Origin of the sequence: Gaetbulibacter sp. NE, assembly GCF_025548475.1 — a bacterium.
Lineage (GTDB): Bacteria > Bacteroidota > Bacteroidia > Flavobacteriales > Flavobacteriaceae > Gaetbulibacter_B > Gaetbulibacter_B jejuensis.
In genome coordinates this window covers 1-57,671 of record NZ_JAOQHY010000003.1, presented here as the reverse complement: position 1 = coordinate 57,671, position 57,671 = coordinate 1, and the positions used below count along the sequence as shown (strand labels likewise).

The following is a 57,671-nucleotide window of genomic DNA, read 5'->3' as shown; positions in this document are numbered from 1 at the left end:
GCTCAAATCAATAAAACAGCACATGCACTTCCTGAAGCTGATAGTTTTAGTGTTTTTGCCGATGAGTTAACATTGTATACTGACAGTATTGAACACAAGAAAACAGTACAATTTTGGTTAGATCAATACAAGCAATCTGTTCCGCAGTTGAACTTACCTATTGATTATCCAAGACCAGAATTAAGAACTCACGACAGTGCACGTCTTGACTTTCACATGAACAGGGAATTAGTTGCTAATTTTAAGAAAGTTGGTGTTAAATCTGGTTGTAGTTTTGTAACTGCGTTAATGGCAGCTTTTGAAGTACTACTCTACGTACAAACAGGACAAGACGATATTGTTATTGGGTTACCTTCTGCAGGACAAGCAGCCACAGGTCAACAGCATTTAATAGGACATTGTGTAAATTTACTTCCTTTACGAAGTCAAATAAACGCTGAACAGTCTTTCAGTGATTATTTAAAGGCACGCAAACTAGCTGTTTTTGATGCATATGATCATCAACAATTAAGCTTTGGAGAATTACTTCAAGAGTTGAAAATTCAAAGAGACCCTTCGAGAGTACCTTTAATCCCTGTTGTTTTCAATATTGATATGGGTATGGATAGTAATGTTAATTTTGAAGGCTTAACCTTTAAATTGCTAAGCAACCCAAGAGCTTTTGAAACGTTTGAAATTTTTCTGAATGCAAGTGGATCAGAAGATAGTTTTGTTTTAGAATGGTCATATAATACAACATTATTTAAAGCATCAACTATTGAAGGCATGATGCTCACTTTTGAAAAAATTCTAAAAAAAATAATTGAAAACCCAAACATTCAATTAGGGAATATTATTGAGTTTGATCAATCAGCCTATAGCATGTTGAATGATACAGCTTCAACTTACCCTAATTTACCATTACATGAATTATTAGCTAAACAAACTAAAATTTCACCAAATAAAGTAGCTTTGAAATTTGAGAATGATCAAATTTCATACAAAGACTTAGAAAAACAAGCCCATCAATTAGCCCATTATCTTCAAAACATAGGTATTGAACATAATGATCGTATTGCTGTTTTAATGCCAAGATCCATAAAACTGATTTCAATTTTAATGGGAATTATGGAATGTGGTGCCACTTACCTACCCTTAGACCCAAGTTACCCTAAAAAAAGAATTGAGTTTATGCTTGAAGATGCTGAAGCAAAATATGTTATTACTACTGAAACATTAGCTTCAACTTTAAACTCAAACTCGAAGCCATTGTTTTTAAACCAATTATTTACAAATAGTTACAATTTCCCTCAAACGCCTTTAAACCTAAAAATTGACAACTCTACAACAGCTTACATACTATATACCTCAGGATCAACAGGAAAACCTAAAGGTGTTGAGGTAACACATAAAAACTTAGTCAATCTTTTATACAGTTTCTTAAAGCAACCTGGACTAAAAGAGTCTGATAAATTTCTCTCCATTACAACCATATCATTTGATATCGCCATGGCAGAGTTATTTGCACCTCTTTTAAAAGGCTCTACACTAATATTGACTAGTGAAGAAACAGCTAAAGATACAAGAATGTTGCTAGATGTAATGAAGAACGAGAATATCTCCATTATGCAAGCTACACCTGCAACTTGGCAGATGTTATTAGACTCTGGGTGGAATGAGCATTTACCAATGCGAATTATAAGTACTGGAGAAGCTTTACCTATAGCTCTTGCTAAAAAGATGCTTCCTTTAGTTGATGAACTCTGGAACTTATATGGGCCAACAGAAACAACTATTTGGTCAGCTTTTACCGAAATTAAAGAGTCTGATGATTTGATTACTATTGGGTTTCCTATGAATAACACCCAACTGTATATAGTTAACGAACACGGAAAAATTGTTCCGCCAGGAAATACAGGCGAACTATGTATTGCTGGCGATGGTGTTACTAAAGGATATTGGAAACGACCAGAATTGACTTCTGAAAAATTTATACCTAATCCATTTAGTAACGATTTGGATTCAAAACTTTATAAAACAGGTGATTTAGCACGCTTGCTTCCAAATGGAAAAGTGCAGTGTTTAGGTCGATTAGATCATCAGGTGAAGATTAGAGGGCAACGTATTGAATTAGGAGAAATTGAGCAAGCTCTAGATAGTTTAAATAGCGTCCAATCCTCTGTTGTGATTTTAAATGAAGATCAATTAATTGCTAATTTAATCACATCAAACTATACTAATGAAGATAAGCATCAAATTTCCGAATGGAAAAATGCACTAAAGGAACATCTTCCAAAACACATGATTCCGCAACGTTTTAATCTAGTTAAAGAATTCCCCAAAACACTAAATGGGAAAATTGATCGAAAAGCTTTGTTGGAACAACTACCAAGCAAATCAGTCACCAAAAACCACACAACTGCTTCAACAACTTCTGAAAAAATTGTTGCCGGAATTTGGGAAGAAGTACTTGGGTTAGATAATATTGATATAGATAGCGATTTCTTTGAAATTGGTGGACATTCAATAATTGGCGTAAAGGTAATGGCTAAACTTGAAAAAGAAACAGGTAAACGTATTCCTTTGGTAGGTTTACTCAAAAATCCAACAATCAGGACTTTTTCAACCTATATGGATACAGAATTCTTTACTTGGGACTCTTTAGTTGCATTAAAACCAACTGGAACAAAACCTCCTTTATACATTGTACATGGAGCAAACCACCAAGTATTAATTTTTGATGCATTAGCGCAATTTATGGATAAAGACCAACCTGTTTATGGGCTTCAATCAAGAGGTTTAAATGGTGTTGATGAACCTCATGATTCTATTGATCAAATGGCTGCTGATTATATTAAAGAAATTGTAGCATCAAACCCAAAAGGTCCCTATGCACTAGCAGGCTTTTCTTATGGTGGAATAGTAGCCTATGAAATGGCAAGACAATTAAGAGCTCAAGGAAAAAAAGTTACTATTCTTGCTCAGTTTGACACCTATGTATTTCCTCAATATTACTATAAAAGTCCTATAATCAAAAAAGCAATCTCCATACTTTATGTTATAGGAAAAGTAGGGTATTTAATACTAAACATGTTTAGCAGCAAGAAGAATTTTGTAAGGCGTTATGAGTTACTCAAGCTGTTATTTAAAGGCTATTATCTTAGATTACGACATGGAAGAGCTAAACAATATGAAATGCAGTTTAATGTACCCATAAAACTCCTTGATTACCACAACAAAGCAACTAGCAAGTATACAATTACTCCACAAGATATTGTTATAGATCTTTTTAGGGCTTCCGAAGAAGTCAATTTAGTACATGATCATAAATATTTGGGCTGGAAAAAAATGGCTCTCAAGGGTATTAGAAAACAAATAGTCACAGGTAATCATGTAGATATGTTTGAAAAGCCTCACGTTAAGGACTTTGCCAATAAACTCCAAAATGTTTTAGACAACTATAACTTAGAGCATTATGACTAGTGTGCATTGTGAAACTGTTAAAGTATTGAATCAAAGTTATAAAGTTAAACCAATTGATAAATCCGGTTTATTTTTATTTCATATTGATATACTCAACTATTATAAAGACATCACAACTCTTAAAGCGATTCTAGACGAAACCGAAACAAGCAGAGCTGAACGTTATCATTTCGAAAAAGACAAAAACAGGTTTATAATTTGCCGAAGCATATTAAAAATTATACTAGCTCAGTACACAGAACAAGATATTTTGGATATAAAACTTAAAAAAGATACTAACCAAAAACCTTATTTAGTTTCTAATAACTCTATAAATTTCAACCTTTCCCACAGTGAAGACAGTGCTATTATAGCTATAAGCAATTCTAATGTTGGAGTTGATTTAGAATATAAAAATAATGAATTCGATGTTCTTGAAATAACAAACCACTCTTATAGTGAAGCTGAAACAAAACATGTTTTAAACTCTAAAAATCAAATAGATGCATTTTACAAATATTGGACAAGAAAAGAGGCTATTGCAAAATTTTCTGGACAAGGAATTAATGACAACTTAAGTCAAATCCCTTCAATTGATGGAAGACACATTACAAACCTTAACTCTTTAAATAAGTTTAAAAGTTTAAAAGTATTAAGCTTTGCATTAAATAAAAGCTACATTGCATCTGTCGCTTTTTGCAATAAAAAAAAAGATGATGATGTATTAACCATTTTTAGTCTTCCTTCATCTTTAAAAGAATTACTAAACCCTAACAATAAAACTGATTATCAATGATTAACACAACAAACTAAACACTTTACTCAACAATTACCTTTTATCAACGTAAAAAATTGTTTTTTATCGTGTTTATTTGTTTAGTCCTCTCTATTTGAATGATATTTAACAAGAAATACAATAATTAGTTTGATACAATTAAGCTATTTTTAACTTGAGCCCTAAAAAAAATATTATTAGCATTAGTTTTAATACTCAAACATTAACCTATGAATCCTAAAATTTGGCTTTCTTCTCCTCATATGTCTGGTAAAGAGCAATCTTTTATCAGTGAAGCCTTTGCATCAAATTGGATTGCTCCTTTAGGTCCTAATGTATCGGGTTTTGAATCTGATTTAGAAAGTTACCTTAAAAGCAATAGTTACGTAGCTGCATTAAGCTCTGGAACTGCCGCAATACACTTAGCTCTTGTTTTACTAGGAGTTTCCTCTGGTGATGAAGTTATATGCCAAAGTTTTACTTTTGCTGCATCTGCAAACCCAATAATTTATCAAGGCGCTCAACCAATTTTTATTGACAGTGAGAAAGACACTTGGAACATGTGTCCTGAATTACTTGAAATTGCTATAAAAGACAGAATTAAGAAAGGTAAAAAACCAAAAGCCATTATTGCTGTACACCTATACGGAATGCCTTATAAAGCTGACCAAATAAACAGTATTGCTAATACTTATAATATACCAGTAATCGAAGACAGCGCAGAAGCTTTAGGCAGTGTTTACAAAAACAAAAAATGTGGAACTTTAGCTAATATCTCTATTCTATCCTTTAACGGAAATAAGATAATTACCACTTCTGGAGGTGGAGCTCTTGTAACAAAAGATAATAACATAAAAGACAAAGCTGTTTTTTTAGCTACCCAAGCTCGTGATAAAGATCCTTCATATCTACATTCAAACATAGGATATAATTACAGAATGTCTAATGTTTTAGCAGGTATTGGTCGTGGTCAAATGACTGTTTTAGACCAGTATGTAATTAAAAGAAGACAAAACTTTGAGTTTTACTACAACCAATTAAATAAAATTGATGCTATTAAGTTTTTAGATGAACCTGAAGATTGTTTTTCAAATAGATGGTTAAGTTGCATATTAACACCTGATTTTAAAACAAGAGAAAACATCAGGCTTAAGCTAGAAAAAGAAAACATTGAAACGCGTCCATTATGGAAACCAATGCACCAGCAACCTGTATTTAAAGATACTCCTAAATATCTTAACGGGATTTCTGATAGTTTATTTGAACGTGGTTTATGTTTACCAAGTGGTTCAAATTTAACTGACAATGAACTAAATAGAGTAATTTCAACAATAAAAACCTATTTTTGAATATGTTAATGGAACTTTTACATAAAATCTCAAACAGATATGCATCAAAATGGTTGGTGCTCATCTTTGATTTATGTATTGTAGTTTTCACTTTTTTTATTGCTTACTTAATTAGATTTAATTTCAGCCTCGTTTTTAACCTCACATTAATGCTTAAACAACTGCCTTTTGTTGTTTTAGCTGCTTTAATTAGTTTTTTGGCTGTTGGGTCCCACAAAGGAGTAGTTAGATTTACAGGATATAAAGATGTTATCAATATAATAATTGGTGTTAACATATTAGCTACTATATTAATTATATCTACTTTTTTCAGTAGAAAATTTAATTTTGATAGTACTTTCAACATTTCTGGAACAATTATATATATACACCTACTACTTAACATATTATTGCTAGTAGGCTCTAAATTAGTCATTAAGTCCATTTACAACAACTTACAGCAAGACTACAAAACTTTTACCAATGTACTTATTTATGGAGCTGGAAATTCAGGACTTATAACATATGATGCTATTTCTAACGATCCTAAAAGAGGATATGAAGTTGTTGGGTTTATTGATGACAATCCTAGTAAAATAGGAAAGAAAATAAACTTACTAATTGTTTATGGTCTAGATAAAATAACCAAGAATTTCATAGAAAAAAACAACATTGAAGAAGTTATCATCTCTATTCAAAGTGTTGATTCTACTCGCTTATTACAAATTACAGCTCAATTATTCGAATTAGGTCTTAAAGTTAAAATTGTTCCTCCTGTTCAACAATGGATTGATGGTGACTTGAGTGTTGGACAAATTAAAGACGTTAAAATTGAAGATTTATTAGGTAGAGAACCTATAAACATCATTAACCCTAGCCTTAATAACGAATATGAAAATCAAGTTATCTTAATAACAGGAGCTGCTGGCTCTATTGGAAGTGAAATTGCTAGGAAAATCAATAATTACAGTTACAAAAAGCTCATCTTAATAGATTCCGCTGAGTCTGCATTGTACGATTTACAGCAAGAGTTTATCCAGAATGGAATCAAAAACTTCATAGCAATAGTGGCTGATGTTAGAGATTATGGTAGAATGGAATATTTATTTAATGTTTACAAACCAAAAATTGTTTTCCATGCTGCAGCTTATAAACATGTTCCTCTAATGGAAAACAATCCATATGAAGCTGTAAGTGTAAATATTAGAGGCACAAAAAACATTGCTAGTTTAGCTGTTAGGCACAGCATAGCAAAATTTGTACTAATTTCTACCGATAAAGCAGTTAACCCAACCAATGTAATGGGTGCATCAAAACGCATTGCAGAGCTTTATGTTAACTGTCTTAAAGGAAAAGGTCAAACAAAATTTATAACTACTCGTTTTGGCAACGTTTTAGGCTCAAATGGATCAGTGATCCCTTTATTTAAAAGACAAATTGAAGCCGGAGGCCCTCTTACAGTTACCCATAAAGAAATCACTCGTTATTTTATGACCATCTCAGAGGCTTGCCAATTAGTTTTGGAGGCAGCTACAATGGGAAATGGAGGTGAAATTTTTGTGTTTGATATGGGTAAATCAATCAAAATATTTGACCTAGCAAAAAACATGATTATTCTTTCAGGCCTACAATACCCTGAGGATGTTGATATAAAAATAACCGGACTTAGACCTGGTGAGAAAATATTTGAAGAACTGCTCGCTGATGGTGAAAACACAATACCAACCTATCATGAAAAGATAATGATTGCAAAAACAAAGCAAGTAAATATAGTTGAAGATACAGAATCCAGAATACTCAACCTTTGCAATATAAACTCAAAAACACAAACACTAGAAATAGTGTCTTTAATAAAAGAAATTATCCCTGAGTACATTTCTAACAATTCAAAATTTGAAGTTTTAGACTCGAAAAAATAAAATCCCTAACAAATAAATTTATCATGAATAACAAAATACTCTTTAAACTAGCTGTCTTAATGTTAATAACACTATCTTCTTGTGCTTCAAGAAAAGAGTATGTATATTTTCAAGACGAACCAGCTATTGAATCTTCCACTTTAAGCAACATTGTTGATATAACTTATCAACCAAACGATTTATTAACAATAGATGTAGCAGCATTAGATCCAGAAGTTGTAAAACCATTTAACCTACCTGCTGTTAGCTATAGTGAAAGCGCATTAACTGTTCAGGGTACACTCACAATGAGAACATACCTAGTTGACAATAGTGGCAACATTCAATTTCCTACTTTAGGAACAATAAAAATTGGCGGACTAACTAGAGAGCAAGCAACAGAAATGATGAAAGAGAAACTCTCTGAATATGTTAAAGACCCAATAGTAAACATTAGGTTGGTGAATTTTACAATAACTGTTATAGGAGATGTTAACAGACCTGGAACATATACAATACAAGATGAGAGAGTATCTATCCCTGAAGCTCTTGGTTTAGCAGGTGATTTAACTAATACAGGAAAAAGGAACAATATTTTTTTAATACGAGAAGTAAATGGTGAAAAACGTTTTGCGAAACTAGATTTAACATCAATTAGCATAACTAGCTCTCCTTTATACTACCTTGCTCAAAACGATGTGATATATGTTGAACCTAATGATGCCAAAGTAAAATCATCTACTTACAACCCAAACACAGCTGTAATTATCTCAGCAATTTCAACCTTAGCAACTATAGCTGCTATATTAATTCGTTAGAACTAACCTTTCAAAAATGCCACAAAACACTCAAAACACAAAAGAAAGCATTATAAAAGCAGTTGAGCTATATTTATCTAAGTGGAAGTTTATTTTACTTTGCTTAATTATAGCAATTGGTATTGCTTACGTAAAAGTTAGATACAGTACGTTTGAATACCAAGCAAATGCTACTATAAAAATAAAGGAAGATGAGAATTCTCAAAAATTATCAGAAATTTCAAGTCTTCAAAATTATGGTTTGTTTTCAAACAACTTTACTAATGTTACAGACGAAATTGAAATTATTAAATCTAGATCTATTATTTCTCAAGTAGTACAAGATTTAAACCTAAACATAAGTTATTATGTAAGTGGTAAAGTCAAAGAAGAGGAAGTCTACCTAAACCCTCCTGTAAATATTAATTTTTTTGTTGAAGACTCTATTATAAACCACATAAACACAAATCTTTACATAAAGATAATTTCTTCAGAAAAATTTGAAATGTCAACCACTAACACTATGAAAGTTTTAGAGTTTGATAGTGGTGTTACTACTAGCCACAACTTTGGAGAAAAAGTAACCAGTAGTTTTGGTGATTTTATTCTAACACCCAATACAAACACTTACGGTTCTACTCCTGGTTCTTTAGTTGAAATACACATAAGACCAGTGCATAGCGTTGTTGAATCTTATCTTGGAAAAATCAAACTTGCTTCTGACCCAACCTCTAATGTTGTAAAACTATCTTTAACAGAAGCAAACAAAGAAAAAGCTAGATTAATCCTTAACAAGCTTATCGAAAAATATAATGAAGATGTTATCAATGATAAAGAACAAATTGTAAAAGCAACTTCTGACTTCATTAACAACAGACTAAACGTAGTATCCAACGAGCTCGAACAAGTAGATTTCACTGCTGAAAACCTTCAAAAAAACAATAGGCTAACAGCTTTATCCTCTCAAGCAAATATCTTTCTGGAAAGTGAAAAAATTAACGAAGAAAAAATAATCAACACTTCAAACCAAATACAGCTTATTGATTATATGAGCGATCACCTATCAGAAAACAATAGCAATTCTGATTTACTACCTCCTGATGTAGGAATTGCTGATAGTGATGTTTCTCAAATAACAAAAATTCACAATGAGCTTGTATTGAAGAGAAATAGAATTCTAAAAAATTCAAGTGAAAAAAACCCTGTTGTTATCAACTTAAACAATGAGATTATGGCACTTAAAGCTAATCTTCAACAAAGCTTAAGCAACATTAGGTCTGCCAACAAGATAACTTTAGATAATCTTAACCAAGAGGATTCAAGAATACGTGGGCAAATATACTCTGCTCCAGGTAAAGAACGACAATTTAGAGATATTAAACGCCAGCAAGACATTAAAGAGTCGTTATACCTATACTTGCTAGAAAAACGTGAAGAAACAGCTATTACTCTTGGCATGTCTTCACCTAATGCTAAAATTATAGATTATGCATATACTCTTGATAGTCCAATATCTCCAAAACCAAAGGTAATTTATCTAGCAGCTATCTTATTAGGTCTTCTAGTTCCTTTTTCTGTAATCTACACTAGAGATCTACTTAACAATAAGATACAAGATAAAGATGATGTTTTAAAAGCAGTAAGTGCTCCTTTTATTGGTGATATTCCAAAATCAAACACTAAATCAAAACTAATCAAAAAAATAGATTACTCTCCTAAAGCTGAAGCATTTAGAATAATACGAACCAATGCTCATTTTTTACTTCAGGATATTGAAACTGAGTGCAAGACTATTTTTGTAACATCAACCACTAGTCAAGAAGGGAAATCACATACTTCAATAAACTTAGCTTCGTCTTTTTCTTTTTCAGAAAAGAAAACCCTAATTGTTGAAACTGATATTAGAGTACCTAGAGTTAATGACTATTTAAACATTAAAGGCGACGTAGGATTAACCAATTATATTTCCGACAAGTCACTCAAAGTTGAAGATGTTACTATAAAAGTAAAAGACAACCCTTTTCTTGATGTCATTCCTTCTGGAGCTACCCCTCCAAATCCTGCTGAATTATTAATGAGCGACAGACTAAAGCACTTATTTGATACCGTAAAGAAAAAATATGATTATATTATTGTAGACACAGCTGCAGTAGGTTTAGTCACTGATACTTTATTGATTAGCAAGTTTGCAGATATGTTTATTTATGTTGTTAGTGCTAATAACATTGACAAACGTCAATTACACATTGCTCAAACCATGTACACTGAAAAGCGTTTACCTAATATGGCTGTTTTACTTAATGGCACATTACACAAAAGAGGTTATGGATACGGTTATGGCAACAACCCAAACAGAAAGAAAAAATGGTATCAGTTTAAATAAACAAAAAACTCCAATCAATCGATTGGAGTTTTTTTTATAGCTTTCTTCTTTTCTTTTCAGTTTTTAATAAACTAAGCTCTCTACTCGTTTGTCCTGCAACAGATGTATTCTCTTCTGCTCTTCTTATCAAATATGGCATTACATCTTTAACTGGTCCAAATGGAACATATTTTGCAACATTATAGCCATTATCAGCCAGATTAAAACTGATATGATCACTCATTCCATAAAGTTGACCAAACCACACTCTGTTATCTTCTTTCTCTATTTTAAGCTGCTCCATCAAGTCCATAGCTAGATAACAACTGTATTCATTATGAGTACCTATAAAAACCGAAATATCCTTTAAATGCGCTAAAGCATAAGTAAGCGTATCATTAAAACAATTGTCAGTAGCTAGCTTATTTTCACAGATAGGAGATTCGTAACCTTTCTTTTCAGCACGCTCACGCTCTTTCTCCATATATGCACCTCTAACAATTTTCACACCTATTGTAAAGCCCTTTTCTTTAGCTCTAGTATGTAAATTCTTTAAATAATCTAATCTATCCCAACGATATGTTTGCAGTGTATTGTAAACAATAGGTTTTTCTTTATTGTAAATAGACATCATTTCTTCAATTAGATCATCAGCTGCATCTTGCATCCAACTCTCTTCAGCATCAACAAGCAATTCAACATCGCGTTCTTTTGCTAATTTACATACAGCATGAAATCGTTCTACTACTCTATTCCACTCATCTTGCTCCTCACTAGTAAACGCTTTTCCTTCTCCTTTTTTTTGATATAAGTGAAATCTACCAAAACCAGTAGGCTTAAATACAGCAATAGGCATCGCATCCTTTTCATCTGAAAACCTTATAATCTTCAAGGTTTTCTCCATAGCATCATCAAAATGTGATTCAACTTCTTTTCCTTCTACCGAATAATCTAAAACCGAACACACTCCCTTTTCATACATCTTATCAATCACATTAAGACAATCATCTTCACTTACACCACCACAAAAGTGATCAAAAACAGTTGACCTAATTAAACCTTCAACAGGTAAATGTGCTTTTAGCGCAAAGTTTGTAGCCGCAGTTCCTATTCTCACTAAAGGCTCGTGAGAAATCATTTTAAACAAAAAATAAGCACGCTCTAACTCTGAGTCACTTTTTAACTGAAAAGCCACCTCAGTGTTTTCAAATAAATTTTTATCTATCATTATCTGGACAAAATAATAGCAAATATATTTATTCATCTTCTATTTTTAATCAAAATCTACTTATTTTCATACCCTATTTAAAGTATAGATGCATTTTATGAACTCCATTACAACCAAAGACAGCACAATTCATTTTAATTCAAACTGTTACACTGCCATTAATGAGTATTTGGCTTCTAATAGGTTTTCTAAAATTTTTATAATTACCGATTCTAACACGAATACAAATTGCTTACCTGAGTTTTTATCGCGTCTAGAAACTGATGTTGCTATTGAAATTATTGAAATTGAACCTGGAGAAACCCATAAAACCATTGAGACTTGCGTTGGTGTTTGGAATGCGCTTTCTGAGCTTGGTGGAGACCGAAAAAGCTTAATACTTAACCTTGGTGGAGGTGTCGTAACCGATTTAGGCGGTTTTGTTGCTTGTACTTTTAAACGTGGAATTAAATACATAAACATCCCTACTTCTCTTTTAGCTATGGTAGATGCCTCTGTGGGAGGAAAAACTGGAGTTGACTTAGGGAGCTTAAAAAATCAAATAGGTGTTATTGACTCTGGTGATATGGTGTTAATTGACACTAACTTCCTTTCCACTTTACCACAAAGTCATTTAAAATCAGGGTTAGCTGAAATGCTAAAGCATGGTTTAATCTACGATAGAAATTATTGGGATAAAATGACCGACTTATCAAAACTCAACCTTGACGATTTAGATGCACTTATCCACGAATCTGTTATTATAAAAAACACTATTGTTACTAAAGATCCTTTTGAAAATAGCGTCAGAAAAACACTTAATTATGGTCACACACTTGGTCATGCTATAGAGTCTTACTTTTTAAGTAATCCGAATAAAACTGATTTACTTCATGGTGAAGCTATAGCTATTGGTATGATTTTAGAAACTTATATCTCGTCAAGACTATTCAATTTCCCTGAAGCAGATTTGGAAGAAGTGAAAAAAGTGATTTTAAATGTATTTGCTCAAGTAGATTTTGATGATAATGATTACCCTGAGATAATTGAACTCCTAAAACACGATAAGAAAAACGAACACGGAAACATCAATTTTGTGCTACTAGAAGCCATAGGAACACCAAAAATTGATTGTTTAGTGGACAACGAACTTATAATTGAAGCCTTTGAATACTACAAAAAATAAACCCTTTACTCTAGAGCAAAGGGCTTCTTGTTATGTTTATTAGTTAGTGATGGTTACATATCATTAAAAATAGTGTGCATTAAACGTTTTTTATCGTTAATACTTTCCTCAAGAGAAATCATAGTTTCTGTTCTATAAACACCTTCAATATCGTCTAGTTTAAAAATGACATCCTTAGCATGATCAGTGTTTCTTGCTCTAATTTTACAGAAAATATTGAATTTTCCTGTAGTAATATGAGCTACAGTAACAAAAGGTATTTCATTAATACGCTCTAAAACAAATTTAGTTTGAGAGGTGTTTTGTAAAAATATACCAACATAAGCTATAAAAGAATATCCCAGCTTTTTATAGTCAAGTGTCAAAGACGAACCTTGTATAATACCAGCTTCCTCCATTTTTTTCACTCTCACATGTACAGTACCTGCAGAAATAACTAATTTTTTTGCAATATCTGTAAAAGGAACTCTTGTATTATCGATCAACATATCTAGAATTTGGTGATCTATATCGTCTAATTTGAATTTTGCCATTTTTAATTTTCTTTAAATTTAAAGCAAAAATAGTAGATTTTTATTGAAGATAATACAAGGAAAAGTGATTTTTTTAAAGATATAATGAAGTTTTTTGATTGTTTATCAAAACGAAATCGTTTTCGCTTTCCACTTTTAGAGCACCATTTTTAGCATCTAAAACCTTGCTATTGTTGGCATTTATTTCCCTGTGAGCATAAAAGTTTTCTAATTTTGAAATTTTTTGAATTTTCGGCACAAAAATGATGGAATTTTCTTTCAATCGCTCTTCATATTGAATCGCAATGTCCAAAATTTCACCATTTACATCTGCATTTCTGATAATAATATCGAAAAACAGCTTCTCATTTGCTGGAATATCAAAATAAGACTCATAACCTTCTCCTTCGACATTATTATTTGCAATATAATTGAAAGATGTTAATAGCGAATTAAAGATAAGCGCTCTAGTTTCTTCTCTAGCATAATCATTTGGAAAATGTCCAGCTTCAAACAAAATAGTAGGCACACCTTTATGTTGAAACGTGTCTCCTACACAATTTATATTAAACGCATCATCATAAATACCAACTTTATTAGGTATAACTTGTTGCAACGCATTATTCATAACCGAAATCACTTCCATAGCTATTTTTCTATTTTTAGAAAGACTACGAGCTTCGTCTTGCGCTGGAGACAAAAAAGATACTATGGCTGAGTTATTGGACTTTCCCGCACTAAAAATTGTACGCTGACCATGTAAATTATAGCAATAGTCTGGTTTAAAGTCTTCAAAACACGTTTTAAGAACTAAACTTTCTGGCTGAGTAAGGTTTTGAGCATCTCTATTTAGGTCAACCTCATTTGCATTAACTCGTGCATATGCTCTAGCACCATCAGGATTAAGTATAGGAATGATTTTTAAAGTACAGTTATTTAAAATAGCCTTAGCGTAACTATTATTAGATGCAAGGAAGTTAAACACATCAAAAAGCGCTTTGGTAGTTGTGCTTTCATTACCGTGCATTTGCGACCATAACAATAAACGTTTTTCACCTTTACCAACAGTAACAGAAAAAATATCTTCTCCATTAACCGATTCTCCAATGACATCAACTCTAAAATTTGATGGTAAATTATTAAGCAAAGAAACAATATGATCATTACAAATATATCGATGATGCAATGACTTTTCCTTACTAAAACTATAGGCGTTTTTAATCAATTCAATATCCATAGATTTTCTTTAATGCTACAAAGGTATACAATTGTAAATTTACAATTGTAAACACAAAAAATTGATGGAATAAATACACTTGTAAACAGAAAATTTAATTTTTAAACTGGGAACACTTCATTTAAATATCCAATTTTTAACAATTGCGTATTTATTTATTTAAAATATTATTTATCAGATATTTAATATATTTTACTTAAAGTAAAAATATATATAAAATTATTAAATATGAAACAATAATAATCTACATATCATATTATTTGTTACATTTGTAACACCAAATCTTAAATTTCTATGTTTACAATGATAAACAACGAAGAATTCATTATCCGACTACAAAAAGTCATCGATTTTTATGGTGAAAGTGCATCGTCTTTTGCAGAAAAAATTGGTGTGCAACGCTCTAGTATTTCGCATATACTTTCTGGACGAAATAAGCCTAGTTTAGATTTTGTTTTGAAAGTGCTACACTCCTATCCCGAAGTTGAATTGTATTGGTTAATGAATGGTAAGGGAGAATTTCCTGCTACCGAAAATCAAAAAATTGTTCAACCCGAAATTAAAACTATTGAAACAATAACCCAATCACCTTCTCCTACTTCAAATCCATCTGAAAAGAAAATAAATAGAATTGTGATATTTTATGACGATGGTACTTTTGAAGATTTTGTTAAATAGTTTTACTCACATTCTTTTTATTATAGCAACAAATAAATTGGTAGGTTTCTTTTCGTAATTTTGTATTACAATTAACTTTTATGAGACTACTTATTTGTATTTGCTTTTTAGCCTTGTTTTCGAGCTGTTTTCAAACTGAACGTAATTGTAGTGATTACAAAACAGGAACTTTTGAATTTTCTTATCTCGACAATGGTGTTGAGAAAACTGCAAAATTTACCAGAACGGAAGATTATAGTATTGATTTTATTGAAGGAAAAGCTGATTCGTCTTCTGTACGATGGATAAATGACTGCGAGTTTATTTTAAAAAAACTACACCCTAAGTCTACACAAGAAGCAAAAGCTATACATATGAAAATTCTAAATACAACTGACAATTCATATACGTTTGAATACACCTATGCTGTAAAAGAGCAAAATAGATCTAATCGCGTTGAAAAAGGAGTTGCCACTAAAATCGATTAAAAAATGTTAGAGTTTTTACTTACACCAGATGCTATAATGGCATTGTTAACATTGACATTCCTTGAAATCATCTTAGGAATAGACAATATCGTTTTCATATCTATTGCTGCCAACAAGCTGCCTGAACACCAACGTAGTAAAGCCACAAACATTGGTTTACTGCTAGCCATGTTACAGCGTATTATTTTGTTGTTTTTCGTTTCCTTTTTAATTGGACTTAAAGAGCCTTTTTATACGATAGATAACTCTTGGCTACATGTTGGTATTAGTTGGCAAGCTATTATTTTATTTGCTGGTGGGCTTTTTCTTATCTATAAAAGTACTTCTGAAATTAGAGAAAAAGTTGAAACTCCAAGTCATGACGAAAATAATGTAAAACACAAAAAGATTACCTCGTTATCGCAAGCCATTACTCAAATTTTAATTATTGACTTTATCTTTTCGGTAGACTCTATTTTAACTGCTGTAGGAATGACCAATGGTTTACACCCAAACCATAATTACGCTTTAGTACTTATGATTATTGCAGTAGTTATTTCAATAATAATTATGATAGGTTTTGCAAACCCAATTAGAAAATTTATAGACACACATCCAAGTATGCAAATATTAGGATTAGCGTTTCTAATACTTATTGGTTTTATGCTTATTACTGAAGCTGCGCATTTATCTCACACTTCTGTTTTTGGACAAACTGTTGGAGCTATACCAAAAGGATATTTGTACTTTGCTATAGCATTTTCACTGTTTGTAGAATTTTTAAATTACAGAGTTACAAAAAACAAGAACAAATAAATTTTGTTCTTAGCCAATTAAAGCTTAAAACAGTGTAATTTGTCCTTCTTCATCAGTTTCAAAATTGTTGTCGTCATTATTAGTTGAACTGTTTGATGAATTCGACTCTTGCTTATTGTCGCTTGATGCTTTAGGAGCATTGTCATCATTACTAACTTCAGTTTCGTCAACAACCTCTATATCATCAGCAGGCACTTCCTCTGGAGCTTCATAAGGCAATGGCTCAAGTAAGCTTACTTGGTTTACTTTATCTTTTGTTAGTTGATTCCCTAGAGCTGTAATTCCTTTAATAGCGATAAACTCTTCAAGATTGATTTCTAAATTAGGCTTACGGTCTTTACCTCTTTCTTTGGTGAATTCAATTTCGGCAATAGGCTTCCAATCTGTTGAAACAATTTCTAAACGAGACTCAGGATGCTCCGAGATAAAAACTTCTTCCTTTCCTTCATTCTCAATTAAAAAGCGCTTGACATAGTACAACTCTTTTTCGCCATTATAATAAATAGCTGAAATAGGCTTTTTAGGCACCCATTTTTCCATGACAATCATATCGTCATCAAAATGCGTGGTAATTTCAGGAATAATAGTCTTTACTATACCAGATTGAGTAATGATTAAAATACGATCTTCTCCTCTAAACTCACCAACCAGCTCTCCTCTACCATCAACATTTAATCGTTGTACAGTATCATCAAACCAGATTTTCCTTGGTTTTAAAGTTGAAACTCCTTTTTCTTTAAGCTCAATGCGTTTTACAGAGTATTTAGTAACTAAATTTCCTTTAGAAGCTCGACCTTTTATAAGTACATCGGCAAAATCCAAATCCCATTTTAGTTTTTTGATGCTTCCTACTTGACGTAACAAAACGGTTACCACTTCTGCTTCGCCATTAGGATTAGCAGAGAAATAATACACTAAAGAGCTCTTCGAGCCATTAGTTAAATCGTACTCTCTATCTCGAGTTATTGAAGTTACGGCAAAACGTTTTACATACGTTGGACCTCCTTTTCCATCTCTATAAATCATATTATAGATGGTACGCTTGTCTTTTTTCTTAAATACAGCTACGTGAATAATGTCTTTACCAATAAATGTTTTTGAATCCACTTTGGTAACCATCATTTTACCTTCTCGTGTAAATACTATAATGTCATCAATATCACTACAATCGCACACATACTCATCTCTTTTAAGCGAAGTACCTACAAAACCTTCTTCTCTATTCACATAAAGTTTTGTGTTTCTAATTACCACTTTTGTAGCATCAACATCATCAAACACACGAATTTCAGTCATTCGCTCCTTACCTTCACCATAGTCTTTTTTCAATCGCTCAAAATAAGCAATAGCATAGTCGATAAGGTTATCTAAATGGTGTTTTACTTCGGCGATTTGTTCTTCAAGAGCATCTATTTTTTGTTGTGCTTTTTCAATATCAAATTTTGAAATACGCTTAATTCGTATTTCGGTTAATCTAACAATATCGTCTTCAGTAATTGCGCGTTTTAGATGCTTAATATGTGGCTGAAGTCCTTTGTCGATAGCTTTTATAACACCTTCCCAAGTTTCTTCTTCTTCAATATCACGATAAATTCTGTTTTCAATAAAAATACGCTCTAAAGATGCAAAATGCCACTGCTCTTCAAACTCTCCTAGCTTTATTTCTAATTCACTTTTTAAAAGCTGAACTGTATTGTCTGTAGAACGACGTAGCATTTCAGAGACACCAATAAACAATGGTTTGTTATCTTCAATAACACAACCTAATGGCGAAATTGAGGTCTCGCAATTGGTAAATGCATAAAGTGCATCAATGGTTTTATCAGGTGAAATTCCGTTAGGTAAATGCACAAGTATTTCTACCTCTGCTGCAGTATTGTCTTCAATCTTTTTAATCTTGATTTTTCCTTTTTCATTCGCCTTAAGGATAGAATCAATTAATGAAGAGGTATTTGTACCAAAAGGAATTTCGGTAATTACTAAAGTATTTTTATCTAACTGAGAAATTTTTGCTCTAACACGAACTTTACCTCCTCTGTTTCCATCATTATAGTTAGTAAAATCAGCGATTCCTGCAGTAGGGAAATCTGGATATATTGTAAAGCGCTTTCCTTTTAAGTGTTTAACAGAAGCATCGATTAACTCGATAAAGTTGTGCGGTAAAATTTTAGTTGACAGTCCAACTGCAATACCTTCTCCACCTTGAGCTAATAATAATGGAAACATTACCGGAAGATTTACAGGCTCTTTACGACGACCGTCATAACTAGCTTGCCACTCGGTAATTTTTGGGTTATACACCACATCTAAAGCAAATTTAGACAAGCGTGCTTCAATATAACGCGATGCTGCAGCACTATCTCCTGTAAGAATATTTCCCCAGTTTCCTTGGGTATCAATGAGTAAATCTTTTTGACCAATTTGTACCATGGCATCAGCAATACTTGCATCTCCATGAGGATGGTACTGCATAGTATGACCAACTATATTAGCCACTTTGTTATAACGACCATCATCTAAGTCTTTCATAGAGTGCATAATACGTCGTTGAACTGGTTTAAAACCATCTTCAATTGCTGGTACAGCACGTTCTAGAATTACATACGATGCGTAATCCAAAAACCAGTCTTTATACATACCAGTAACTCTGGTAATTGTTTCCTGGTTATCATCATGTTCATTCAACAAATCGTCTTTTTCTTCGCTCATTAATTAGTGTTGTTTTCGGTTTAGTTTAATCATTTTACTCAATGACTGTCTTATATACTTGCGCTTTTTTTTAGAAACCAAAGTTACATTAAAACGTTCTTTTTTTGTGTGTCCTCTTCTATCTTTAATATAAAGTATTAAGCCTTTATAAATTATAAAATTCACAAACTTATATCCTGTGAGATTTTCTTTTTCAAACTCTACAGTATGCTCACGATAGTTAAAATGATCTGAAAGCAATAAACCTTTATTAGACACTACTACTTTAAGTCCATCACTATCATACTCAAAATATTTAGAAATACTATGCACCACAAAGAACAAAAACGCAAAACTTAAAGCTATAATAACAAACGTAAGTAACGGATTGCTAGTTAAATCCTTGAATGCGCTAAAAACGGTTGCAAAAAATATGGCAAGCACTATCAGTATAAAATATACCGATATTATCACATTTCTAACTTTTGAGTTGTTGGTTCTCATACACTCTCCTCAACGATATCTAACTCAACTTTAAGGTTATTAATGATAAATTCTTGTCTGTCTGGTGTGTTTTTACCCATATAAAACGACAGTAATTCTTCAATAGACATGTCTTTGTCTAACATTACAGGATCTAAACGAATATCTTCGCCAATAAAGTGTTTAAACTCATCTGGTGAAATCTCACCAAGACCTTTAAATCGTGTGATTTCTGGTTTTGGTTTTAATTCTTCTATAGCATTTAGACGTTCTTCGTCTGTATAGCAATAAATGGTTTTTTTCTTATTACGAACCCTAAATAAAGGTGTTTGTAATATATATAAATGACCTTCTTTTATAACTTCTGGGAAAAATTGTAGGAAAAAAGTAATCAACAACAATCTAATATGCATACCATCAACATCAGCATCAGTAGCAATAACCACATTGTTATAACGTAAGTCTTCTAACGACTCTTCAATATTTAAAGCTGCTTGTAATAGGTTGAACTCTTCGTTTTCGTATACAATTTTCTTACTTAGTCCATAGCAGTTTAAAGGTTTTCCTTTTAAGCTGAAAACCGCTTGAGTATTCACGTCTCTAGACTTTGTAATACTTCCCGATGCAGAATCTCCTTCAGTAATAAATAAGGTAGTTTCTAAGTTTCTTTCGTTTTTGGTATCACCAAAATGAACACGACAGTCTCTTAATTTTTTATTATGAAGACTTGCCTTTTTAGCTCTGTCCTTTGCTAGTTTTCTAATTCCTGACAATTCTTTACGCTCGCGTTCTGCCTGTAAAATTTTACGTTGAATTTTCTCTGCAGTATCAGGGTTTTTATGTAAAAAGTTATCTAAGTATGTTTTTATAAAGTCATTTACATAAGTTCTTACAGTGGGCAAATCGCCTCCCATATCAGTTGAACCTAATTTTGTTTTTGTTTGACTTTCAAAAACAGGCTCCATTACTTTTATTGAAATGGCAGCAACGATAGATTTTCTAATATCTGAAGCTTCATAGTTTTTACCGTAAAATTCACGAAGGGTTTTTACTAGCGCTTCTCTAAAAGCTGCTAAGTGCGTACCTCCTTGAGTGGTATTTTGTCCGTTAACAAAAGAATGATATTGCTCGCTGTACTGCGTTTTACTGTGAGTTAAAGCTATTTCAATATCATCTCCTTTTAGATGCACTATTGGATATAGCACATCAGTCTCACTAATGTTTTCAGACAGTAAATCTTTAAGACCATTTTCACTATAATACTTTTCTCCATTAAACACAATGGTTAATCCAGGATTTAAGTACACATAGTTTTTGAGCATTTTTTCTACATACTCATTTCTATACTTATAGTTTTTAAATATAGTTTCGTCAGGAATAAAAGATACTTTGGTTCCTTTTCGTCTTGATGTATCGTCTAAAGTTTCTTGGTTTGTAAGATTTCCTTGTTCAAACTCAGCTGAAGCTGATTTTCCGTCACGTGTAGATTCTACTCTAAAATAGTTTGATAATGCGTTTACAGCTTTTGTACCAACACCATTAAGTCCTACCGATTTTTTAAACGCTCTAGAATCGTACTTACCACCTGTATTCATTTTAGACACAACATCTACAACTTTACCAAGCGGAATACCACGTCCGTAATCGCGAACTATAACCTTGTTTCCTTGTATGGAAATTTCAATGGTTTTTCCTGCTCCCATGACATACTCGTCAATGGAGTTATCTAATACTTCTTTTAAAAGAATGTAAATACCATCGTCTGGAGATGAGCCATCACCAAGTTTACCAATATACATTCCTGGACGCATTCTAATATGTTCTTTCCAGTCGAGTGAGCGTATATTATCTTCGGTATAATTGGTTTGTTCTGACATAGAATTGAGTGAATTTAGTGATAGGATGCTAATATAATATATCACTTTAAAAAATGAAATATACAACCCATAAAGTAATTAACAATAAAAAAGCCTATGTCGTTGATAACGTAGGCTAAGAGGTTAAAAATTTGCTAATGAGGAGCAAATCTATTTTTTAGCTGAATCTTCAATAGCTGATTTTAAATATTCAACCCTACTTTTAAGTAAACTTTTGGCATAATTTCTCATAATTACCTTCTTAGTCATTTTTCCTAAAAATCCATAAGGCAATTCAAAACTAAGAACATTTACAAGTAACGTTTTTTCTCCGTAAGCTTTAAAGTGAAATTCATTACGAAAGGACTCAAAAATACCTTCAACCATTTCTTCTACAAAATAATTAGGTTTTTCAAGTTCTGAAATTTTCAATGTTAAATGTTGAAGAAACCCAAAGTGCTCTTCTTCCCAACTCACCCATTCACCTAATTCTAATATTCCAGAAGTTTTACCAGATACAGCTCTTAATGAGGCTCTGTCTAGGGATTGTTCATGAATAGCTACATCTCGAGCTAAATCAAAGCACAATTTTATATTCGCATTGATTAAAGTTTCTGTTTTTACAGAGGGCATATGTTGAGCTAACTTATTACATCACAAGACTTAGTCTTTGCTTTTAAAGTTTAGACACAACATATTAACAAAGTCACATAAAAAAGTAACATTATACATTAAATAGGAAATGCATAACATCGCCATCTTTTACAATGTAGTTTTTACCTTCAACTCGCATCTTTCCTGCTTCTTTAACTTTTGCTTCGCTACCATAGCTTGTGTAATCACTGTAAGCAATTACTTCAGCACGAATGAAACCTTTTTCAAAATCGGTATGAATTACTCCTGCAGCTTGTGGTGCAGTTGCTCCAATATTTACTGTCCATGCTCTAACCTCTTTAACACCAGCAGTAAAATATGTTTGAAGACTCAATAGCTTATAAGCAGCTCTAATTAATTTTGATGAACCAGGTTCTTCTAGACCTATGTCTTGTAAAAACATTTGGCGTTCTTCATAATCATCTAATTCATTTATATCTGCCTCAGTACCTACAGCTAACACCAATACTTCGGCATTTTCATCTTTTACAGCTTCTCTTACTTGTTCAACATAAGCATTACCTGAAACAGCAGAACCTTCATCAACATTACAAACATACATTACTGGTTTATCTGTTATAAATTGTAGTGGCTTAACGAATTCTAAATAATCATCTTCAGAAACTTCAACAGCTCTCACAGAAACTCCAGACTCTAAGCCTGCTTTTATCTTACTTAAAACTTCTTCTTCTTTTTGTGCTTCTTTGTTTCCTGTTTTTGCAGCACGCTTAACTTTGTCAAGCTTCTTTTCAACAGTTTCTAAATCTTTAAGCTGAAGTTCCATATCAATGGTTTCCTTATCTCTTATAGGATTTACATTTCCATCAACATGTACAATATTATCATTATCAAAGCAACGTAACACATGTAGAATTGCATCAGTTTCTCTAATGTTTGCTAAAAATTGATTTCCTAAACCTTCTCCTTTACTTGCTCCTTTAACTAAACCAGCAATATCAACAATCTCAACAGTTGCAGGAATAACACGCTCAGGTTTTACTAATTCTTCAAGTTTTTCGAGTCTTGGGTCTGGTACATTTACCACTCCTACGTTAGGCTCGATAGTACAAAACGGAAAGTTTGCACTTTGCGCTTTAGCATTAGACAAACAATTGAACAACGTTGATTTACCTACGTTTGGCAATCCTACAATTCCTGCTTTCATAATTTATTTGGCAATTAAATTTAATGTATAAAAACCAAGTGTTTGGTTTAGCGTGTGCAAAGGTAGACATTTAGTTATAATCAACAACAAAATAATTACTACTAAATACTAAGCCTAAACTAAGGATTTAAAGTCGTTAAAATCTATTAAGTTAAGTATTCGTTTTCTGTCTTTTGAAAAGGTATTGTAGTAACTTTATTCGCTTAACAAAGCTTTCAATCTTTTTTATTTAATCCGCTTACCTTGTGTGCTAAACGACAAGCCTTGTTGTCCCATAGTAGAAATCATTATAGCTTCAAATAAGGGTTCAGTAGCATTGTTTGGCGTTACCCAATCAAAAACAAAATTACCTCCTGTACCTCCACTTCTATCAGATTCTTTTATTACAATCTCCAATGTCTCCAACGGTTTTAAAAACACAGGAAAATCAATGTGTTTTTTTACCAAATCACCATGAGTATCATACAAATCTGCCGCTTTAAGATAAATAGTATCTATTCTACTCACATTTCGCATACTTATTGTAGCTGTAAGATTATGTGTTCTATGTTCGGTTAAACTATAAATCTGCGAGTAGACTGATAAGTAAGTACTTCCACTATTTTTTAATAATGAATCATTTACCGTTGTTGCTTTTCTTTCGTTCCAATTTACCGACTGTGGCAAATCATCTACATTATTTTTTGTTTCATTACACGAAAACAAAAAAAGAACCAAAACACAAATTACACTTATATAACGCATTATATTTTTTTTACTAAAATAAGATATAGCTAACAAAAAACCCCAAGTTAAACTTGAGGTTTTTTAAATTTTAATACTAAAAATGTTTTTTTAATCCTCAGGATGCATAAATGCTTGTTTTCCTAACAACTCTTCATCTGTTTCAACATGGTCGTCATCAGGCACACAGCAATCCACAGGACATACTGCTGCGCATTGTGGCTCTTCATGAAACCCTTTACACTCAGTACATTTATCTGGAACGATATAATAAATTTCATCACTAATAGGTTCTTGCGCCTCATCAGCATCTACTTGCTTTCCGTTTGGTAACACTACCGAACCAGATAAACTAGTTCCATCATTATATCTCCAATCGTCAGCACCTTCATAAATTGCTGTATTTGGGCATTCTGGTTCGCAAGCACCACAGTTTATGCATTCGTCTGTTATAATTATTGCCATAGGTTGTTCTTGGTTTTTTGAATTTTATTTAATCCATAAAATAAAACTCAGGTTCACTTTCATTTTTCTAACTTTGCACAACAAAAATAAAGCCAAAACAATTCATAACCAAACTAAGAATGAATTTAGAACAAAGAATTAATGCATTCGTAAAATTAGGCGAGTTTTTAAGTCAATTTACTACAGAAGGTTACTCAAAAAAAGACACTATTCCTCACAACGAATTATTTTTTGATGGCTTTAAACATCAAATTAAAATTTCCGAAGAGCAAAATGGTTGGTTTACTGAAAGTAATGTTTTATTTGCTTTAGAAGGCTGGAGTAAATCACTTGAAATAGAAAACATTAAAGAATGGGTTAAGAACTATAACTTTAACACAGTAAATCCTAAAAAAATAGCCATTATAATGGCAGGAAATATTCCTTTAGTTGGCTTTCATGATTTTTTATCTGTCTTAATGTCTGGTCATGATGTGTTGGTTAAGCAATCATCAAACGATAAGAGCTTGCTTCCTTTTTTAGCCAAATATATAGAGTATGTTGAACCTGATTTTAAAGGTAAAATTAGTTTTACAGAAGAAAAACTAAACAATTTTGACGCTGTAATAGCTACAGGAAGTGATAATACTGCACGCTATTTTGAATATTACTTTAAAGACAAACCTTCTATAATTAGAAAAAACAGAAATTCGGTTGCTATACTCACAGGAAATGAAACTGAAGAACAACTAGATAGTTTATCTGAAGATATTTTTAGATACTATGGCTTGGGTTGTAGGAGTGTTTCTAAGTTATTTGTACCAAAAGGTTATGATTTTGACAAGTTCTTTAAGGCAATGTATAAATGGAATCCTATTATCAATCAAGCTAAATACGCTAACAATTACGACTACAACAAAGCAGTGTATTTAATGAGCGAATTTGATATGCTTGAGAACGGGTTTTTAATGATTAAAGAAGATAAAAGCTACGCTTCGCCAATAGCAACTGTATTTTATGAATATTATGATAGTATTGACGCACTTAAAGAAATGCTAACTAAAGATTCTGACAAAATTCAATGTATTGTTTCTGATGGTATTTTTGAATCTGAAATTGCTTTTGGCAACACTCAAAAACCAAATCTTTGGGATTATGCAGATAATGTAGATACCATTGAATTTTTGTTAAAAATATAGTTGATAAATTATAGATTATTTAACGAGTTTTTTAATAGAATTTATCACCTTTGTCAAGACTACATTTAAACATTTACAAGAATGAAAAGACACAATTTTAGCGCAGGACCTTGCGTATTACCAAGAGAAGTTATTGAAAAATCTGCTCAAGCAGTTTTAGATTACGACAACGGTTTATCGCTAATAGAAATATCCCATCGTAGTAAAGCGTTTGTAGACGTTATGGAAAACGCCAGAGCATTAGCTCTTGAACTTTTAGGTCTAGAAGGTAAAGGCTACAAAGCATTATTTCTTCAAGGTGGAGCAAGTACTCAGTTTTTAATGGTTGCGCTTAATATGTTAGAAAAAAGAGCTGGTTACCTTAATACAGGTACTTGGAGTGCTAAAGCCATTAAAGAAGCTCAAATTTATGACGATATTTACGAAGTAGCGTCTTCTAAAGATGCTAACTATAACTATATCCCGAAAGGATATGATATCCCAACTGATTACGATTATTTTCACTGTACATCAAACAACACCATTTTTGGAACACAGATAAAAGAATTTCCTGATAGTCCAATACCTATGGTGTGTGACATGAGTAGTGATATTTTTTCTCGTCAACTAGATTTTTCAAAGTTTGACATTATATATGCAGGAGCTCAAAAAAATATGGGTCCAGCAGGTACTACTCTAGTTGTTGTTAAAGAAGATGTACTAGGAAAAGTATCTCGTAAAATCCCTTCAATGATGGATTATAAAGTGCATATTGATAAAAGCAGCATGTTTAATACACCTCCTGTTTTTGCAGTATACACATCAATGCTTACTCTAGAATGGTTAAAAAACCTAGGAGGTATTGAAGCTATTGAAAAAGAAAACGAGAAAAAAGCACAGTTAATTTATTCTGAAATTGACCTAAACCCACTCTTTAAAGGATTCGCTACAAAAGCAGACCGTTCAAACATGAATGCTACATTTACTCTTGAAAACGAAGACCTTAAAGAAACATTTGATACTATGGTAAAAGATGCAGGAATTAATGGTTTAAATGGCCATAGAAGTGTTGGTGGCTACAGAGCTTCAATGTATAATGCACTTCCATTAGAAAGTGTTGCTGTACTTGTTGAAGTTATGAGCGAATTAGAACGAAAAGCATAATTCAAAAGTCAGTAAACCAGTTGCAGTATGCAGTTGGTTTTACTCAAATTTTAAAAAATAATTAACCCTAAAAGTTTAAGCTAATTGTTTCATAGCTTTTAGCCAATAACTTTTAACTTTTAACTTAAATAATGAAAGTATTAGCAAACGATGGTGTTTCTCAAAGTGGTATTGATGCTTTAGAAAATGCAGGTTTTGAAGTAAACACTACAACAGTTGCTCAAGAGCAATTGGCAAATTATTTAAACGACAATCAAATAGATGTACTTTTAGTGCGTAGTGCAACTAAAGTTAGAAAAGACATTATCGACAATTGTCCAAATTTAAAAATCATTGGTCGTGGTGGTGTTGGTATGGATAATATTGATGTTGACTATGCTCGCAGCAAAGGCATTCACGTTATAAACACACCAGCAGCTTCTTCACATTCGGTTGCTGAACTTGTTTTTGCTCACCTATTAGGTCTTTCAAGATTTTTACATCAATCTAATAGAGATATGCCTTTAGAAGGTGATAGTAATTTTAAAGGTCTTAAGAAAAACTATTCTAAAGGAACTGAATTAAAAGGAAAAACAATAGGTGTAATTGGTTTTGGGCGAATTGGTCAAGCTACAGCAAAAGTAGCTTTAGGACTTGGTATGAAAGTACTTGCATTTGACCCTTTTATTGAAAAAACCGATTTAGAGTTAGAGTTTTTTGACGGTCAAAAATTAAGTTTTGAAATAAAAACCATTTCAAAAGAAGACGTTTTAAAACAATCAGATTTTATTACACTTCATGTACCTGCTCAAAAAGACTACGTTATTGACAAAGCTGAGTTTGACACTATGAAAGATGGTGTAATTATAGCTAATGCTGCTCGTGGTGGTGTCATTAATGAAGTTGCCTTGGTAGAAGCCATTACATCAGGTAAAGTTGCAAGTGCTGCGTTAGATGTTTTTGAAAAAGAACCTAAACCAGAAATTCAATTATTAATGAATCCTTCGTTATCGCTTACACCTCACACAGGAGCTGCAACAAACGAAGCACAAGATAGAATTGGAACCGAACTAGCCACTCAAATTATAGAGTTGCTAAAATAATAATGTGACCAAATCATTAAAAGTGAGTCCTAATTAATACAATTAGGACTTTTTTTGTAAATTGTATAGTCATTTTATTAACCAAATAACAATTAAAAATCATGTCAGGTATACTAGACTTATTAAACAGCGACCTAGGAAAAACTATCATTAGTGGAGTTTCTGGGCAAACCAATCAACCAGAAGACAAAACAAGCAGTGTATTAACAATGGCTTTGCCTGTTTTAATGCAAGCTATGAAACGAAATGCTTCTACTCCTCAAGGAGCTGAAGGGTTATTAGGCGCATTAAACAACTCTAAACACGATGGAAGTATCTTAGATAATCTTGGTGGATTATTTAGTGGTGGTGTTGACTCTAGTGTGCTAGACGATGGAAGCAAAATTTTAGGACATGTTCTTGGTAACAAACAACAAAATGTAACTAATACCTTAGGTGCTAAGTCTGGTATGGATGCTGCTTCTGTAGCACAAATACTTAAAGTAGCTGCTCCTATTTTAATGGGTGTTTTAGGTAAAGAAAGTAGACAAAGCAATGTATCTAGTCAATCTGGACTTGAAGGACTTTTAGGTGGTTTAATTAAAGGAAACTCTCCACAACAAGAACAAAGCTTTTTAGAATCGATACTTGATGCTGATGGCGACGGAAGTGTAATTGATGATGTTGCAGGAATGGTTCTTGGAGGAAACAAAAAGAAAAGTGGATTAGGAGGACTTCTAGGAGGCTTATTTGGAAACAAATAAATTTTTCTAAATCATAAATACTAAAAGCCAAACGAAATGTTTGGCTTTTTCTGTAGTGTTAAATGAGTTAAAAACCAATAATTTAAGGCATAATTTTTGTACCTTTAACAGAAACGTTAAGCTATGAAAGCCTTTGTTTACACAATACTGTTAGCCCTTTTTGTCTTTAGTTGCAATAGCACAAAAACTGTTACTGAAAATTCTACTCCTAAAACAATTTCAGAAGAAGACACAGTTAGAATAACTAATGATGAACTAGAGTATGAAATCATTATTATTGAACCAGGTTTTAATACTTGGTTACAAAGTGTTGCAAGACCTGAAGGCTACTATTCTCAAGATTTTTTAGAAAACAGAAACTTACAATACGTTATAGCTTGGAACCAACGTGTTATGCAGCCTCAACAATTCAATCCAGATCTTTACGCTATGCAAATTGACTATCAAAATGGAATTGATTATGGCTATGAGGTAAATTATAAACTGTACAACTACTTTATCTACTTCCAACTCACTTACAAGCAAAAATTAGCAGGCTTTGTTCCTAGAATTTAAACTATATTTGCATAGCAAAAATTGCTATGAAAAAATTTAAAGAAAACTGGGAAATACAACATAATTGGCAACTACTCTTTCCAATTATAGGAATTGTTGCTCTACTCTACTCCTCCTATAAACTTTCTTCATTGTTTGTGGATAACGTTTGGCTGATTGTTTTGGTAAGCATCCCTATTTTTTATGTATTGCTTAAGTTCTTTTTATTTCTTTTTAAAAAACTGGAAAAGAAATGGATATTACAATACAAGTGGGAAATGATTAGGGTTTTTATTGTATTTGCTATAACTGGATCAACTTCAGCATATATAGGTAAGCCTATTTTTTCATTGCTTGGAATTACTAAAGAAAACTTAAACCCTATAGTTTATTGGGTTTTATTTATTATCATTGGGCTCATTTTTTACCAGCTGCTTTTGGTGTTTTTTGGATGGCTCTTTGGTCAGTTCAATTTCTTTTGGGAATTTGAAAAAAAGATGCTTCGTAGGTTTGGTTTAAAACGGTTTATTGATTGATGCAGCAAACAAAACGACATATTTTTATAAAATTATCAGCACTTTTATTAGTGCTTGGGTTGTTTGCACCTGAAGCTGAAAAATTTGCACACGTATTCAATCATCATAAGCATGAAGTTTGTCATGGAGAAAGCGAAACTCACCTTCATACACTAGATGTAGATTGTAGTTTTTATAAATATAAGCTTAACAATTCCTACACCCTTCCTGAGTTTAATTTCGAAATTCCTGAAATAAAAGACAACCATGAAATAATAGTATCTCAATACTTCTTTTTAAGCGATTATCAACGCTTACATTTTTCTTTAAGAGGTCCTCCTTTTTATAGTTAACATACACGACTTCAATTTTGTCAAAAAACTATTTTGACAATAACATTAACTATAAAAAATTTTAAATGAAAACAATTTTTAATGTACTGCTTTTACTTGCAGTATCATCAATATATGCACAAAATAAAACACAAGGAACTGTAACTGACGTTAACTCTCAAGAAGCTATTGTTTATGCCAACATATACTTTCCGCAGTTAGAAAAGGGAGTAACAACCGATGAAAATGGAAAGTTTACCTTACAGAACATGCCAGAAGGCACTTTTAAAATAGTGGTTTCCTATATAGGTTATGAAACTTGGTCACAATCTATTACATTTCCAATTAACACTATTATTGTAGCATTAACCCCTTCTGTTATCGAAATGGAAGAAGTTATAGTATCAACACCATTTCATAAACTTCAAAGTGAAAATGTAATGAAAGTGGAACACCAAAATGTGTCTGCTTTAAAGAGTAAAGGAGCAGTAACCCTTGCCGAAGGAATTACAGATATTCCTGGTGTTGAAAGTGTAACTACAGGTTTAGGAATTGGAAAACCTGTTATTAGAGGTCTTAGCTCTAATAGAGTTTTGGTTTACACTCAAGGTGTTAGATTAGAAAATCAGCAATTTGGTAGCGAACACGGTTTAGGTCTCAACGATGCTGGAATTGAAAGTGTCGAGGTTATTAAAGGTCCTGCATCACTACTCTATGGTAGTGATGCTCTTGGTGGAGTTTTATATTTAAACCCTGAAAAGTTTGCAAATCAAAACTCATCAAAAGCTGATATTAGAGCCAATTACTATAGCAATACAAAAGGCTACAACACAAACGCTGGATACAAAGCATCTGGAGATAAGTTTAAATTTTTGTTCAGAGGAAGTCTTACCGAACATTCCGATTATGAAACAAATGAATATAGAGTTACCAATACACGTTTTAGAGAACAAGATTTTAAAGCAGGTTTAGGTTATCAATCTACTAAATTCAAAACAGATTTTAGATACAATGTCAATCATGCTAAAATTGGTATTCCTGAAGAAGTTGGTCATCAATCAACCAACAAAACACCATTGCTTCCTTATCAGGATATTACCAATCATGTTCTTAGTTCAAAATCTACAGTGTTTTTTAATAATTCTAATCTTGAATTTAATTTGGGGTATATCTATAATGACAGACAAGAATTTGAAGACGAACATCATCATGACGAAGATGAACACGAAGAAGACCATGAGGATGAGGATCACGACCATGAAGATGAACACGAAGATCATGATGAGCATGAACTTACCCATCCTGCTTTACGTATGAAACTAAAAACCTTTAATTATGATGTAAAGTACCACTTACCTAAATATGGTAAATTTGAAACTATAGTTGGTGTACAAGGTATGCATCAAACCAATGCTAATTATGGTGAAGAAGTGCTCATACCTGATGCAACTACAAATGATATTGGTGTTTTAGCAACATCACATATTCATTTTGAAAAAGCCGATATACAACTAGGTGCTAGATTTGACAACAGAGATATAAGTATAGATGCTGTTGAATCAAAAAGTTTTAATAGTTTCAATGGAGCTATAGGTGTTAAAACCAACATAGCAACCAATGTAACTGCCAGAGTTAACTTAGCAACAGGATTCAGAGCGCCTAATTTAGCTGAATTAACTTCAGATGGTGTACATCATGGCTCAAATAGATATGAAGTTGGAAATATTAATTTAGATAACGAGCAAAACTTTCAAGCAGATGTTAATCTAGAGTATAAAAGTGAACATTTTGAGATATTTGCTAACGGTTTTTATAATAGCATTAGTAATTATATATTTTTAACTCCTGATGGAACTATAATTGATGAAACTCCTGTATTTAACTACGTACAAGATGACGCTAAACTATATGGAGGTGAATTTGGGCTTCACTTACATCCACATCCATTAGACTGGTTACACTTTGAGAGTAGTTTTGAAACTGTAACAGGGAAACAAGACAATGGTGATTATCTTCCTTTAATTCCTGCAAACAACCTTAATAACACCATACGCATTGAGTATGACACAAACTGGTTGAAACATGGATTTGCCTTTGTGAAGTTACGCTCAACATTTGCTCAAAATAATGTAAGCACTTTTGAGACTTCTACTGATTCTTATAGTTTGTTAAGCGCTGGACTTGGTGGCACTATTAAATTAATGAACAATGACTTGATGGTTTCAGTTTCTGCAACAAACATTACTGACAAAAAGTATATTAATCACTTGTCTAGATTAAAACCTGATGGAATTTATAACATGGGAAGGAATATAAGCTTAGGGCTTACCTATTACTTGTAATAAAAAAAGCGTTCAAAATGAACGCTTTTTTTTTATTTAATTTCTATAACTGTTTCTTTCTCTTTACTAAATACATAGGTATAAAACCACATAATTGTAAAAGTTGGTATAATATCTAGTCCTGGTATAATCTCTTCTATAAAAGATATAACACCAGCAACCTTACCTTTGTTTCCACTATACATTTTAGCCATCAAAACCCCTGAAAGTGGTGCCCAAATAATATCTATAATGGTAATAAAACCAATAGCATCAAAAAGAATACTTAATGCTAATTTTTTGTATTTGCTTAATCCTTCTAAACTCATAATTTATAATGTGTTGTTATACTTTATATTATAACAAGAAACATACCAAAATAGTATTATGACAATTTTTCGCTTATGAGCTTTAAAAACTCATTTCGTGTTTCAATTTTTTCAAATTGACCTCTAAACCCTGATGTTGTTGTTACAGAGTTTTGCTTTTGCACACCACGCATCATCATACACATATGAGAGGCTTCAATTACAACAGCTACTCCTTGTGGTTTTAAAGTATCGTTAATACAGTCTAATATTTGCTCTGTTAAGCGCTCTTGTACTTGTAATCGTCGTGCAAAAACATCTACAATTCTTGGTATTTTGCTAAGCCCTACAATTTGTCCGTTTGGTATATAGGCAATATGCGCTTTCCCGAAAAATGGTAACATGTGGTGTTCGCATAACGAGTATAGTTCAATGTCTTTTACAATTACCATTTCGTTGTAAGACTCTTTAAACATTGCACTTTTAAGAATCTCCGCTGCATCTTGATGATAGCCTTGTGTTAAAAATTTCATCGCTTTTGAAGCGCGCTCAGGCGTTTTGAGCAAACCTTCTCTTTCCACATCTTCGCCTATATCTTTAATTATGTCTTTAAAGCGATTTTTAGTGTCGTCTGTGATATTAATATTATACTCTTCAAATTTGTTATAAGGCATATTCAATTTTTTTTTTGATACATAAAAATACGTAAAATTCAATTGAAACCCTAGTAGCACAAAAAGCTCATTTAACTTTTATTTAAGAGAAAAAACGGTTTCAACTAATAGATTTGTATCACTAACTGTAACAAATTAAATTAATTAATATCTTTCTTTTAGAAATTAATTAAATCATCAATCATTAAAATGTTTTTCCGCTTAACTATCTTTCTCTCTGTGCTTTTTTGTTTTTCTACAATTAAAGCTCAGGATAAAAAAACCTTAACTATTACCAGAACAACTACACCTCCTAAAATTGACGGAGTATTAAATGATGCTGTTTGGCAAAATGCTGATGAAGCAAAAGACTTTACTCAATTTAGACCTGAAATGGGTGTTCCTGAAACCGATTATCAAAAAACGGTTGTGAAAATTACTTATGACGACGATGCTATATATGTTGGTGCATATCTCTATGATAAGCCAGAGGAAATCATGAAGCAGTTTAACAGCAGAGATAATTTTGGTCAACAAGATTTTTTTGGCGTTATCTTCAACCCTAACAACGACGCTCAAAACGATACTGAGTTTTTTATTTTTCCGTCAGGAAATCAAGCAGATGCTATTGCTTCACCTAGTATTGGGGAAGATTTTGGTTGGAATGCTGTTTGGGAAAGCGCTGTGAAAATTGTAGATGATGGTTGGGTTGTTGAAATGAAAATTCCATACTTTAATTTACGATTTTCAAACCAAGATGTTCAAACTTGGGGATTACAATTCCATAGACATTTTAGAACTACTAGAGCGCAATATTCGTGGAATCCAATAGACAGAACCAAAGGTAACATAGGATTATATCATGGTGAATTAAAAGGCATTGAAAATATTGAGCCTCCTGTAAGGCTTAGCTTCTACCCTTTTACTTCAGGGCTTTTAAACACTTATGATGGTGAAACCGATACTGATTTTAACTTAGGCTTAGACATCAAATACGGAATTACCGAAAACTTTACGTTAGACATGACTTTAATACCTGATTTTAGTCAAGCAGGATTTGATAATTTGGTACTAAACCTTGGACCTTTTGAGCAAACCTTTTCTGAACAACGCCAGTTTTTCACCGAAGGTGTTGATTTGTTTAATAAAGGTAATTTATTTTTCTCAAGACGTGTAGGTAGTAGACCAACAGGTAATGTTGAACTTAATGAAAATGAGGAAATTATTGATCGTCCTAACACAGTTAAAGTACTTAATGCTGCTAAAGTTTCTGGTCGAACTAAAAAAGGATTAGGAATTGGTGTTTTTAATGCTATTACCGAAAAAACCAAAGCTAAAATTAGAGATAATGAAACTGGTGAAGTAAGAGAAGAAGTTGTTGAACCTCTTGCTAACTATAACATTTTGGTACTTGACCAACAATTTAATCAAAACTCATCAGTAAGTTTAATTAACACCAACGTAACTAGAGATGGTAATTTTAGAGATGCCAATGTTACTGGTTTACTGTTTGATATTTCAAACAAACGAAATACTTATAATCTTTATGGTGAAGCTAAAATGAGTAATCTAAACTTAGCTGACGGAAACCAAACTGGTTACAGCACTTTCTTTTTTGCAGGAAAATCACATGGAAAATTAAGATACAGCTTTGACCATAGTTATGCTGACACCAAGTACGACATTAACGATTTAGGATTTATCTCAAGAAACAATTACAACAACTTTGGTGTGGACCTTACCTATCGAATTTTTGAACCTACCAAAAAGCTTAACAACTACTTTATTGGTACTTATGTTAATTATACACGTTTAGCTAATCCTGGAGAGTACACAGGAAGCAGCTTTGGCGTAAACTTTGACGCAGTAACTAAAACCCTTCACAACTTTGGTGGAAACATAAATTTCCAAGTTGGTAAACAGTTTGATTACTTTGAACCACGTGTTGAAGGACGTTATTTTATCTATGAAAACCGAATAAACTCAAACGTTTGGATTTCTTCAAATTACAACAACACCTTTGCTATAGATGCTAATCTTGGTGGAGCAACTTATTTTGAAGATAATAGAGACACTAACGAATATTGGTTTGGGTTAAACCCAAGAGTACGATTTAATGATAAATTTTTAGTAGTGTATTCTTTTGACTACAATAAAATTTTCAAGGATAGAGGATTTACAACGCTTTCAGATGATAATATCATTTTTGGAGAAAGAGACCGAAAAATATTGGTAAACAGTATTTCTGGGACTTATAACTTTAACTCCTTCCACTCTTTAGGTTTAACGTTTAGAAACTATTGGTCAACCGTTATTTATCAAGATGAATTATTCACGTTAAGAGATAATGGCAGACTTACAAAAGACTCAGGCTTTACGGTTGGTGATTTAGAAAACAACCCAAATATCAATTTCAGCACATGGAATTTGGATTTAAATTACTCATGGCAATTTGCTCCTGGAAGTTTCCTAACTGCGTTATACAGAAATCAATTATTTAACTCTGACACTGCAGCTACTGAGACTTACAGACAAAGCTTGGACAGACTTTTTGACCAACCTATCCAACATACATTTTCATTACGTTTACAGTACTTTATAAATTACAGCGATTTAAAAAATGTATTTAAGAAGAAAAACAAAACTAACTCTTAAATTGTGCATCACATCTTAAAATAGTATGTTTACGTTATTATTTTCTATAGCATGATTAAAGCCAAAAACATTCATAAACACTATAATGATTTACACGTTTTAAAAGGTGTTGATATCACAATTTCCAAAGGTGAAGTAGTCTCTATAGTTGGTGCTTCTGGTGCTGGAAAAACCACTTTACTGCAAATACTTGGTACTTTAGACAAAGCCAGTAGCAACAATGAAAGTCAGTTATTGATTAACGACGTTGATGTATTGCAATTAAAAGATAAGGCTTTAGCTAAATTTAGAAATGAGCATATTGGGTTTATCTTTCAATTTCATCAATTGTTACCTGAATTTACAGCTTTAGAAAATGTGTGCCTACCAGCTTTTATAAAAAATACTCCTAAAGCTGAAGCCGAAAAACGAGCTAAAGAATTATTGGATTTTTTAGGACTTAAAGAGCGCTACAATCATAAACCTAACGAACTTTCAGGTGGTGAGCAACAACGTGTTGCAGTAGCTAGAGCTTTGATAAATAATCCTAGATTAATCTTTGCCGATGAACCTTCAGGAAACCTTGATAGCGAAAGTGCTGAAAACCTTCACAACCTATTTTTTAAACTTAGAGATGAGTTTGGTCAAACCTTTGTAATTGTTACCCACAACGAGGAACTCGCTAATATGGCTGACCGCAAACTTACTATGGTTGATGGGAAGATTGTAAAATAACTACCTCCTACAACGCAACCAAATTAGCAATTCAGCATCTTAAGAGAAATGATTGCTATGATTAAAAAAATTACATTTTCTTTTCTGTTTTTTTGTTTACTTGAAGTTTTAGTCGTTTCATGTTGTGAAGAAGAATACAATCTTTATTTAACAAGCATAAACTTTACCGTTGAAGATAATGCTGACTTTGACATTACCACAATAAAATATGAAGATTTACAGCTAAACTTGTTTCTTACTTATGAAACAGAGCTTACTTACTTAAAAAAAGAATTATCAAGACTATCCAACAAAGCTTATGCTACAAGTTGTGATGAAACCTACATTGTCAGAAATAAAGCAACTCAAGTTGAAATTACTTCTGACGCTACTTTTCAAAATATAGAGGCAGGAAATTCATTAAATGAATTTTTCTATCTAAACCACAATGAAACACTTAAAGCGGTAGATAGTGTTTTGGATTACATAAATCAAGACACTTACTACTATGGCGATTTTTATCAATTCGTTTTAGCTAATCCCATTAATGAAGATGTTAGTGCGTCATTCAAAATTAGTATTTCCTTAGAAAATGGAGAACTTATTGAACGCTCAACAGTAACTACAACTATTACTGCTGAATAACATTAAATACATTTCAAAACTGTTTTAATGATTACTTTTGCACTTTATCACCAATACAGTAAAAGTGAAATTCATTAATAAATCAGAGCTTAAAGAGTTTTTAGATAGTAAAGTTGAACAATATAATAACCCTAAGTTTATTGAAAGCGACCCAATACAAATACCACATCGCTATTCAAAAAAGGAAGATATTGAAATTGCAGCATTTTTAACGGCTACCATTGCTTGGGGAAACCGAAAAAGCATTATCAACAATGCATCTAAAATGATGAACTTACTAGATAACTCACCTTATGATTTTGTATTGAACCATACAGAAAAAGACCTAGAACCTTTACTACAATTTGTGCATCGTACATTTAATGGAACCGATTTAATCACCTTTGTAAAAGCACTAAAGCACATTTATAATAATCATGGTGGATTAGAAACTATATTTAGCAAAACTGCTAAAAATGAGTCGCTACAAACAGCAATAAGCCAATTTAAAACTCACTTTTTTGAAATTGAACATTTAGCAAGAACTCAAAAACACGTTAGTGATCCTTTAAAAAATTCAGCTGCAAAACGAATCAACATGTATTTACGTTGGATGGTTAGAAATGATAATACTGGAGTAGATTTTGGGATTTGGAATAACATTTCACCTAGTCAACTCTCCTGTCCTTTAGACGTACACTCAGGAAATGTAGCTAGAAAATTAGGGCTTTTAACACGTAAACAAAATGATGCAAAAGCATTGTTTGAACTTGATACTAACTTAAGGGAATTAGACCCTAAAGACCCAGTAAAATACGATTTTGCACTTTTTGGGCTTGGGGTATTTGAAAGCTTTTAATTTTATATATTTGCTCCATATTACCCTAATTTAACTAACCAAAAAAATGAAGCACTCTTTTAGATTGAAAAAATCTCAAATAAAGACTGTTTTTTTTGAGAAATTGGATATAAAATCGGTTTCTATTGAAAATAAGTCTGATGTTGAGAATGCAATCACAAACATTTTAGTTTTTAACGACCTTGACAGTTATCTCAATCCGATAGACTGTAATTACAATTTTATCAATACTATGGTAAGTTTTCAATTAGAACTTAATCCTGAAAGAGATAAAAAAGACTTTTTTAAAACTATTAAAAAGTTTACTGAGTTCATTGAAGACACAACAGAAAACAAAAAAGCGAATTAAAAAATTTTAATTCGCTTTTCTATTTTTATATGTGTTTACTTACAAAGTATCACTTTGGTTTAACCAAGCATTTCTTAGTTTTACCTGAGACTTGGTAGCCTCTAAGTTTTCTACTATTGTTTTAATTTTTGTAAATGCTGGAGTTAGTTTAGTTTTAATAACTTTTTCTTCTCCATTTCTTAACAATTTTACTTCAATTTCGTCTCCTTCTTTCCATCTAAACATTTGTCCCATAACCATTCTAAGATTGTTAAGTTTAACCTCAGTTCCATTAACCGAAGTAATAATGTCATTTTCTCTTACACCTTGCGATTCCCAAAAAGTATTTTCTGATACGTTACTAGAAAAGAACACGTAATCGTCTTCTTCATTGGCATCAAAAACAAAGCCCATTCCTGATTGTACATAATTGGTTTCTGTTTGTGTTAACTCATATATTAAACCTACTTTTTCAAAAAACGCACCATAGTCAATTGGCACACCTTCAACCACATGTGTTTGTAAAAATTCCCCAATTGATGGATAGGTCATTTTAGTAATTTCTTCAATAATAGTATCATCATCAAACGGTTTATGCACTCCATATTTAGCCGAAAGTTCTTTCATTAAAGACAACATACTTCTGTTTCCATTACTTTCTTCTCGCATTAAAATATCAATACACATCCCTATTAAAGCGCCTTTTTGATAAACGTTAGTATAGTTTTTAGCATAAGGTTCTTCAATAACATTCTCACTCATTTCAGTGAAACTCATGCTGTCGTCATAATATTTTGATCTTGTTATTTGATTTTGAATTGTCCTGTAGTATTCCTCAGGAGTTACTAATCCTTCATACACTTGAAAGTGTTGTGCAAAAAACTCTGTTACACCTTCGTACATCCATAAATGTTTTGAAAATGTTGGATCATTATAATCAAAATAATGCACGTCTTCAGAATGCACTGAAAGTGGTGTTACGATATGAAAAAACTCATGCGACACCACGTCAACCATAGATTTTGCCAAATATTCTGCTGAAGCCCATTCGCGTAAAACCACAACTGTTGAAGTATGATGCTCTAGAGCTCCAAACCCTTTAGGTGCTTTATCTGAACCATCAGATAGGTATAAATAAATATCATAACGTGCTGTACTGTTAATGTCTCCCAAGTAGTTCTTTTGGGCTTCCATCATAGTAAACATCGTTTCTTTTAAACTTGCAGCAGTGTGTTTTTTGTTTGGAGAATAAACGCTAAGTACAATTTTAATATCACCTACCATAAACTCCTCTACATCAAGTTTCCCATACATCATTGGATTATCAGTAATATCAAAATATCGTGGAGCAAAATAGCTTGTCGTTATTTTAGTGCCATCGCTACTATATTTTATTCCTACATTTTGTAATGCCGAAGTACGCTCAAAAGTTGCAGGTGCAGTAACATCTAAATTGTATTGTGCGTTTTTTAAACTATCAAAATACCCAATAAAACCATGCAAATTCAGGACATAATTATCTGGCTCAATATTTGTTCCTTGTGGCGAAAACAAGCTAGGATAATTAGGATCACTTTCAACATCATAGCTATCATTCACCCAATAAGTGATAACGTCAAGTTGTTGTGCGTTGGTAATAACCCAAGAATTTTCATCTATCTTTTTAGAAGGCAACACATTACCATCGTAATCTTTTGCTACAAAATCATCAATAAAAGCCCCAAAATTACTTATATCATAAGTACCTTGGACTATTTTTGGTAATCTATAAATTACTGAATCTTGAGTAAAACGTCCTGGATTTATAGTTACAGGTAATTTATCGTTATTAACAGCTGTAATGTCTATAGACGTATTAATTGGGTTGCTTACTGCTAAATCATCAACTGACTTAGATGCAGAACCACAAGAAGTTAACAAAACGCTAATCCCAATTAGGGCAAGTATATTCTTCATGCTATTATTTTCTTTTAAGGGTCAACAAATTTAGGATTATGTTACATTTTTGCGAGCCAATATTTTGTTAAAATGATGAATTACTATCTTAGCAGCATGCCTAAACCTTTGATAAGTATTTTTACGCCTTTTAAAAACACAGCAGCCTTTTTACCTGACTGCATAAACTCTATTATTAATCAGAGTTATACACACTGGGAACTCTTGATAATTGACGATCACTCAACCGATAATAGCTTTGAAATTGTTAACGCTTTTTCGCAGCAAGATCCTAGAATAAAACTATTTACAAATTCTGGAAGTGGTATTATTGATGCATTACAACTAGCTTTTAAAGAAAGTAAAGGGACTTATGTAACTAGAATGGATAGTGACGATATTATGCATATAGACCGATTACAACTCATGCTCAATAGCTTATTGGATTATGGTAAAAAACATGTAGCTGTTGGCAAGGTTAAGTATTTTAGTGATGTAGGAATTAGCGATGGTTATGCACGTTATGAAACTTGGCTGAATAACCTTACAGAAACTGGCAGTAACTATTCTGAAATCTATAAAGAATGTGTCATTCCTTCACCTTGTTGGTTAATTCACAGAGAAGATTTTATTGCTTGTGATGCTTTTAACCCAAATAGATATCCTGAAGACTACGATTTAACCTTTAGGTTTTACAAGCATAATTACAAGTGTATTCCTTGTGATACAGTATTGCATCATTGGAGAGACTACAGTTATCGCAGCTCACGAACTCACGAGCATTATGCCGAAAACACATTTTTAGAGTTAAAACTTCATTATTTTTTAGAGCTAGATTACAATTCTAATAGAACACTTACTGTTTGGGGAGCAGGTGCAAAAGGAAAAAGCATTGCCAAACAACTTAAAGCGAAACAAATACCTTTTGTTTGGATTTGCGACAACCCTAAAAAAATAGGCAAAAGCATTTATAGTATTAAACTGCATAACTTTGTACATTTAAAACAGTTACACCAACCACAAAGTATTGTTACAGTTGCCAATGAGCAAGCACAACAAGAGATTACATCTTATTTTAAACAACAACAAATGAAACCAATGATTGATTATTTTTTCTTTTGCTAGATTTCAATTACCAGACAAAACGTTAAATTTCTCAAAACCCAACCGCAATAATCGCTCATCATTTTCTATATTTGAAAGCTAGTACAATTAATCAATAGGAATGCAGTTTAAACACCCAGAACTTCTTTACGCCTTACTCCTGCTTATCATTCCTATAATTGTTCATTTATTTCAGCTACGTAGATTTAAAAAGGTTGAATTTACAAATGTTCAGTTTTTAAAAAACATCACTTTACAAACTCGTAAAAGTTCCCAACTAAAAAAGTGGTTAACACTACTTACTCGTTTACTACTTTTAGCTTGTGCTATAATTGCATTTGCACAACCTTACATTTCTAAATCTAGCAGTTATAAAACCAAAAGCGAAACGGTAATTTACTTAGACAATTCGTTTAGCATGCAAGCCAAAGGAAGTAACGGAACGCTTTTAAACAGTGCTATACAAGATATTATTGAACATATTGACGAAAACGAAAAGATTACGTTTTTTACTAATAATAGTTATAAACCCAACACAACGGTTAAAGCTTTAAAGAACGAATTGATTCAACTATCAAATTCGCCAAATCAAATTACTTATGATGCTGCATTATTAAAAGGAAAAAATGCCTTTTCTAAAGATAAAAGTACGCTTAAAAATTTGGTGCTGATTTCCGATTTTCAACAGCACAATAACGCATTCAACACAGTTACCGATTCTTCTATACAGTTAAAATTAGTACAGCTAAAACCTGTTAACAACTACAATGTAGCTATTGATAGTGCTTATATTTCAAAAACAAATGCTGAAAACATTGAGTTGAGCGTTACCATAAAAAACTCTGGTAATCCTATTGATAACTTACCTGTATCGTTATACAATGACGATAATTTAGTAGCTAAAAGTTCAGTAAGTAGTACTGAAAATGTCTCTGTGGTTTTCACACTTCCTTTTAATCAAATGTTTAATGGCAAACTAAGTATTGAAGATGCTGGTTTAACTTATGACAACACCTTGTTTTTTAACTTAGATAAAAGTGAAACTATAAAGGTATTATCCATAAATGAAGCTGATGACACCTTCTTAAAAAAGATATATACTGATGATGAATTCAGCTACACATCATACAAGCTAAATGAGTTAGATTACAATATCATTTCATCTCAAAATTTAATTGTTTTAAACGAGATAAAAAACATTCCAAATTCGCTAACAACTGCTTTAAAAGCATTTACTGATGATGGTGGAACACTGTTAATTATACCTTCAGGTAATTCTGAATTAAGTTCTTATAATCAATTATTTAGAAATTACAATATTTCAACATTCAATGCTACAACTCCTGAGGAGAAAAAAATAACTTCTATTCAGTTTTCACATCCTTTATTGACTAATGTTTTTGATAAAAAAATCAGCAATTTTCAATACCCAAAAACCAATAAAAGATATGTGTTTTCAGGACCTAGTGGTGCTTCAGTTTTAAACTTTGAAGACAGCACTCCTTTTTTAACCCAAAACGAAAATCTATACACTTTTACAGCGGCTTTAAATGAAGACAATTCAAACTTCAAAAATTCGCCTTTAATTGTTCCTGTGTTATATAATATTGGGAAGCAAAGTCTTAAACTGTCTCAATTATACTACACTATTGGAAAGGAAAATAAAATAGACATAAACACCAAGCTACAACAAGACGATATATTAAAACTAGGAAACGAAAACAACGCAAGTATTCCTTTACAACAAACCTTTACCAATAAAGTGGAGTTAATTACCAATGAATACCCTGAAAAAGCTGGTATTATTCCTGTAATGAACAAGAATGAAGTATTAAAACAATTAAGTTTTAATTACAATAGAACTGAAAGTGATTTATACTATCATGATTTAGAAAGCATTGAAAGTTTAAACGTAACTAAAAGTGTCGCTTCGGCAATTAACGACATAAAAAGTGCTACAAATGTTAATGAGCTATGGAAATGGTTTGTTATTTTTGCATTAGCTTTTTTAATCATTGAAATGCTCATCTTAAAATATTTTAAATGAACGTACTCCTAAAATCTGCGACAATAGTTGACCCAAAAAGCGATTTTCACAATCAAACTGTTGATATTTTAATTGAAAAAGGAGTCATTTCGCAGATTTCAAAACGTATTAGCAATCCAAAAAACTACAAAGAAATTAAGCTAGACAATCTTCATGTTTCAAAAGGTTGGTTTGATAGTAGTGTGAGTTTTGGAGAACCAGGTTATGAAGAACGCGAAACCATTGAAAACGGCTTAAAAACTGCTGCATTATCAGGATTTACATCTGTTGTATTAAATTCTAATACACATCCAGTAATTGATACTAATGCTGATGTTTCGTTTTTAAAAGCAAAAGCCAATGGAAATGCTGTAGACTTACATCCTTTAGGTGCTTTAACCAAAGAAAGTAAAGGTGTTGATTTAGCTGAACTGTTTGATATGAAAAGCGCTGGAGCTGTAGCCTTTTATGACTATCAAAAACCCATAAGCAACCCAAATCTTATAAAGATTGCTCTTCAATATGCTAGCAATTTTGATGGTTTAGTGATGTCTTTTCCTCAAGAATCTAAAATTTCTGGTCTTGGTGTCATGCACGAACATGTCACAAGTACGTCTTTAGGACTTAAAGGAAACCCTTCCTTAGCTGAAGAACTACAAATAGCAAGAGATTTGTTTATCTTAGAATATACTGAAGGAAAACTTCATATTCCAACAATTTCAACAGCAAAATCTGTTGAGCTTATACGAGCTGCAAAACAGAAAAAACTCAATGTTACCTGTAGTGTAGCTATACACAACCTAGTACTAACAGATAAGGATTTGGTAAATTTCAACACCAATTATAAAGTGTTACCTCCATTACGTTCGCAATCTGATATAGATGCATTAATAGAAGGCGTAAAAGATGGTACAATTGATATGGTTACTAGTGACCACAACCCTATTGATATTGAACACAAAAAAGTTGAGTTTGACCACGCAATGTATGGTACAATAGGTTTAGAAAGTGCTTTTGGTGCTTTACAAACTATTTTCACACTTAAGAAAACTATAGACTTACTTACAAAAGGAAAAGAGCGTTTTGATCTGCAATCCAACTCAATACAACAAGGCGAAAAAGCAAACATCACACTTTTTAACCCAAACCAAAGTTATACGTTTACAAAAGATAATATAGCTTCAAGCTCCAAAAACAGTTGCTTTGAAAACCATGACTTAAAAGGAATTGTTTACGGTATTTACGCTAACAACCAACTTGTTTTAAAATAATGACAGAAAATATTATAAAAGAAGGAAAAACCTTAGCTATAGTAAGCTACATGACCTTTATAGGTTTAATTATAGCCATTATTATGAATTTAGAAAAACGCAATCCGTTTACGTTTTTCCATATAAGGCAAATGTTAGGACTCATTATAATGCTATTGGTTTCTAACGTTTCAGAAAAATATATAAATAGCTGGTTTGGTACGGTTTTATGGATTATCACTTTTGTTTGCTGGCTATATGGTTTATACAATGCCTTTACAGGAGAAAAAAAGCCAATTCCTGTAGTTGGTGAATTGTTTCAAGATTGGTTTAGAAAAATTAACTAACAACTAATGGCTGAATTAAGTATACACCACATTACAAGACCTTCTACTATAAAAGAAAATGCACCTCTATTAATCATGCTTCATGGTTATGGTAGTGACGAAAACGATTTGTTTTCATTTGCATCTGAACTTCCTGAAGAATTGTTTATCATCTCATTGAGAGCACCATACCCAATGCAACCTTTTGGCAATGCTTGGTATGCTATTAATTTTGATGCGGAACACAACAAATGGAACGACAATGAACAAGCCACAGCATCAAGAGATTTAATTGCTCAATTTATTGACGAGGCTTGCAATACTTACCCTGTAAACAAGGACAATATTACATTATTAGGTTTTAGTCAAGGGAGTATTTTAAGTTATGCTGTTGCGCTTACCTACCCTAACAAGGTAAATAATATTATAGCACTTAGCGGTTATGTAAGTGAAGACATTTTGCCTGAAAACTTAAACCCTAATGATTACACCAAACTAGATTTTTACTGCTCTCATGGTAGTTTAGATCAAGTTATTCCTGTTGAATGGGCAAGGAAAACACCTAAGTTTTTAGAGGCTTTAAACATTAAACACAAGTATTCTGAATTTCCTGTAGGCCATGGTGTTGCACCACAAAATTTTTATGAGTTTAGAACTTGGTTAAACGACAAGCTCTAGTAACTAGGTCTGTATAAAAAATATTCTACCAGCTTAAACTTAAGTTCTTCCTGACCGACAATTTCATAAGTTAAGAACATTTGTCCCCAATGTTTTCCATCAGTAAAATCGGCTAAAATCCATTTGTGATTAAGCACTTTCACTGTGTTTATTGACATTTTAGAGTCTGTCATTGATGCATAAGGTACAATTGGATGGTCATCACCTTCATAAACGTTTAACTTATACAATTCATCTTTTATAAACGGAATTAAGGTTTCAGTATCATAACCTCTATCTTCAAAATAGGTAAGTGCATCATCATCGTTGTCGATATTAAAATGCATGAGTTCAGAATTTTTTTCTGTTAAACTTGATATTTCAGCTTCGTATTTATCAACCTTTTCCTTCAAGATATTTATATCCTTTTCATAAACATCAAGTATATTCTTTGAGTTTACATACTGAAAAATGATTAGTAGTACTGAAAAAATAAACAAGTACATAAATATTCTGCTCTTCATAATTTTAAAGTGTTATTTGTAGATTATCATAAGCCAAAAATACATGTTTTGGCAATTTTTGTTCAACTTCATCATGAAAACCTAATAAATGACTAATATGAGTAAGGTATGCTTTTTCAGGTTTTACTTTGTCAATAAATGCTAGGGCTTCCTCTAAATTTAAATGTGAGTGGTGAGGTTCTTCTCTTAAGGCATTTATAACCAAAACTTTTAAATGCTTTAGTTTTTCCATTTCCGCTTCTGCAATGGTTTTCATGTCTGTTAAATAAGCAAAATCATTAACTCTAAACCCAAACACCTGCAAGTTACCATGCATTAGGTTTATTGGTACTACAGTAGTATCTCCTAATTTAAAAGGTGTATTCTCAATCTCGCGTATATCAACTCCAGGAGCTCCTGGATATTTATTTTTAGTTTCAAAAACATACGCAAATCGCTGTTGCAAAGCTTTTACAACTCTTTTATGAGCATAAATAGGTATGTCACCTTGCCTAAAATTAAAAGGTCTAATATCGTCCAATCCTGCTGTATGATCTGCATGCTCATGAGTAAATAAAATACCATCAATTTTATTACAATTAGTAGTAAGCATTTGCTGTCTAAAATCAGGACCACAATCAATAACGTAAGCATAATTGTCCCATTCAATTAACACAGAAACTCTAAGTCGCTTATCTTTTGGATTATCACTTAAACATACTGGGTGTGTGCTTCCTATAACTGGAATTCCTTGCGATGTGCCTGTACCCAAAAATGTTATTTTCAATTCTAGAAGTTTGAAACAAAAATAATGTTATTTTTTTGTTTACCATGCTATTTTAATACCTTTGTGCAATACTAAAACCCGGATTTAAAAGATGGAAATAACCTTAAAGGGAGACAGAGAATTTGATGACGTACCTTCGTTAAAAACTAAGGCACTTCGAATTAACCTTAATGAAAATATCTACGGTACTTTTGCCGAAATTGGAGCTGGACAAGAAACTGTACGTCAGTTTTTTAGAGCTGGTGGTGCTTCGGGTACAATTGCAAAAGCAATGTCTGCTTATGACAAGGATTTTAGCGACGCTATTTATGGTATAGAAGATGACAAACGTTATGTTACTGAAGCGCGTTTAAGAAAAATGCTAAATCATGAGGTTAACTTAATTGAAAAAAGACTACCTAGAGACAAACATCCTAATAAATTGTTTTTCTCTTATGCTAATACTGTTGCTACAATAGATTTTGCTAAAAACTATAAAGGACATGGTTGGGTAGGTATTAAATACCAAATAGAACCAGACCAAGAGTATAACGACATCATTATTCATATTAGGTTTAAAGAAACTGATGCGCGTTTACAACAAGAAACACTTGGGGTTTTAGGTACAAATTTAATTTATGGTGCGTTTTATAAGTACAATGAACCTAAAAAATTATTGCGTTACTTATACGACCATTTAGATAAAGACCAGTTAGAAATCGATACGATTAACTTCTCTGGGCCTGTGTTTAAAGACATTGATAACCGTTTAATGAGCTTACAACTAGTTAAAAACGGTATGACTGATGCCGTAATGTTTGCTCCTGACGGAAACAACGTATTACCAGCAAGGGTTTTATACAAAAAGAATATACTAGCGTTACGTGGTAGTTTTAGACCTGTAACCAAAGTAAATATGGACATGTTTCAAAAGTCTTATGACATGTTCATTAAAGAAAATAAAGTTGATGTCGATAAAACTCAAGTCATCTTTGAAATTACCTTATCCAACCTTCGTGCTGAAGGTGAAATTGATGAGCAAGATTTCATGGATAGAGCAAAATTATTATGTTCTTTAGGGCAAACAGTTCTTATCTCTAACTTTCAGGAGTATTATAAACTTGTTGAATATTTTTCTCAATACTCTAAAAACAGAATGGGATTATCAATGGGTGTCAACAACTTAGTAGATATTTTTGATGAAAAATACTACAGACACTTAAGTGGAGGTATTCTAGAAGCTTTTGGTAAGTTGTTCTTTAAAGATTTAAGAGTTTACTTATATCCAATGCAAAATGAAGATGGTACGCTAACTAATAGTGAAAATCTTAAAGTACATCCTAGAATGAAAGAACTTTACAAGTTCTTCAAATACAACGGAAAAGTAGTAGACATTACCGATTTTGACCCTTCTACTTTAGCTATTTTTTCAAGAAAAGTACTTAAAATGATTGCCAAAGGGGAAGATGGATGGGAAACTATGCTACCTGAAGGTGTTTCTAAATTAATTAAAGAAAAAAGCCTCTTCGGATGTGAATCGGAAGAAATATTTCATAAAGAATAAAAAAGAAAAGCGACCAAATGGTCGCTTTTTTTATGGTTAAGAGGGTAAACTTTACTTAAAATGTAAACTCATATCCTATATTAACTGCAGAATAACTGTAGGTATCCATAACTTCTGTGTATGAAGCTACAATACCTGAACATTTTGAAACTTGCATACCAAGCCTAAGTCTATACAAGAAACCGCCTTCATCTAATCCATAAGCATAACCTGCGTCTCCACCTATGTGAAACTTATCATTATCAGTATGAAATCTAAACGTTCCTGCAAACGATACAAACTTCCCGTCACCTTCTTTTATAAGAGTGTTGCTAGAGTTGTTTTGAAATGCATACATTGCTCCAAGCGTTCCTCCTACTTTTAAATCCTTAGTTAAATTGTACAAATACGTAACGTCAAACGCTGCATTGGTTGAGAAAACTTCATTAGCATAGTCTCCTCCTACAGTACCTCCTACACTAAATGCAGCTCTAAATTCATAAGGATCTACAGTTTCTTCTTCTGGTTGTTCTTCTTGAGCATATGCTCCTAAACAACATGTTACTAAAAAAATAATTGTTAAAAAGTTCTTTATCATAATCTAAAGTATTAGTTAGTTATACAGCTAAAATAAACTTTTTGATCTAATTTTTAACATTTTCTTAAATAACCTATGTGTTTTTTATAAAAAATATTGTTATTCCAATATTTGCTCTGAGTGTATTTTAGCCTTAACCTTGTCTATAACTTTTTCGATTATACCGTCTTCATTAATAACAAAAGTTGCTCTATGAATACCATCAAATGTTCGTCCCATGAACTTTTTTGGTCCCCAAACACCAAACGCATTAATTACTTCTTTATCAACGTCTGCTAATAATGGATAAGGAAAACTAAACTTATTTTTAAAGTTAGTTTGTCGTTTTTCAGTATCAGCACTCACACCTAAAATTTCGTAGCCTTTATCAGTAAGCTCACTGTAATTATCTCTTAAATTACAAGCTTCTACAGTACAAGTAGGTGTATTGGCTTTAGGATAAAAGAAAATCACAAGCTTTTTCCCTTTATAGTCTGAAAGCGATACTGTGTTTCCTTGTTCGTCTTTTGCTGTAAAATCTGGAGCTTTATCTCCTGCTTTTAATTTAGTCATATTTATTAACTTTGAATTTTATGTAAAAATACAATTAATGACTAAGCAAGAAAAGGTAGATTTTGTTATAAATACCTTAAAATCTATTTATCCAACCATTCCTATTCCTTTAGACCATAAAGACCCTTATACATTGTTAATAGCTGTACTTATGTCTGCACAAAGTACAGATGTTAGGGTAAATCAAATTACACCTTTACTTTTTGAAAAAGCTGATAACCCTTATGACATGATAAAACTTACGGTTGAAGAAATTCGTGAAATTATTAAGCCTGTTGGACTATCACCTATGAAAAGTAAAGGTATACATGGGCTTTCAAAAATACTTATTGAGGAACACAACGGAGAAGTTCCTCAAACCTACGAAGACCTAGAAAAACTCCCTGCTGTTGGACATAAAACTGCAGCAGTTGTATTATCGCAAGCGTTTGGTATTCCTGCTTTTCCTGTAGATACACACATACATCGATTAATGTATCGTTGGGGTTTTAGTAATGGTAAAAATGTTGTACAAACCGAAAAAGATGCAAAACGATTATTTCCTGAAGAATTATGGAATGATCTTCATTTGCAAATCATTTGGTATGGTAGAGAATACTCTCCAGCTAGAGGTTGGAATTTAGAAAAAGACATCATTACCAAAACTATTGGTAGGGCATCTGTAATAAAAGACTATTATAAATCAAAAAAGTCCTGACGACTAACCGATCAGGACTTTTCAAAATTTAATTAAGAAGTGCTTCAAACTTCAATTTATTACAATGTATAACACTTAAAGCCTTAGAGTAATTTAAAAGAAAATCTACAGTTTCTTTTTTAGGGTTCAGGTTGTTTTTTGTTTGAGGATAATTAGAGTAAAGTTTTGCCATTATCGGAATTTTAAGTTAGTACAATTTCAATAACGCAGTAAAACTCTATTTATTATATCAATTTGTTAAAACTATATTATTTTTTTCGATTACCTTCCTCAAATTAATCAATGCATAACGCATTCTACCCAAGGCTGTATTGATGCTAACACCAGTACTATCGCTTATTTCCTTAAAGCTCATATCCTTGTACATACGCATTACTAAAACGTCTTTTTGGTCGTCTGGCAACTCTTCAATAAGTCGTCTTAAATCACATTCTACCTGTTCTTTGATAAGCTGTTTTTCAGCATTTAAGGCAGAATCTCCTAATACCGAAAAAATACTGAACTCACCAGAGTTGTCAAACTTTGGCATTCTGTTGCTTTTTCTAAAATGATCAATAACTAAATTATGCGCAATACGCATAACCCAAGGTAAAAATTTACCTTCTTCGTTGTATTTTCCAAGCTTAAGCGTTTTAATAACCTTAATAAAAGTGTCTTGGAAAATATCTTCAGTAATATCTTTATCAAATACTTTTGAATAGATAAAACTGTAAATCTTTTGTTTGTGTCTGTGGATTAAAACCGAAAGAGCGCTTTCGTCTCCTTGAATGTAGTTTTTTACTAAAACAGCGTCAGTGATAAGTTCGTGTTTCATAATCATTACTTTAAGGGCAAAGAATTTACTTCTTAGCTTGGGGTTAATTTCTAAAGTAATGTTATGCTATAGGCGAATGGTTTTTAACTGTTTATGTCTCAAATATAACAACAATCATTCCGAAATTCCAAAAAAACAGACTAAAATTTAACATTTTAATCAACAAAAATCCATTTTCAAGGCTGAGATAGTTGTAGTATCTTTGCGAATTCTAAAGCATAATTTTCAATATGAGCGTTAATATTTCTGAAGTTAATCAAAAGCAAAATATCATCATAAAAGGTGCTAAACTTCATAATTTAAAAAATATTGATGTTGTTATACCAAGAAACAAGCTTGTGGTTATAACTGGTTTATCAGGTTCTGGTAAATCTAGTTTAGCATTCGACACGCTTTATGCTGAAGGTCAGCGTCGTTACGTTGAAAGCCTATCTAGTTACGCGCGTCAGTTTTTAGGACGATTAAATAAACCAAAAGTAGATTTCATTAAAGGTATTGCTCCTGCTATTGCTATTGAGCAAAAAGTGAACTCAACTAATCCACGCTCTACCGTAGGTACAACTACCGAAATTTACGACTACTTAAAACTTCTTTTTGCGCGAATTGGTAAAACCTACTCTCCTATTTCTGGTGAATTGGTAAAAAAACACACCACAAAAGATGTACTAGAGTTGGTAAAACAATTTGAAGAGAAAGAAAAACTATTACTCCTTGCTCCTATTATTTTGGAAGAAGGACGTACTATGGCAGACAAACTTAAAGTGCTACTTCAGCAAGGGTATGCTAGAATAAAATCTGGTGATGATGTATTGCGTATTGATGATGCTATCGATAAAAAACTAGCCAAAGACGTCTTTTTAGTGGTGGATAGAATTGTGGTTAAACACGAAGAGGATTTTTACAACCGACTTGCTGATGCCATCGAAACTGCTTTTTTTGAAGGAAAAGGCGCTTGTATTATTGAATCGCTTTCTACAAAAAAACTACATGCTTTCAATAATAAGTTTGAATTGGATGGCATGTCTTTTTTAGAGCCTAATGTTCATCTTTTTAGTTTTAATAATCCGTATGGAGCTTGTCCTAAATGCGAAGGTTATGGAGATATTATAGGAATTGATGAAGACTTAGTCATCCCAAATACTAGTTTGTCTGTTTACGAAAATGCAATTTTCGCTTGGCGTGGAGAAAGTATGAGTTGGTATAGAGATATGCTAGTCAATAATTCGCATAAATTCGATTTCCCTATACACAAACCTTATTTTGAACTGTCTAATGAGCAAAAACAACTCATTTGGGATGGTAATGAGTATTTCGAAGGGTTAAACAGTTTTTTTGAAGAACTTGAAGCTAAAGCTTATAAAATTCAAAACCGAGTAATGCTTTCGCGTTACAGAGGAAAAACAAAATGTATTACTTGTAAAGGAAAACGCTTACGTCCTGAAGCTAACTATGTAAAAGTTGGACAAACTACAATAACCGATTTGGTTGAAATGCCTCTTAAAAAACTCACTCAGTTTTTTAAAGAGCTAGAGTTAAATGATTATGACACTCAAATCGCTAGCAGACTATTGAAAGAAATCAATAATCGTTTGTCGTTTTTATCAAATGTTGGCTTAGATTATTTAACGCTTAACCGTCGTTCAAACACCCTGTCTGGTGGTGAAAGTCAACGTATTAACCTAGCGACTTCACTAGGAAGCAGTTTAGTAGGCTCAATGTATATTTTAGACGAACCTAGTATTGGCTTACACCCTAAAGACACTCAAAAACTAATTAAAGTTTTAGAAGCATTACGCGATTTAGGTAACACAGTAATTGTAGTTGAGCATGACGAAGATATTATGCAAGCTGCTGATGAAATTATAGATATTGGTCCTGAAGCTGGTACTTTTGGAGGACATGTTGTAGCAACTGGTAGCTATGAAACTATTTTAGCTTCAGATTCGTTAACCGCTAAATACCTTAATGGAAATCTATCTATAGAAGTTCCTAAAAAAAGGCGCACTTCAAAATATCATATTGATGTTATTGGAGCTCGCGAAAACAACTTAAAAAACATTGACGTTACGTTTCCTTTGGAAATGTTAACCGTTATTACAGGAGTATCTGGAAGTGGAAAGAGTACTTTGGTTAAAAAAATACTGTTTCCTGCCATACAGAAAAAACTAACTGATTTTGGCGATAAACCTGGACAGTTTACTGAAATAAAAGGCAACTTTAGCAATATAAAGCATGTTGAGTTTGTTGACCAAAACCCAATTGGTCGTTCTTCGCGCTCAAACCCTGTGACTTACATTAAAGCCTATGACGATATAAGAGCTTTATTTGCTAATCAAAAGCTGAGTAAAATAAGAAACTACCAAGCAAAACATTTTTCGTTTAATGTGGATGGTGGACGTTGCGAAACTTGTAAAGGCGAAGGTGAAGTAACCATAGAAATGCAGTTTATGGCAGATGTTCATCTTACTTGCGAAACTTGTAATGGTAAACGCTTTAAAAAAGAAGTACTTGAAGTTACCTTTGAAGATAAGACTATTGATGACATTTTAAACCTTACTATTGATGATGCTATTGCGTTTTTTAGCAAGCATAACCAATCTAAAATTCAAGGCAAGTTACAACCGCTTCAAGATGTTGGTTTAGGCTACGTTACTTTAGGTCAAAGCTCTTCAACCTTGTCTGGTGGTGAAGCGCAACGTATTAAATTAGCATCGTTTTTAGGCAAAGGAAGTAAAAGTGATAATGCATTATTTATTTTTGATGAGCCTACAACAGGTTTACATTTTCATGATATTCAAAAACTACTAACCTCTTTTCAAGCTTTAATTGCTAAAGGACATTCTATAATTGTTATTGAACACAATTTAGAGCTTATCAAATGTGCCGATTACATTATTGATTTAGGTCCTGATGGTGGCGAACAAGGTGGACATCTTGTAGCTCATGGCACTCCCGAAGACATTGTAGCTGATAAAAACTCGGTTACTGGTAGATACTTAAAGGAAAAACTATAGTTGTGAAGCTCTCAGAAAACATAGGCAACAATAAGGATGAGCTTCATTCTATTGAGTCTATTGATTTTTCTACAAATACGCCAGAAAACGTTAATATAGCTGTTACACCTTTAAAACCTGGAGGTGCGAATTTTAAAACACACTCTTTAGTAAAAAAATCGTCTTCAAAATATGCCTATCAACCTTCAGTAGGTGGAGCTGCATTTTCTATTTTGTTCCTTAGTATTGGACTTATAATTACAATAGCTTGCCTACTTAATATTATTGGTGTTTTTTCAACAGTAAAACCTGTAAGTTGGTTCATGCTACTTATAGGAGTTATCTTTGCCACTGTTGGAGCTTTACTGACGTATTGGTCTTACATGCCTAGAGTTTTCGATAAACAACTTGGTCTTTACTATAAAGCTTATAAAGTTGATTTTAATAGAGATAAAAACACTTCAAAAAAACAAATTCCTTTAAAATCAATTATAGCTATTCAAATCATTGGAGAACGCATAACTAGTGATGATGGTTCTTATGGAAGTTTTGAGCTTAATCTAGTATTAAATGACTATTCTAGAAAAAATGTAGTGGATCACGGAAATCTAAAATCCATAATCAACGATGCACATATCTTAAGTGATTTTTTAAACATCCCAATATGGCATGCAAAAACACACAATGCTCAATAAGTCAACAACGCCATAAGTGCCATAATACCAGCAGCAAATGGTATTACAAACATTAAAAACACAAAGGTTGCCACACTACTTTTAAAGAAGCTTAAAAACCAACCTTGTCCATAAAATCGTTTTACAGCTATAAAGAGGTAAAAGAAAGTTGATAGCATCACCAATGTCATAATCCAACCTGGAAAATTATCCCAAATAAAATTACACAACATAAGCACGCTAAAAACAGTAAACAAAAACGAAAAGAAATAAAAGCTAAACACCAAATGATGTGCAAAACGTCCTTTTCTATAGTATAACAACTTTAAAATAAATGCAAATATTGGCAAGAGTATAAACATTGCTATTGGGATACTATCATAAAACGCTTGCAATATTGAACCTCCACTCCTATTCTTAAAAAACTTTAAGGCTTGTGCGTATAGTCTTCTGGTAAAATAGCCATCATCGTCATCCATTCCCATAGCCTTATAGATCTCATCCTCACTTGCTCCTGCATCAATTAAAGAATCAATCTCACTTCGGCTAAAACTAAAATTAGTATTCATTTTAGATTCTTTAGTAGCTTCTTGTTTTATAATAGAATCAAGCTCTTTAAACTCTTTATCTTTTAATCCTAGTTTCTCTTTATTTGCCTCAAGAGGCTGCATTATTTGAGCTATTTGAGCCGAATCTAAAGGTTTATTTCTCAAAGAGTCTATAACCGTTTTTGAACGTTCTAGTTCGCGTTTCATAGCCTCATCAACGCTTTGCGTAGTTTGTCTTGCTATAAAAGAGAATAAAAAGAAAAATACTACCGAAATAAACAGGTACATCTGAGCTGGATGCAAATACAACAAGCGTTTTCCTTCTACAAAACGTCTAGCCAAATAACCTGGTTGTATCATTAAGGGAATAAAGCTCTTAAAAAAACGAGCATCAAAAGAAAAGTAGTTGCTAATAGTGTTGTAAAACAACACACCAAGAGTAAGGTCGTCTTTTGCTTTTTGCCCACAGTGCGGACAAAATTGAAACCCTTCTTCAAATTGCTTTTCGCAGTTTGGACAGTTAACCTGAGTTTTTCCCATAATAATTGATTGGCTATATAAAAGTATAAAAAAAATTGAACGCTCATGTAAAGTGTTTTTCACAAACGTCCTTAACAATCAATAAAACATTAACAATGAAACACTTACATTTTTGGCACGCAAATTGAAAACTAACATAACAAATAGCGTAAGCCGAAAAGCTAAATGAGTAGGCATAATCTAAAACCCTATTATTATGAAAAAATTTGTATTCATATTAGCATCGATGTTACTAGGTTTAACATCTGCAACAGCAACAGCACAAGGTGAAGGTTTAAACAATACACGCTATCGTTATGCACAACCAATAATGTTTGTAGAGCGTGGTGTAGAGTTTATGATTTTTCCTGACGGAAGTTTCGACTTCAATACCAATTTTGAAAGCACTTACCATACAGGTGACGTGTACTACAGATCAACAACTACTCGTAGAAGCTCGGTAAATGTTACTTATGGAGCTCCAGGTACTGTTAGTAGAGTACACTATTCTACTCCAAGATCTAATCAAGGTGTATTTATTCAACATGATAGTGATGGTAAAATTAGAAGAATTGGTAATGTGTACTTAAATTATGACAGACAAGGCAGAATTAAAAGAGCTGGAACTGTATATATGAGTTACCAAAGAGGTAATGGAAGATTAAAACAAGTTGGTGGTTTACGTGTAAACTACAACGCTTGGGGAGAAATTGTTCATGCTTCTGGTGTAGTAAACCATAGCAATTCAGGTTATGTATACAGTAACAACACTTCGGGTAATTTTGGATATGGTTATTATAGTGATTTTGATGATGCTGATGATTACTATTACTACAGACAAGGTGGTGAGGTGAAAAAACAAAAAAAGATTAAAATAAAAGTATAAATAGATTTTTTTGATTGGTTAGTTAATTGATAATCCCGTTGTACGTCCCCAAGTACTTCGGGATTGTCTTTTTATAGAGCATCAATACTAACTATAAAAAGTTTATCCTTCTCTAAGTATCTTTTCCATTTTTCTACCTTTTGCTAACTCATCAACCAACTTATCTAAATATCTGGTCTGTTGGGTTAACGTGGTAGTAATATCTTCTATCCTGTAACCACATATTACACCCTTAATTAAGTGTGCATTTGGGTGAATGGTTGCTTGCTCAAAAAACGTTTTAAAAGTTACCTTATCGTCTATAAGTTGTTGCAACTTATTGTCGTCAAATCCTGTTAACCATTCAATAACTTGGTGTAACTCGGCTTTGGTACGATTCTTTTTCTCAACTTTAGTAACATAATGTGGATATACCGATGCAAAAGTCATTTTTGCAATACGTTCATCATGTTCTGGTGTGGTAATACTCATAGTGCTGAATGTGTTGTTAATTTTTGATATGTGAAGGTAACGGTCTCCTTTACTTTGATATTATTAAATTTAACAAGAGTAGAGAGGAGAACTCGAACGGTCTTTAGGTAATACCTATTACACG

54 protein-coding genes (1 of these 54 running past the window's edge) are annotated in these 57,671 nt (G+C 32.4%); 33 read left to right on the top strand and 21 right to left on the bottom strand.

What is annotated here, in order from left to right; translation table 11 throughout:
- From OD803_RS06175 to OD803_RS06150, 6 genes are all read left to right on the top strand, one after another.
- A protein-coding gene (locus OD803_RS06175; protein ID WP_262732762.1) for a non-ribosomal peptide synthetase crosses the window boundary here: on the top strand, positions 1-3,462 show its 3' portion. It extends 525 nt beyond the left edge of the window; only the last 3,462 of its 3,987 coding nucleotides appear in the window; its start codon lies off the left edge, out of view; it ends in the stop codon at positions 3,460-3,462.
- Positions 3,455-4,237, top strand: a complete 783-nt coding sequence (locus OD803_RS06170) for a 4'-phosphopantetheinyl transferase family protein (protein ID WP_262732761.1) — start codon at positions 3,455-3,457, stop codon at positions 4,235-4,237. The genes OD803_RS06175 and OD803_RS06170 overlap by 8 nt, the downstream gene beginning before the upstream one ends.
- A gap of 209 nt (positions 4,238-4,446) precedes the next feature.
- Positions 4,447-5,565 carry a DegT/DnrJ/EryC1/StrS family aminotransferase gene (locus OD803_RS06165; protein ID WP_262732760.1) on the top strand — a complete coding sequence of 373 codons (1,119 nt, stop codon included), beginning with the start codon at positions 4,447-4,449 and terminating at the stop codon, positions 5,563-5,565.
- 2 nt (positions 5,566-5,567) lie between these two features.
- Positions 5,568-7,463, top strand: a complete 1,896-nt coding sequence (locus OD803_RS06160) for a nucleoside-diphosphate sugar epimerase/dehydratase (protein ID WP_262732759.1) — start codon at positions 5,568-5,570, stop codon at positions 7,461-7,463.
- Positions 7,464-7,486: 23 nt separating this feature from the next.
- Positions 7,487-8,260 carry a polysaccharide biosynthesis/export family protein gene (locus OD803_RS06155; RefSeq protein WP_262732757.1) on the top strand — a complete coding sequence of 258 codons (774 nt, stop codon included), beginning with the start codon at positions 7,487-7,489 and terminating at the stop codon, positions 8,258-8,260.
- Positions 8,261-8,276: 16 nt separating this feature from the next.
- Positions 8,277-10,622 (top strand): GumC family protein, encoded by a 2,346-nt coding sequence (locus OD803_RS06150; protein ID WP_262732756.1) that lies wholly within the window; start codon positions 8,277-8,279, stop codon positions 10,620-10,622.
- Positions 10,623-10,656: 34 nt separating this feature from the next.
- Here the strand turns inward: OD803_RS06150 and OD803_RS06145 are convergent, their stop codons facing one another.
- Entirely contained in the window at positions 10,657-11,829 is a 1,173-nt protein-coding gene (locus OD803_RS06145; protein WP_262732755.1) for a proline dehydrogenase family protein, read from the bottom strand.
- A 97-nt stretch (positions 11,830-11,926) separates the two neighbouring features.
- On the opposite strand from OD803_RS06145, the gene aroB reads away from it, so the two are divergent.
- Positions 11,927-12,994, top strand: coding sequence for a 3-dehydroquinate synthase (gene aroB / locus OD803_RS06140; protein ID WP_129760128.1), 1,068 nt, complete (start codon positions 11,927-11,929; stop codon positions 12,992-12,994).
- Positions 12,995-13,047: 53 nt separating this feature from the next.
- On the opposite strand, the gene OD803_RS06135 is transcribed toward aroB, so the two are convergent.
- On the bottom strand, positions 13,048-13,527 hold the full coding sequence (locus OD803_RS06135; RefSeq protein WP_131506780.1) for an Lrp/AsnC family transcriptional regulator: 480 nt from the start codon (positions 13,525-13,527) through the stop codon (positions 13,048-13,050).
- A gap of 73 nt (positions 13,528-13,600) precedes the next feature.
- Positions 13,601-14,743 (bottom strand): M14 family zinc carboxypeptidase, encoded by a 1,143-nt coding sequence (locus tag OD803_RS06130; RefSeq protein WP_262732753.1) that lies wholly within the window; start codon positions 14,741-14,743, stop codon positions 13,601-13,603.
- Between the two features lie 303 nt (positions 14,744-15,046).
- Here OD803_RS06130 and OD803_RS06125 point away from each other — a divergent pair, with 303 nt between their 5' ends.
- The 3 genes from OD803_RS06125 (at position 15,047) to OD803_RS06115 (ending at position 16,683) form a co-directional block, all read left to right on the top strand.
- Complete coding sequence (locus OD803_RS06125; protein ID WP_262732752.1) at positions 15,047-15,421, top strand: helix-turn-helix domain-containing protein; 375 nt, start codon at positions 15,047-15,049, stop codon at positions 15,419-15,421.
- 80 nt (positions 15,422-15,501) lie between these two features.
- Positions 15,502-15,888, top strand: coding sequence for a hypothetical protein (locus OD803_RS06120; protein ID WP_129760132.1), 387 nt, complete (start codon positions 15,502-15,504; stop codon positions 15,886-15,888).
- 3 nt (positions 15,889-15,891) lie between these two features.
- A complete protein-coding gene (locus OD803_RS06115) occupies positions 15,892-16,683 on the top strand; it encodes a TerC family protein (protein WP_129760133.1) in 792 nt (263 codons plus the stop codon).
- Between the two features lie 24 nt (positions 16,684-16,707).
- On the opposite strand, the gene OD803_RS06110 is transcribed toward OD803_RS06115, so the two are convergent.
- The 7 genes from OD803_RS06110 to OD803_RS06080 all read right to left on the bottom strand — a co-directional run bounded on the left by OD803_RS06110 (position 16,708) and on the right by OD803_RS06080 (position 24,717).
- The gene (locus OD803_RS06110; RefSeq protein WP_262732751.1) at positions 16,708-19,392 is read right to left on the bottom strand and encodes a DNA gyrase/topoisomerase IV subunit A; all 2,685 of its coding nucleotides are present in this window, start codon (positions 19,390-19,392) and stop codon (positions 16,708-16,710) included.
- A 3-nt stretch (positions 19,393-19,395) separates the two neighbouring features.
- Complete coding sequence (locus OD803_RS06105) at positions 19,396-19,875, bottom strand: hypothetical protein (RefSeq protein WP_131506790.1); 480 nt, start codon at positions 19,873-19,875, stop codon at positions 19,396-19,398.
- Positions 19,872-21,731, bottom strand: coding sequence for a DNA topoisomerase IV subunit B (locus OD803_RS06100; protein ID WP_262732750.1), 1,860 nt, complete (start codon positions 21,729-21,731; stop codon positions 19,872-19,874). The genes OD803_RS06105 and OD803_RS06100 overlap by 4 nt, the downstream gene beginning before the upstream one ends.
- A gap of 150 nt (positions 21,732-21,881) precedes the next feature.
- The gene (locus OD803_RS06095) at positions 21,882-22,343 is read right to left on the bottom strand and encodes an SRPBCC family protein (protein WP_262732749.1); all 462 of its coding nucleotides are present in this window, start codon (positions 22,341-22,343) and stop codon (positions 21,882-21,884) included.
- Positions 22,344-22,434: 91 nt separating this feature from the next.
- Complete coding sequence (ychF, locus tag OD803_RS06090; protein WP_131506796.1) at positions 22,435-23,529, bottom strand: redox-regulated ATPase YchF; 1,095 nt, start codon at positions 23,527-23,529, stop codon at positions 22,435-22,437.
- Between the two features lie 225 nt (positions 23,530-23,754).
- Complete coding sequence (locus tag OD803_RS06085; protein ID WP_262732747.1) at positions 23,755-24,273, bottom strand: DUF3124 domain-containing protein; 519 nt, start codon at positions 24,271-24,273, stop codon at positions 23,755-23,757.
- Between the two features lie 90 nt (positions 24,274-24,363).
- Positions 24,364-24,717, bottom strand: coding sequence for a 4Fe-4S dicluster domain-containing protein (locus OD803_RS06080; RefSeq protein ID WP_129760141.1), 354 nt, complete (start codon positions 24,715-24,717; stop codon positions 24,364-24,366).
- A 119-nt stretch (positions 24,718-24,836) separates the two neighbouring features.
- Here OD803_RS06080 and OD803_RS06075 point away from each other — a divergent pair, with 119 nt between their 5' ends.
- From OD803_RS06075 to OD803_RS06040, 8 genes are all read left to right on the top strand, one after another.
- Complete coding sequence (locus OD803_RS06075; protein ID WP_262732746.1) at positions 24,837-25,895, top strand: acyl-CoA reductase; 1,059 nt, start codon at positions 24,837-24,839, stop codon at positions 25,893-25,895.
- Positions 25,896-25,976: 81 nt separating this feature from the next.
- Positions 25,977-27,038: a 3-phosphoserine/phosphohydroxythreonine transaminase gene (serC, locus tag OD803_RS06070; protein ID WP_262732745.1), complete on the top strand. Its 1,062-nt coding sequence runs from the start codon at positions 25,977-25,979 to the stop codon at positions 27,036-27,038.
- Positions 27,039-27,169: 131 nt separating this feature from the next.
- Positions 27,170-28,120 (top strand): D-2-hydroxyacid dehydrogenase, encoded by a 951-nt coding sequence (locus OD803_RS06065; protein WP_262732744.1) that lies wholly within the window; start codon positions 27,170-27,172, stop codon positions 28,118-28,120.
- A 101-nt stretch (positions 28,121-28,221) separates the two neighbouring features.
- Positions 28,222-28,863, top strand: a complete 642-nt coding sequence (locus OD803_RS06060; protein ID WP_129760145.1) for a DUF937 domain-containing protein — start codon at positions 28,222-28,224, stop codon at positions 28,861-28,863.
- Between the two features lie 123 nt (positions 28,864-28,986).
- Positions 28,987-29,418 (top strand): DUF6146 family protein, encoded by a 432-nt coding sequence (locus OD803_RS06055; protein ID WP_131506804.1) that lies wholly within the window; start codon positions 28,987-28,989, stop codon positions 29,416-29,418.
- A gap of 26 nt (positions 29,419-29,444) precedes the next feature.
- The gene (locus tag OD803_RS06050; RefSeq protein WP_262732742.1) at positions 29,445-29,933 is read left to right on the top strand and encodes a DUF6787 family protein; all 489 of its coding nucleotides are present in this window, start codon (positions 29,445-29,447) and stop codon (positions 29,931-29,933) included.
- Positions 29,933-30,265, top strand: a complete 333-nt coding sequence (locus tag OD803_RS06045) for a hypothetical protein (RefSeq protein ID WP_262732741.1) — start codon at positions 29,933-29,935, stop codon at positions 30,263-30,265. The genes OD803_RS06050 and OD803_RS06045 overlap by 1 nt, the downstream gene beginning before the upstream one ends.
- Positions 30,266-30,330: 65 nt before the next feature.
- Positions 30,331-32,586, top strand: coding sequence for a TonB-dependent receptor (locus OD803_RS06040; RefSeq protein ID WP_262732739.1), 2,256 nt, complete (start codon positions 30,331-30,333; stop codon positions 32,584-32,586).
- Between the two features lie 32 nt (positions 32,587-32,618).
- On the opposite strand, the gene OD803_RS06035 is transcribed toward OD803_RS06040, so the two are convergent.
- A complete protein-coding gene (locus tag OD803_RS06035) occupies positions 32,619-32,894 on the bottom strand; it encodes a hypothetical protein (protein ID WP_262732738.1) in 276 nt (91 codons plus the stop codon).
- 56 nt (positions 32,895-32,950) lie between these two features.
- Positions 32,951-33,547: a GTP cyclohydrolase I FolE gene (gene folE / locus OD803_RS06030; protein WP_131506811.1), complete on the bottom strand. Its 597-nt coding sequence runs from the start codon at positions 33,545-33,547 to the stop codon at positions 32,951-32,953.
- Between the two features lie 189 nt (positions 33,548-33,736).
- On the opposite strand from folE, the gene OD803_RS06025 reads away from it, so the two are divergent.
- The 5 genes from OD803_RS06025 (at position 33,737) to OD803_RS06005 (ending at position 38,706) form a co-directional block, all read left to right on the top strand.
- Entirely contained in the window at positions 33,737-36,181 is a 2,445-nt protein-coding gene (locus OD803_RS06025) for a carbohydrate binding family 9 domain-containing protein (RefSeq protein WP_262732736.1), read from the top strand.
- A gap of 51 nt (positions 36,182-36,232) precedes the next feature.
- Positions 36,233-36,895, top strand: coding sequence for an ABC transporter ATP-binding protein (locus OD803_RS06020; RefSeq protein ID WP_262732735.1), 663 nt, complete (start codon positions 36,233-36,235; stop codon positions 36,893-36,895).
- A 57-nt stretch (positions 36,896-36,952) separates the two neighbouring features.
- A complete protein-coding gene (locus tag OD803_RS06015) occupies positions 36,953-37,519 on the top strand; it encodes a hypothetical protein (RefSeq protein ID WP_262732734.1) in 567 nt (188 codons plus the stop codon).
- 73 nt (positions 37,520-37,592) lie between these two features.
- Positions 37,593-38,357, top strand: a complete 765-nt coding sequence (locus tag OD803_RS06010) for a TIGR02757 family protein (protein WP_262732876.1) — start codon at positions 37,593-37,595, stop codon at positions 38,355-38,357.
- A 46-nt stretch (positions 38,358-38,403) separates the two neighbouring features.
- Complete coding sequence (locus tag OD803_RS06005) at positions 38,404-38,706, top strand: hypothetical protein (RefSeq protein ID WP_129760155.1); 303 nt, start codon at positions 38,404-38,406, stop codon at positions 38,704-38,706.
- A gap of 39 nt (positions 38,707-38,745) precedes the next feature.
- Here the strand turns inward: OD803_RS06005 and OD803_RS06000 are convergent, their stop codons facing one another.
- A complete protein-coding gene (locus OD803_RS06000; RefSeq protein ID WP_262732733.1) occupies positions 38,746-40,641 on the bottom strand; it encodes a M61 family metallopeptidase in 1,896 nt (631 codons plus the stop codon).
- 96 nt (positions 40,642-40,737) lie between these two features.
- On the opposite strand from OD803_RS06000, the gene OD803_RS05995 reads away from it, so the two are divergent.
- The 5 genes from OD803_RS05995 (at position 40,738) to OD803_RS05975 (ending at position 46,004) form a co-directional block, all read left to right on the top strand.
- Positions 40,738-41,745, top strand: a complete 1,008-nt coding sequence (locus tag OD803_RS05995; RefSeq protein WP_442899858.1) for a glycosyltransferase family 2 protein — start codon at positions 40,738-40,740, stop codon at positions 41,743-41,745.
- Positions 41,746-41,845: 100 nt separating this feature from the next.
- Positions 41,846-43,771, top strand: a complete 1,926-nt coding sequence (locus OD803_RS05990) for a vWA domain-containing protein (protein ID WP_262732731.1) — start codon at positions 41,846-41,848, stop codon at positions 43,769-43,771.
- Positions 43,768-45,021, top strand: coding sequence for a dihydroorotase (locus OD803_RS05985; protein WP_262732730.1), 1,254 nt, complete (start codon positions 43,768-43,770; stop codon positions 45,019-45,021). The genes OD803_RS05990 and OD803_RS05985 overlap by 4 nt, the downstream gene beginning before the upstream one ends.
- Positions 45,021-45,347 carry a DUF4870 domain-containing protein gene (locus tag OD803_RS05980; RefSeq protein ID WP_129760159.1) on the top strand — a complete coding sequence of 109 codons (327 nt, stop codon included), beginning with the start codon at positions 45,021-45,023 and terminating at the stop codon, positions 45,345-45,347. Before OD803_RS05985 ends, OD803_RS05980 begins: the two co-directional genes overlap by 1 nt.
- 6 nt (positions 45,348-45,353) lie before the next feature.
- On the top strand, positions 45,354-46,004 hold the full coding sequence (locus tag OD803_RS05975) for an alpha/beta hydrolase (protein ID WP_262732729.1): 651 nt from the start codon (positions 45,354-45,356) through the stop codon (positions 46,002-46,004).
- On the opposite strand, the gene OD803_RS05970 is transcribed toward OD803_RS05975, so the two are convergent.
- Together OD803_RS05970 and OD803_RS05965 are read right to left on the bottom strand one after the other, a co-directional pair.
- Positions 46,001-46,507 (bottom strand): hydrolase, encoded by a 507-nt coding sequence (locus OD803_RS05970; RefSeq protein ID WP_238155788.1) that lies wholly within the window; start codon positions 46,505-46,507, stop codon positions 46,001-46,003. The two genes, OD803_RS05975 and OD803_RS05970, sit on opposite strands and share 4 nt — an antisense overlap.
- A gap of 4 nt (positions 46,508-46,511) precedes the next feature.
- Positions 46,512-47,273 carry an MBL fold metallo-hydrolase gene (locus OD803_RS05965; RefSeq protein ID WP_262732728.1) on the bottom strand — a complete coding sequence of 254 codons (762 nt, stop codon included), beginning with the start codon at positions 47,271-47,273 and terminating at the stop codon, positions 46,512-46,514.
- Positions 47,274-47,364: 91 nt separating this feature from the next.
- Here OD803_RS05965 and OD803_RS05960 point away from each other — a divergent pair, with 91 nt between their 5' ends.
- A complete protein-coding gene (locus OD803_RS05960; RefSeq protein ID WP_129760162.1) occupies positions 47,365-48,816 on the top strand; it encodes a TonB-dependent receptor in 1,452 nt (483 codons plus the stop codon).
- 55 nt (positions 48,817-48,871) lie between these two features.
- Here OD803_RS05960 and OD803_RS05955 read toward each other — a convergent pair whose 3' ends face one another.
- Positions 48,872-49,393 carry a hypothetical protein gene (locus tag OD803_RS05955; protein WP_131506833.1) on the bottom strand — a complete coding sequence of 174 codons (522 nt, stop codon included), beginning with the start codon at positions 49,391-49,393 and terminating at the stop codon, positions 48,872-48,874.
- A gap of 99 nt (positions 49,394-49,492) precedes the next feature.
- A complete protein-coding gene (gene bcp, locus OD803_RS05950; protein ID WP_131506834.1) occupies positions 49,493-49,945 on the bottom strand; it encodes a thioredoxin-dependent thiol peroxidase in 453 nt (150 codons plus the stop codon).
- 37 nt (positions 49,946-49,982) lie between these two features.
- On the opposite strand from bcp, the gene OD803_RS05945 reads away from it, so the two are divergent.
- Positions 49,983-50,642: an endonuclease III domain-containing protein gene (locus OD803_RS05945; protein ID WP_129760165.1), complete on the top strand. Its 660-nt coding sequence runs from the start codon at positions 49,983-49,985 to the stop codon at positions 50,640-50,642.
- A 28-nt stretch (positions 50,643-50,670) separates the two neighbouring features.
- Here OD803_RS05945 and OD803_RS05940 read toward each other — a convergent pair whose 3' ends face one another.
- Both OD803_RS05940 and OD803_RS05935 read right to left on the bottom strand, forming a co-directional pair.
- Positions 50,671-50,814, bottom strand: coding sequence for a hypothetical protein (locus tag OD803_RS05940; protein WP_165353683.1), 144 nt, complete (start codon positions 50,812-50,814; stop codon positions 50,671-50,673).
- Between the two features lie 57 nt (positions 50,815-50,871).
- Positions 50,872-51,456, bottom strand: coding sequence for an RNA polymerase sigma factor (locus OD803_RS05935; protein ID WP_129760166.1), 585 nt, complete (start codon positions 51,454-51,456; stop codon positions 50,872-50,874).
- Positions 51,457-51,686: 230 nt separating this feature from the next.
- Here OD803_RS05935 and uvrA point away from each other — a divergent pair, with 230 nt between their 5' ends.
- On the top strand, positions 51,687-54,470 hold the full coding sequence (gene uvrA, locus OD803_RS05930) for an excinuclease ABC subunit UvrA (RefSeq protein ID WP_262732725.1): 2,784 nt from the start codon (positions 51,687-51,689) through the stop codon (positions 54,468-54,470).
- A gap of 2 nt (positions 54,471-54,472) precedes the next feature.
- Positions 54,473-55,144, top strand: coding sequence for a hypothetical protein (locus OD803_RS05925; protein ID WP_262732724.1), 672 nt, complete (start codon positions 54,473-54,475; stop codon positions 55,142-55,144).
- Here the strand turns inward: OD803_RS05925 and OD803_RS05920 are convergent.
- The gene (locus tag OD803_RS05920; protein ID WP_129760169.1) at positions 55,138-56,211 is read right to left on the bottom strand and encodes a DUF3667 domain-containing protein; all 1,074 of its coding nucleotides are present in this window, start codon (positions 56,209-56,211) and stop codon (positions 55,138-55,140) included. The genes OD803_RS05925 and OD803_RS05920 overlap by 7 nt on opposite strands.
- Before the next feature lie 196 nt (positions 56,212-56,407).
- Here OD803_RS05920 and OD803_RS05915 point away from each other — a divergent pair, with 196 nt between their 5' ends.
- The gene (locus OD803_RS05915) at positions 56,408-57,076 is read left to right on the top strand and encodes a hypothetical protein (RefSeq protein WP_262732722.1); all 669 of its coding nucleotides are present in this window, start codon (positions 56,408-56,410) and stop codon (positions 57,074-57,076) included.
- 102 nt (positions 57,077-57,178) lie between these two features.
- Here OD803_RS05915 and OD803_RS05910 read toward each other — a convergent pair whose 3' ends face one another.
- On the bottom strand, positions 57,179-57,547 hold the full coding sequence (locus tag OD803_RS05910; RefSeq protein ID WP_129760171.1) for a DUF2200 domain-containing protein: 369 nt from the start codon (positions 57,545-57,547) through the stop codon (positions 57,179-57,181).
- Positions 57,548-57,671: the final 124 nt, after the last annotated feature.

What these genes read in the sequence shown, in the direction of transcription:
- OD803_RS06105 (WP_131506790.1), bottom strand. Translation starts at nt 19,875, where the DNA reads ATGAGAACCAACAACTCAAAAGTTAGAAATGTGATAATATCGGTATAT.
- OD803_RS05945 (WP_129760165.1), top strand. Translation starts at nt 49,983, where the DNA reads ATGACTAAGCAAGAAAAGGTAGATTTTGTTATAAATACCTTAAAATCT.
- OD803_RS06055 (WP_131506804.1), top strand. Translation starts at nt 28,987, where the DNA reads ATGAAAGCCTTTGTTTACACAATACTGTTAGCCCTTTTTGTCTTTAGT.
- OD803_RS06100 (WP_262732750.1), bottom strand. Translation starts at nt 21,731, where the DNA reads ATGTCAGAACAAACCAATTATACCGAAGATAATATACGCTCACTCGAC.
- OD803_RS06115 (WP_129760133.1), top strand. Translation starts at nt 15,892, where the DNA reads ATGTTAGAGTTTTTACTTACACCAGATGCTATAATGGCATTGTTAACA.
- OD803_RS06155 (WP_262732757.1), top strand. Translation starts at nt 7,487, where the DNA reads ATGAATAACAAAATACTCTTTAAACTAGCTGTCTTAATGTTAATAACA.
- OD803_RS06130 (WP_262732753.1), bottom strand. Translation starts at nt 14,743, where the DNA reads ATGGATATTGAATTGATTAAAAACGCCTATAGTTTTAGTAAGGAAAAG.
- OD803_RS06040 (WP_262732739.1), top strand. Translation starts at nt 30,331, where the DNA reads ATGAAAACAATTTTTAATGTACTGCTTTTACTTGCAGTATCATCAATA.
- OD803_RS06165 (WP_262732760.1), top strand. Translation starts at nt 4,447, where the DNA reads ATGAATCCTAAAATTTGGCTTTCTTCTCCTCATATGTCTGGTAAAGAG.
- bcp (WP_131506834.1), bottom strand. Translation starts at nt 49,945, where the DNA reads ATGACTAAATTAAAAGCAGGAGATAAAGCTCCAGATTTTACAGCAAAA.
- serC (WP_262732745.1), top strand. Translation starts at nt 25,977, where the DNA reads ATGAAAAGACACAATTTTAGCGCAGGACCTTGCGTATTACCAAGAGAA.
- OD803_RS06160 (WP_262732759.1), top strand. Translation starts at nt 5,568, where the DNA reads ATGTTAATGGAACTTTTACATAAAATCTCAAACAGATATGCATCAAAA.
- folE (WP_131506811.1), bottom strand. Translation starts at nt 33,547, where the DNA reads ATGCCTTATAACAAATTTGAAGAGTATAATATTAATATCACAGACGAC.
- OD803_RS05990 (WP_262732731.1), top strand. Translation starts at nt 41,846, where the DNA reads ATGCAGTTTAAACACCCAGAACTTCTTTACGCCTTACTCCTGCTTATC.
- OD803_RS05960 (WP_129760162.1), top strand. Translation starts at nt 47,365, where the DNA reads ATGGAAATAACCTTAAAGGGAGACAGAGAATTTGATGACGTACCTTCG.
- OD803_RS06135 (WP_131506780.1), bottom strand. Translation starts at nt 13,527, where the DNA reads ATGGCAAAATTCAAATTAGACGATATAGATCACCAAATTCTAGATATG.
- OD803_RS06110 (WP_262732751.1), bottom strand. Translation starts at nt 19,392, where the DNA reads ATGAGCGAAGAAAAAGACGATTTGTTGAATGAACATGATGATAACCAG.
- OD803_RS05935 (WP_129760166.1), bottom strand. Translation starts at nt 51,456, where the DNA reads ATGAAACACGAACTTATCACTGACGCTGTTTTAGTAAAAAACTACATT.
- OD803_RS05955 (WP_131506833.1), bottom strand. Translation starts at nt 49,393, where the DNA reads ATGATAAAGAACTTTTTAACAATTATTTTTTTAGTAACATGTTGTTTA.
- uvrA (WP_262732725.1), top strand. Translation starts at nt 51,687, where the DNA reads ATGAGCGTTAATATTTCTGAAGTTAATCAAAAGCAAAATATCATCATA.
- OD803_RS05910 (WP_129760171.1), bottom strand. Translation starts at nt 57,547, where the DNA reads ATGAGTATTACCACACCAGAACATGATGAACGTATTGCAAAAATGACT.
- OD803_RS06045 (WP_262732741.1), top strand. Translation starts at nt 29,933, where the DNA reads ATGCAGCAAACAAAACGACATATTTTTATAAAATTATCAGCACTTTTA.
- OD803_RS06025 (WP_262732736.1), top strand. Translation starts at nt 33,737, where the DNA reads ATGTTTTTCCGCTTAACTATCTTTCTCTCTGTGCTTTTTTGTTTTTCT.
- OD803_RS06145 (WP_262732755.1), bottom strand. Translation starts at nt 11,829, where the DNA reads ATGATAGATAAAAATTTATTTGAAAACACTGAGGTGGCTTTTCAGTTA.
- OD803_RS06075 (WP_262732746.1), top strand. Translation starts at nt 24,837, where the DNA reads ATGAATTTAGAACAAAGAATTAATGCATTCGTAAAATTAGGCGAGTTT.
- OD803_RS05915 (WP_262732722.1), top strand. Translation starts at nt 56,408, where the DNA reads ATGAAAAAATTTGTATTCATATTAGCATCGATGTTACTAGGTTTAACA.
- OD803_RS06050 (WP_262732742.1), top strand. Translation starts at nt 29,445, where the DNA reads ATGAAAAAATTTAAAGAAAACTGGGAAATACAACATAATTGGCAACTA.
- OD803_RS05940 (WP_165353683.1), bottom strand. Translation starts at nt 50,814, where the DNA reads ATGGCAAAACTTTACTCTAATTATCCTCAAACAAAAAACAACCTGAAC.
- aroB (WP_129760128.1), top strand. Translation starts at nt 11,927, where the DNA reads ATGAACTCCATTACAACCAAAGACAGCACAATTCATTTTAATTCAAAC.
- OD803_RS06035 (WP_262732738.1), bottom strand. Translation starts at nt 32,894, where the DNA reads ATGAGTTTAGAAGGATTAAGCAAATACAAAAAATTAGCATTAAGTATT.
- OD803_RS06020 (WP_262732735.1), top strand. Translation starts at nt 36,233, where the DNA reads ATGATTAAAGCCAAAAACATTCATAAACACTATAATGATTTACACGTT.
- OD803_RS06170 (WP_262732761.1), top strand. Translation starts at nt 3,455, where the DNA reads ATGACTAGTGTGCATTGTGAAACTGTTAAAGTATTGAATCAAAGTTAT.
- OD803_RS05920 (WP_129760169.1), bottom strand. Translation starts at nt 56,211, where the DNA reads ATGGGAAAAACTCAGGTTAACTGTCCAAACTGCGAAAAGCAATTTGAA.
- OD803_RS06095 (WP_262732749.1), bottom strand. Translation starts at nt 22,343, where the DNA reads ATGCCCTCTGTAAAAACAGAAACTTTAATCAATGCGAATATAAAATTG.
- OD803_RS06080 (WP_129760141.1), bottom strand. Translation starts at nt 24,717, where the DNA reads ATGGCAATAATTATAACAGACGAATGCATAAACTGTGGTGCTTGCGAA.
- OD803_RS06125 (WP_262732752.1), top strand. Translation starts at nt 15,047, where the DNA reads ATGATAAACAACGAAGAATTCATTATCCGACTACAAAAAGTCATCGAT.
- OD803_RS06005 (WP_129760155.1), top strand. Translation starts at nt 38,404, where the DNA reads ATGAAGCACTCTTTTAGATTGAAAAAATCTCAAATAAAGACTGTTTTT.
- OD803_RS06150 (WP_262732756.1), top strand. Translation starts at nt 8,277, where the DNA reads ATGCCACAAAACACTCAAAACACAAAAGAAAGCATTATAAAAGCAGTT.
- OD803_RS06065 (WP_262732744.1), top strand. Translation starts at nt 27,170, where the DNA reads ATGAAAGTATTAGCAAACGATGGTGTTTCTCAAAGTGGTATTGATGCT.
- OD803_RS05975 (WP_262732729.1), top strand. Translation starts at nt 45,354, where the DNA reads ATGGCTGAATTAAGTATACACCACATTACAAGACCTTCTACTATAAAA.
- OD803_RS05995 (WP_442899858.1), top strand. Translation starts at nt 40,738, where the DNA reads ATGCCTAAACCTTTGATAAGTATTTTTACGCCTTTTAAAAACACAGCA.
- OD803_RS06015 (WP_262732734.1), top strand. Translation starts at nt 36,953, where the DNA reads ATGATTAAAAAAATTACATTTTCTTTTCTGTTTTTTTGTTTACTTGAA.
- OD803_RS06120 (WP_129760132.1), top strand. Translation starts at nt 15,502, where the DNA reads ATGAGACTACTTATTTGTATTTGCTTTTTAGCCTTGTTTTCGAGCTGT.
- OD803_RS06085 (WP_262732747.1), bottom strand. Translation starts at nt 24,273, where the DNA reads ATGCGTTATATAAGTGTAATTTGTGTTTTGGTTCTTTTTTTGTTTTCG.
- OD803_RS06000 (WP_262732733.1), bottom strand. Translation starts at nt 40,641, where the DNA reads ATGAAGAATATACTTGCCCTAATTGGGATTAGCGTTTTGTTAACTTCT.
- OD803_RS05985 (WP_262732730.1), top strand. Translation starts at nt 43,768, where the DNA reads ATGAACGTACTCCTAAAATCTGCGACAATAGTTGACCCAAAAAGCGAT.
- ychF (WP_131506796.1), bottom strand. Translation starts at nt 23,529, where the DNA reads ATGAAAGCAGGAATTGTAGGATTGCCAAACGTAGGTAAATCAACGTTG.
- OD803_RS05980 (WP_129760159.1), top strand. Translation starts at nt 45,021, where the DNA reads ATGACAGAAAATATTATAAAAGAAGGAAAAACCTTAGCTATAGTAAGC.
- OD803_RS06060 (WP_129760145.1), top strand. Translation starts at nt 28,222, where the DNA reads ATGTCAGGTATACTAGACTTATTAAACAGCGACCTAGGAAAAACTATC.
- OD803_RS05970 (WP_238155788.1), bottom strand. Translation starts at nt 46,507, where the DNA reads ATGAAGAGCAGAATATTTATGTACTTGTTTATTTTTTCAGTACTACTA.